The organism is Mesorhizobium sp. LSJC269B00 (genome assembly GCF_000502815.1).
GTDB lineage: Bacteria > Pseudomonadota > Alphaproteobacteria > Rhizobiales > Rhizobiaceae > Mesorhizobium.
This window is the reverse complement of sequence record NZ_AYVN01000005.1, coordinates 623,592-680,144: the sequence shown is the minus strand read 5'-3', so window position 1 is coordinate 680,144 and position 56,553 is coordinate 623,592. Positions and strand designations below refer to the sequence as shown.

Below are 56,553 nucleotides of genomic sequence, written 5' to 3'. Positions count from 1 at the left end.
TGGTCCTGCAGGCGTTTGACGGTCAATGCGTCCGGCGAAACGCCTTGCACAAGCACGATATGCGCCTCGACGATCTGGCCGCGTTCACCGTCCTCGGCGCCGGTCACCGCGCATTCGGCGACGTCGGGATGCGAGAGCAGCGCCGCTTCGACCTCGGGGCCGGCGATGTTGTAGCCGGCGCTGACGATCATGTCGTCGGAACGCGCGGCGAAGTGGAAGAAGCCATCCTCGTCCTGCGTGAACGTATCGCCGGTGAGATTCCAGCCGTCGCGGACATAGTCCTTTTGCCTGGCATCGGCCATGTAGCGGCAGCCGGTCGGGCCGCGCACCGCCAGCCGGCCAGTAGAGCCGCGCGGCAACTCCCGCATCTCGTCATCGACGATGCGTGCCTGATAGCCGCCGACGGGTTTGCCGGTGGAGGCCGGCTTCATGTCGTCGAAGCGGTTGGAGATGAAGATATGCAGCATCTCGGTGGCGCCGATCCCATCGAGGATCGGCTTGCCGGTCTTCTCAGTCCATTCCTCGAAGACAGGCGCCGGCAGCGTCTCGCCCGCCGAAACCGCGACGCGCAGCGAGGACAGGTCAGCGCCTTGATCCATGGCCTTGAGCATGGCCCGATAGGCGGTTGGAGCGGTGAAGGAAATGGTCGCTTTGTAGGTCTCGATGATGTGGATCATGTTGGGTGGCGTCGCCTGTTCCAGCAGCGTCGCCGCGGCGCCGAAGCGCAGCGGGAAGATGGCGAGCCCGCCAAGACCGAAGGTAAAGGCAAGGGGCGGGGAGCCGACGAAGATGTCGTCGGGCGTCACCTCCAGGATTTCGCGGGCATAGGCGTCGGCGACGATCAGCAGGTCGCGGTGGAAATGCATCGTCGCCTTCGGCACGCCGGTGGTGCCGGAGGTGAAGCCGAGCAGCGCGACATCGTCGCGGCCGGTGTTGACGGCAGTGAAGGTGACCGGCTTGTCGAGGGCGGCTCGGTCGAGTTCCGCGTCATGGTTGGCCGTGCCGTCGAAGCCAATGACCTGCTTGAGATACGCATTGCCCTTGGCGCAGGCGGTCATCTCGTCCATCAGCCTTGTATCGCAAAGTGCGACCGTGATTTCCGCCTTGTCGACGATCTTGGCGAGTTCGCCGGCACGCAACATCGGCATGGTGTTGACGACCACCGCGCCCACCTTGGTGGCGGCCAGCCAGCAGGCGACCATGGCCGGATTGTTGGCCGAGCGGATCAGCACCCGGTTGCCCGGCTTGACACCGTAATTCTCGACCAACGCATGGGCGAGCCTGTTGGTCCAGTCGGACAGTTCCTTGTAGGTGCGGCGGCGGCCATTGCCGATCAGCGCGGTGTGGTCGCCGAAGCCTTTTTCGACCAGCCTGTCGGTCAATTCGACGCCGGCATTTATGTGGTCGGGATAGTCGAAGCCGTCGAGCAAAAACTCCGGCCATTGCTCCGGCGGCGGCAGGTTGTCACGCGTGAATGTGTCGATATGCGCTGATGGCCCAAGCATTTTCGGCTGCCCCTGTCTGCCTCGCGCCCATGGCTGAACAAGGCGCAGGATCGCACCAGTCGAAATTTGTTTCAAGCCTAAAATGTTTTTAGGTCGCAGCATTGACGCCGCCCTGTTCGGCGGCCATTCCTGTCGACTGAACTGAAGCCATCCGGGAGGGATGCAGATGCTCGAACATCGTGTTGCCGATTGGGACAATGCCTACGCCAACGGCGACAACATTGCCGCCAGCAATCGCTGGCCGGCCGCGTGGGACACACCGGCACAGGCTTTTCGCGACACAATGTCGGCGTCCGGTCGGGCCAAGCTCGACATCTCCTATGGCGACAGTCCACGCAACAGGCTCGATCTGTTCCTTCCCGATGTCATGCCCAAAGGGCTCGTCGTCTTCATCCATGGCGGTTACTGGAAGGCGTTCGACAACAAGCCATGGTCGCATCTGGCCAACGGCGCGGTTGCCAATGGCTTTGCCGTGGCAATGCCGACTTACACGCTTTGTCCCGACATACGCATTTCCGGCATCGTCAGGGAAATCGCGGCGGCGATCGGCAAGGCGGCGACGATGGTCGGCGGGCCGGTGATCCTGACCGGGCATTCCGCCGGCGGCCATCTCGCCTCCAGGATGGTGACGACAACGACGCCTCTGGCCGCCGATGTGGCCGGCCGCATACGCAATGTCGTCTCGATCTCCGGGGTTCATGATCTGCGGCCGATCATGCGGACGGGGATGAACGCGACACTGGCCATCGATGAAGCGGAAGCACTGGCCGAAAGCCCGGTTCTGCTGCGCCCCATGCAGGGCGCGCGCATCACCTGCTGGGCCGGCGGCGGCGAGCGGGCGGAGTTCCTGCGCCAGAATGCGCTGCTTGCCAACATCTGGATCGGCCTCGGCGCCACGACCAGCACAGTGGTCGAGCCGGACCGGCATCATTTCAGCATCGTCGACGGGCTTGCCGATCCGACACATCCGCTGACGCGGACATTGCTGGCGGAGTAACAACCAGTCTTGTCTCTTGGAATTAACGGCTTGGATCCGCGACCTTCAGCGCAACATCAGAACGCTGCAAGCGGCGCCTGCTTCTGCCGCCGGAGCGAAGGGCTCGCGCACGATCAGGCCGTTGGCGTCGGCCAGCATTCTCAGCATCGAGGAATCCTGGATGCCGAACGGCGTCGCCACCAATGCGCCGGCTTCTTCCCGGACCACGGCGCGCACATAGTCTTGCCTTAGATCATTGGCCGGCATCGCGGCGCCAAGCTGAGCCTGGCGGATGTCCTGCCGGTGGGGACGGCCGCCGAGCTGCGCCAACAGCGGCTTCAGGAACAATTGCGAGCAGACCAGGCTCGCCACCGGATTGCCGGGCAGGCCGATGCACCTGATATCGCCCAGCCGCCCGAACATCAGCGGCTTGCCCGGGCGCATGGCGAGCTTCCAGAAGTCGAGGTTCATGCCTTCGCCGGTCAGCACGTCATGGACGAGATCATGGTCGCCGACCGAGGCGCCGCCGAGCGTGACGATGACGTCGGCTTTCGCATCGACCGCCTTTTTCACCAGCGCCGCGATCGCTTCCTTGCGATCGGCCGCTATACCGAGATCGAGCGCGCGAGCGCCGACCGACTGCGCCACAGCAGCGACGCCATAGGCGTTGGACGAGATGATCTGGTCGGGGCCAGGTTCGCTGCCCGGTGGCAGCAATTCGTCGCCGGTGGCGATGATGGCGACCAGCGGCCGTTGCACCACGTTCAACCGGGGATGATTGGCCGATGCCGCCAGGGACAATGCAGCCGGATCGAGCACGCGGCCTTTTTCCAGCAGCACGTCGCCTTGCGCAAAATCCAGTCCAAGGCGGCGGATATTGCGGTTCTTCGCCGTCGGCTCGGTGACCTCGATCCGGCTACCGCCGAGATCGCGGACATTTTCCTGGATGACGATGGTGTCTGCGCCTTCCGGCAGCGGCGCGCCGGTGAAGATGCGCACGGCTTCCGCCTTGCCGACAGTGCCGTTAAAGCCCCGCCCTGCGGGCGCCATGCCGATCACCGAAAGCCTCGCCGGAGCGGACGCCACATCCTGCGCCCGTGCGGCATAGCCGTCCATGGCAGATGCATTGAAAGGCGGCTGGGTACGCAGCGCCACGACCGGCTCCGCCAGCACCCGGCCGGCCGCATCCGCCAGCGCGACGCTTTCACCGGGCAACGCCACAGCGCCGTCGAGGAGGCGTTGAAGCGCCTCGGCGACCGGAACCAGCGCCATTTACGAACCCGCCTTGTAGTTGCCGGACTTGCCGCCGGTCTTTTCCACCAGCCTGATGCCGGAAATCACCATGGCGCGGTCGACCGCCTTGGCCATGTCGTAAATGGTCAGGCACGCCACCGACGCCGCGGTCAGCGCCTCCATCTCGACCCCGGTCTTGCCGGTGACGCGGGCAAGCGCGGTGACCCTGAGGCCGGGCAGCGTGGTGTCCGGCTCGATGTCGACCGACACCTTGGTCAAAAGCAGCGGATGGCAGAGCGGAATCAGCTCATGCGTTTTCTTGGCAGCCATGATGCCGGCAATGCGCGCGGTGCCCAGCACATCGCCCTTCTTGGCGTTGCCGTCGAGGATCATTTTCAGCGTTTCGGCCCGCATCGAGACAAAGCCCTCGGCGACCGCCGTGCGCGTCGTCTCCGCCTTGTCGCCGACATCGACCATGTTGGCCTCGCCCTTGGCGCCGAGATGGGTGAGGGCGGCTGCCATCCTCAGATGGCCTCTGCTTTCGCCTTGCCTGTCAAAAGCAGCCGCGTTGCCGCAGCGACATCCTCTTGCCGCATCAGGCTCTCGCCGACGAGGAAGGTGCTGATGCCGGTCTTTTGCATCCTGAAGCAATCGTCGTGGGTGAAAATTCCGCTCTCGCTGACCAGCAATCGGCCGCCCGGCACCATCGATGCCAGCCGTTCCGAGGTCTCGAGGCTGGTCTCGAATGTTCTGAGATTGCGGTTGTTGATGCCGATCAGCTGCGACGAGAGTTTTACCGCGCGCTGCGTCTCGGCCTCGTCATGCACCTCGATCAGCGCGTCCATGCCGAGTTCGAACGCGGTCGCTTCCAATTCGCTCGCCAAGGCATCATCGACGCTGGCCATGATGATCAGGATGGCATCGGCGCCCCATGCGCGAGCCTCGTAGACCTGGTAAGGGTCGAACAGGAAATCCTTGCGCAGCGCGGGCAGGGACACTGCCTTCCGTGCATTGGTGAGAAATTCCGGCGCGCCCTGGAAGGATGGCGCATCGGTCAGCACCGAAAGACAGGCGGCACCGCCTTTCTCATAGGCCTGCGCCAGTGCGGGCGGGTCGAAATCGGCACGGATCAAGCCTTTGGAAGGGCTTGCCTTTTTGATCTCGGCGATCAGGCCGAAGCTGCCCGATCTGCGCTTCGCCTCAAGCGCCCTCAGAAAGCCACGCGGTGCGTCGGCATCCTTGGCTCGCGCCTTGATCTCGGCCAACGGTATCCGCGCCTTCGCCGCCGCGATCTCGTCGCGTTTGTAGGCCTCGATCTTGCGCAGAATGTCAGCCACGGCTCACCCGTTCGAAATCTCGACCAGCCTGTCGAGCACGCCCAGCGCCCGGCCGCTGTCGATGGCCTGTGTGGCCGCGGCCATGCCGTCGGCAAGCGTCGTCGCCTTGCCGGCTACCACCATGCCGGCGCCGGCATTCATCAGCACCGTATCGCGATAGGCGCCGGCAGCACCGCCCAGCATGTCGCGCAACGCCTTGGCATTGTAGGCGGCATCGCCGCCGCGCAGCTCGTCCTTGCTGTGGCGCTGCAGGCCGACCGCTTCCGGGGTGAGCGTGAAATGACGGATCTCGCCACCGGCCAGTTCCGCAACCACAGTCTCGCCGGTGGTAGTGATCTCGTCATAGCCGTCGCCATGGACGACCCAGGCATGCTCGGTGCCCAGCGCCTTCAATGTCTCGGCCACCGGCACGATCCATTCCGGCAGGAACACGCCGACCATCTGCCTGCTGACGCCGGCCGGATTGGACAGCGGTCCGAGCAGGTTGAAGATGGTGCGCGTGCCGAGCTCGACGCGGGTCGGGCCGACATGCTTCATCGCAGGGTGGTGCGCTGGCGCGAACATGAAGCCGACGCCGGCCTCCTGGATGCAGCGGCCGATCACCTCTGGCAGGATATCGATCTTGACGCCGAGCGCGACCAGCACATCGGCAGCGCCCGTCAGCGACGACAGGCCGCGATTGCCGTGCTTGGCGACCGGCACGCCGCAGCCGGCAATGACGAAGGCCGAAGCGGTCGAGATGTTGACTGAATGCGAATTGTCGCCGCCCGTGCCGACAATGTCGATGGCGCCCTCAGGAGCTTCGACGCGCAGCATCTTGGCACGCATGGTGGCGACGGCGCCGGAAATCTCGCTCACGGTCTCCCCGCGCACGCGCAACGCCATCAGGAAGCCGCCGATCTGGCCCGGCGTCGCGTCGCCAGACATGATGATGTCGAAAGCTTCGCGCGCTTCCTCGAAGGTAAGCCCGGTTCCCGTGGCGACCTTGGCGATATGGGTCTTCAGGGCGCTCATTGGGCCAAGACGTTCATTGGGCTAAGGCCATTCATTGGGCGAGGGCTTGGGAAACGGCGGCCTGGTCGACGCTGACGGCGTACTGCGTCTGCAACTGCGCCACCAGCTGGTCGAGCAGATCGTCGGACATGCCTTGCGTGAAGGATTTTTGCGCATCGTCGGGTACCGAGCTGGCGTCGGCTCCGGCCGGCTCGAACACTTCGGCGACCTTGAACAGGATCTGGCCGTCGCCGGTGGGCGAGGGGATCAGCCCGGTGCCGCCTTCGCCGACCCCGAACATCGCAGCAGCACCCTCCTTGCCGAAATCGACATCGTCGGCCTCGCGCTTCACGCCGCGCTTGGTCTGCTTTTCAAGCTTCAGTTCGCCGGCGATGACGTCGAGTGTGGTGCCAGCCTTGAGGCGCTTGTCGAGTTCGTCTGCTTTCGCGGTCAGCCGCTTGGTCGTTTCCTCTGTCGTCCAGTCCGCCACCACGCGCTGGCGGACTTCGTCCAGCGTGCGGTCGCGAGCCGGCGTGATCGATGTCAGTTCATAGAACACGAAGCCGTTGTTAGGCGTGGTCAGGGCTTGATTCTCGGTGTTGGGCTCGGCCTCGAACACCGCCTTGATCAGGTCCGGCGATGCCGGCAGGTCCTTGATGATGGTGCCGTCCGGCTTGAGGCCGGTGCGGTCTATGGCCTCGACGGTGACGTCCTTGAGCTTCAGTTTGGCGGCGGCTTCGGCCAGCGTGCTGCCGGCGGCGCGGGTGTCTTCGTAGTTGTCGTGCACGTCGAGCAGGATGCGGCTTGCTTCGCCGAGCGCCAGATCCTTTCGGATCTGGTCTGACACTTCCGCCAGCGGCTTCACCGTTTCCGGTTTGATCTCGGTGACGCGCAAAAGCACCGGACCGAACGCGCCCTGGACGACCGGGCTGACTTCGTTGACGGCAAGCGCGAATGCGGCATCGGCGACCGCCTTGTCGGTGATCTTATCCTTGGAGAGCGTGCCGAGCAGCGTGTCGGCCGGGGTCTTGCCCTGCGCGGTGACGATCTTGTCGAAAGTGGCGCCCGTCTTCAGCGAATCGGATGCCGCCTTGGCGGCGTCCGCGGAAGGGAACACCAGCTGTTCGATGGTGCGCATTTCCGGCGTGGTGTAGCGGCCCTTGTTCTTGTTGTAGTCGTCGCTGACCTGCTGGTCCGTTACGGCGCTGACATCCATGATGTCTTCGGGCTCGAGCCGGACATAGGAGAATTTGCGGTATTCTGGCGCCGCGTAGGTTTTCTTGTTGGCCTCGAAATAAGCCTGAAGCACGCTGTCGGATGGCGCCTCGATGGGCTCCACCAACGCCTTTGGCAAGATCAGATAGTCGATGGTGCGGTCTTCGCCCCGATAGAGCGCAACTGCCTTGAAGAAGGTGTCCGGAGCCTTGAGGCCGTCCGAAACCGCTTCGACGATCTGCTGGCGCACCGCCACCTGAGCCCGGTTCTTCAGATAATCCTCCGGCCGCATTCCCAGTTCGCGCAGCCGGGATTCGAACAGCCGGCGGTCGAACTGGCCATTCGGGCCTTGGAAGGCGGGTTCCTGCCGCGTCAGTTCGGCCAGCCTGTCCTTGGAGAAGCCAAGCCCGAGCTTGCGCGCCTGTTCGTCAAGGACGGCGCCGGACACCAACTGAGCCAGCACCTGGTTGTCGATGCCATAGGCCTTGGCCTGGTCGCGGCTGATGCGCTGGCCGATCTGCTGCTGCAGCATGGCGATCTGGCGATCGTAGGCGAGGCGGTACTCGGTGATCGACACGGTGGTGCTGCCGGCGGTGATCACCGCATGATGGCCAGCCAGGAAGCCGCCCGTCATCCGCGTGGTGACGCCCCAGGCAAGGAAACTCAACACCAGCAGCGACAGCAGGGCTTTCGCGACCCAGGTCCCTGCCGCGCTTCTCAATATACCAAGCATTGTTACTTCCGATTTTTGCGCAGTTTTGCGTGCGCCCGAGTCTGAAACAAGCGCAATAGCGCCCTTCCGGCTCACTGTCGATTGCTTTGTGGCCTGATTTTGATAGGGAGGGCGAGACCCCAATGTCGCCCGGAGAACCAGATCCCCATGACGCCAGGAATTCGACCGCTCGTTGCCGGCAACTGGAAAATGAACGGCACCAGCGCTTCGCTGAACGAGCTCAGGATGATCGGCAACGGCTTCATGAGCGGGCTCGACGCAGAGACCGAAGCATTGGTCTGCGTGCCGGCGACCTTACTGTCGCGCGCCGTCGAAATCCTGTCGCGCACGCCGGTGCGGGCCGGTGGCGAGGACTGCCACATCAAGGAAAGCGGCGCCTTCACCGGCTGCGTCTCAGCCGAGATGCTGAAGGATGCGGGCGCCAGCCACGTCATTGTCGGCCATTCCGAGTGCCGCGAACAGCGCAGCGAGGACGATGCCATCGTCCTCGCCAAGGCCTCGGCGGCGTGGCGGGCAGGGCTCGTCGCCATCATCTGCATCGGCGAGACCAAGGCCGAGCGCGAAGCGGGCACAGCACTCGACGTGTTATCGCGCCAGGTCGCCGGCTCGGTGCCACCGAGCGCAACGCCCGCCAACACCGTTATCGCCTACGAGCCGGTATGGGCTATCGGCACCGGCCTGACGCCGACCGCCGAAGACGTGGCGGAGGCGCACGCGCATATCCGCCAAAAACTGGCGGAAGCGCTCGGCGCAGCCGTGGCCGGCAAGATGCGCATCCTCTATGGCGGCTCGGTCAAGGCGTCCAACGCTGTCGAACTGCTAGGCGTCAAAAACGTCGATGGCGCGCTGGTTGGCGGCGCCAGCCTGAAGGCGTCCGACTTTCTCGCCATCGCCGAGGCATACCAGAATATCTCGTAGGCCCCGGAATTTCGTTGCCGACCAGTTCGGTCATAGACTTATGAACGCAGCAGTTCGGCGGAAATCGTTGCAAAGGGCGCATTGCTTCCCATATTCCGGCCACGGGCTTGGAAATGCCGTCAAAGCATTGTATTGAGCCGCCTCCAAATCACCGGCCCTGATCGCCAGGGAGCGGCAGGGCTTGCCAGGATAAAATATGGAAACCGTACTGATCGTCATCCACCTCATGGTCGTGCTCGCCCTTGTCGGCGTGGTGCTGCTGCAACGCTCCGAAGGCGGTGGTCTCGGCATTGGCGGCGGTTCCGGTTTCATGACCGCGCGTGGCGCCGCCAATGCGCTGACGCGGGCGACGGCGATCCTGGCCGCGGCCTTCTTCGTGACGTCGCTGACACTCTCGATCGTTGCCCGCTATGGCGAAAAACCGATCGACATTCTCGACCGCGTGCCGGCCGACAGCGGCAACGGCGTGCTCAATCAGTTGCCCGGCACGACGGCGCCGACGCCGCCTTCGGGCAACACCGCACCGGCCGCGCCCGCGGCCAACGGCGCCGCCACGACGCCGCCCGCGACGGCTCCCGCCACCACAGCCCCGGCGACGGCTCCATCTCCGGCGACGCCACCTGCAACCGATTCGGCTGCGCCGCCGGCTACCAATGGCGTTACCTTGCCGGTCACGCCGCAGGTTCCGAACCAGTAGTCGGTACGGTCAGATGCCGCGATCTGTTGTTGTTTCAACACAGTCGCGGCAAATGGCACACGATCACGAAGATTCGACGGCACCCCGTGCTTGAGGCCCGTACGCCACTTCGATTATAGATTGCCGGCGGCACTTTCTGCGCCCTTGGGGGGCGCCGGGCGACGCCGTGGGCAACAAGCATTGAACGATCGGATCTTCGCCATGCAGCTTCGCAGCTTCATTTTCATGGGGTTTTGTGCCGTATTCGGCATGAGCTCCGCGGCCTTCGCCGGCACTCCGGCAATGACCTCACCGCAGGCGGTTGGCAAAACCGCTGTCATCAACGTCGCCGCCAAGAGCGATGCGACGCAGCTGAAGCTTCTCAAGAAGAAGAAAAACCCGAGCCCGGATGATCTGGCTCAGATCAGCAAGCTCGAAGACAAGATCGCCGCCGACAGGGATCTCGCCCGCGTCAAGGCGCTCGAGGCCCGCAAGGTGGCGATGCGCGATGCGGCGAAAGCCAGGGCCGACGCCCAGCGCCAGGCGTTCCTGGCCAGCAAGGGCAAGCCGGTGGTGATCGCTGACGCCAAGCCAGGCAAGAAGATCACCAAGATCATCGCTCCGGTTGACCCGATCGCGCCGGTCGAGCCGATCGAATCGGCCGAACCGCTTCCGGCCGAAGCGATGAATATCGCGCTGACCGGCAACAATGGCGAATTGCGCAGCGAGGCCCCGGGCCAGAAGCCGACGAGTGGCGGACTGTTCGCCGGCCTGTTCGGCGGCACGTCCTCTGCCTCGTCCATTGCCTATCTCCCCGAGACGCGCGCTCTCGACCAGGCTCTCGCCAAGCGGCAAGCCAAGAAACAGTTCAAGGTGAAGCCGGAATTCGTGCCGCAGGACGTCGAATTCAGCGGCTACGAGCCGGGTACGATCGTCATCGATACCAGCGCGCGCCGCCTCTACCTCGTCGAATCGGCTTTCACCGCCCGCCGCTATGCGATCGCGGTCGGCCGCGAAGGCCTGCAGTTCAAGGGCAAGGTTGCCGTTGGCGACAAGCAGGAATGGCCGCGCTGGATCCCGACGCTCGACATGCAGAAGCGAGAACCCAAGCATTATGGCCAGTACAAGGACGGCATGCCCGGCGGCGGCCAGAACCCGCTCGGCGCCCGCGCCATCTATCTCTACGATGGCAAGAAGGACACGCATCTGCGCATCCACGGCACCATCGCGCCGCAGTCGATCGGAACCAGCGCTTCCAATGGCTGCTTCCGCATGATCAACGAGCACGTCATGGACCTCTACAGCCGCGTCAGGGTCGGCACCAAGGTCGTCATCATCTGACGCTTTCACAAACCTGCCGAAAGGGCCGGCTTTTGCCGGCCCTTTTGTTTTGACCAAAACACCAGTCTCGAACCTCGGGACTATCGCGCCTTCTCTGGAAAAAGCCTCAGCGGCGGTTTTTTCTCTGGCGGAATCAATTCGGCCGCGTTAAGCGATGACTCCCATGGCGCGATATGTATTCATCACAGGCGGCGTGGTTTCCTCACTTGGAAAAGGCATCGCTGCAGCGGCCCTTGGGGCTCTCTTGCAGGCGCGAGGCTATCGCGCACGCATCAAAAAGCTCGATCCCTATCTCAATGTCGATCCCGGAACGATGTCGCCTTACCAGCATGGCGAGGTTTTCGTCACCGATGACGGCGCCGAGACCGATCTCGATCTTGGCCATTACGAGCGCTTCACCGGCCGCTCGGCCAACCAGCAGGACAACATCACCACCGGCCGCATCTACAAGAACATCATCGAGCGCGAACGGCGCGGTGACTATCTCGGCGCCACCGTGCAGGTCATTCCGCACGTCACCGACGAGATCAAGAATTTCGTCCTCGACGGCAATGACGACTATGATTTCGTGCTGTGCGAGATCGGCGGCACGGTTGGCGATATCGAGGCGATGCCGTTTCTCGAGGCTATCCGCCAGCTCGGCAACGATCTGCCGCGCAACAACGCCGTCTATGTCCACCTGACCTTGATGCCTTACATCCCGACGGCCGGCGAGCTGAAGACCAAGCCGACCCAGCATTCGGTCAAGGAACTGCGCGGCATCGGCATCGCGCCCGATATCCTGCTGGTCCGCGCCGACCGCGCCATCCCCAAGGAAGAGCGCAGAAAACTGTCGCTGTTCTGCAATGTGCGCGAAAGTGCCGTCATCCAGGCGCTCGACGTGCCCCACATCTATGACGTGCCGATGGCTTACCACAAGGAAGGGCTCGATTCGGAAGTGCTGGCCGCCTTCGGTATCGATCCGGCGCCGAAGCCGCGCATGGAGCCCTGGCAGGCCGTGTCCAACCGCATCCACAATCCGGAAGGCGAGGTGACGATTGCCATTGTCGGCAAATACACCGGCCTCAAGGATGCCTACAAATCGCTGATCGAGGCTTTGTCGCATGGCGGCATGGCCAACCGCGTCAAGGTCAAGCTCGACTGGATCGAGAGCGAGATTTTCGAGAAGGAAGACCCCACGCCGTGGCTGGAAAAGGTGCACGGCATCCTGGTGCCCGGCGGCTTCGGCGAGCGCGGCTCGGAAGGCAAGATCCTGGCGGCGAAATTCGCCCGCGAGCGCAAGGTGCCGTATTTCGGAATCTGCTTCGGCATGCAGATGGCCTGCATCGAGGCGGCGCGCTCGCTGGCCGGCGTCGAACACGCCTCGTCGACCGAATTCGGTCCGACCGACGAGCCGGTCGTCGGCCTGATGACCGAATGGCTGAAAGGCAACATGCTGGAGAAGCGCCGCGAAACCGGCGATCTCGGCGGCACCATGCGGCTCGGCGCCTATCAGGCTGAACTCGCCAAGGGTTCGAAGATCGCCGACATCTATGGCGACACCCAGATTTCCGAGCGCCATCGCCACCGCTACGAGGTCAACATCGACTACAAGGAGCGGCTTGAGGATTGCGGCCTGGTGTTTGCCGGCATGTCGCCCGACGGTGTGCTGCCGGAAACGGTCGAATATCCCGACCATCCCTGGTTTATCGGCGTCCAGTATCACCCGGAGCTGAAGAGCCGGCCGCTCGAGCCGCATCCGCTGTTCGCCAGCTTCATCTCGGCCGCGGTGGACCAGTCGCGGCTGGTATAAGCAGGCCGCGTTGCCATGCAAACCTATGTTGCGCTGCTCTACAGCATTATCCTCGGCGAAGGCCGCCGGGTCGTCATGGCCGACCTCAAGGCGATGGCAGAACAGCTTGGGCTGAAGAACCCGCGCACCCTGGTGGCGACCGGCAATCTGGTCTTCGAGACACGGGCGACCGGCATCGCCAAGCTGGAACAGCGGCTGGAAACGGCCTTCGAAAAAACCTTCGGCCGCAATGTCGTCATCATCGTGCGCACTGCCGAGGATTGGCTGAAACTTGCCGCCGGCAACCCATTCCCGGCCGACTCTGCCGAGGCAGGCGATCAGGTGGCTGTGCGGGTGATGCGCAAGCCAGCGCCAGCGGATGGTGTGGCCGCGCTCCAGGCCTATGCCGCCGAGGACGAGAAGGTGGCTTCGGTCGACGGCGACATCTGGGTCGTCTTTTCGCGCGAGCGGCCAAGCTCGCGGCTGCTCGCTGCCATGAACCACAAGCGCATGGGCATCGGCACCGCACGCAACTGGAACACGGTGCGGAGGTTGGCTGAGATGGTGGAGTAGGGAGTAGGGAGTAGGGAGTAGGGATTATACTATTCCCCTACTGACTACTGACTACTCCCTATCTCTCATTTCACGCCTTCGCCGTCCTGGCCCCTGCGCCAAGGGCGGCGGTGCGAAGGACGTAGTAGATGACCCCTGCAATGCCGACGCCGAAGAACCAGCCATAAACGCCCCACCATGCCGGCAGCAGGTTGGTGAAGTTCGGCAGGACCGAGGAGAAGATGGCGCCGATGCCGGCTGCTATGAAGGCGTTGACGTGCCAGCCGCCCTGGAAGCGGAACTCGCCATCTTCGCGGTACAGTGCCTCGACGTCGACCTCGCCCTTCCGGATCAGATAGTAGTCGACCATCATCACCCCGAAGATCGGCCCCATCGTCGCGCCGATGACGTTGACGAAAGATGCGGCACTGCCTTCCCACGGCGCGAAGGGATAGAGCACCAGCGCGATCACAGCTGCGATATAGCCGCCCTTCTTGAAGTCGATCTGCCGGGGAAAGACATTGGAGAAGTCGAAGGCCGGCGAGACGAAGTTTGCCACCACATTGATGCCGAGCGTCGCCACGGCAAAAGTCAGGGCTGCAAGCGCTGCCAGGAACCAGCTGTCGAATTTCGCCGAGATCTGGTCGGGATGCAGAAGCACTTCGCCATACACGTCGAAGGCAGCGATGGTGGTCACGCCGGCGACCAGCGAGAACAGGATGAGATTGATCGGCAGGCCCCAGATGTTGCCCTTGCGCAGCGATGCCTTGTCTGGGGCATAGCGGGCGAAATCGCAGAAATTGAGATAGAGCGCCGAGAAATAGGTGACCCAGATCGCCGCCACCGCAAACAGCGACGTCCAGGAGCCAGGGGTTCCGGGTACGCCGGCATCCTTTGTCTTGTCGAGCAGCACATCCATCGGGATGTCGCTGGTAAAGGCAAATCTCCCGGATTTTACACAGAGATAGATCGCCAGGATCAACATCATCACCCACACCGCCGGGCCGGCCCAATCCTGGAAGCGGCGCACCGTTTCCATGCCGTTCTGGATGATCAGCAATTGCAGTGCCCAGATGACCACAAAACAGATCACTTCCAGACCCGTATGGCCGAGGAAATGCGTGTTGGCGTTGAAATCGGCGAACCATTGCGAGCGGATCAGCAACGCCACGATCGCGCCCGATGCCGCTGCCGTCTGCGCGCCGTACCAGAAGCAGGCGACGATGGCGCGCACCAGGGCCGGAATGTTGGCGCCCCAGATGCCGAAGGACGCGCGCGCCAGCACGGGGTAGGGCACGCCGGTCTTCACGCCGGCATAGCCGACCATGTTCATCAGCGCGTAGATGATCAGCGAACCGATGCCGATGGCGATGATGAAATTGACGAAGCCGCCGCAAAACAGGAACAGGCTTGCGGCGAGATAATAGCCCCAGAGGCTGTGGACGTCCGACGTCCAGACGTTGAAGATCGAGAACGGCCCCCAGTTTCGGACTTTGGCCGGAGCCAGATCCTCATTGTATAGATCAGGTGATGCGCCTTGTATGGTCACTGCGATGTCCTCCCCTTGATGCCGCACGCGCCCTCACGCGTCGACTGCGCAGGTTATGCCTGACGCAGGGGAACCGGCAAGCAATCCATTTGCCGGCTTTGGCCTTAAAGATATTCAATGAGAACAGCGCTTATCGATCGGCTTTTGGCGAAGGTCGGCGCAATCGCGGCGATCTTGATTCGACCCGCAGACGGCAGGGATCAGGACGCTTTGCGGTTGAGGGCCGGTGATGCGTCGAAATTGGCGGCAAGCCAAGCTATCGCGCAGGTGACATCATCGAGCCTGTATTGGGCCACGGTCGGCCCACGCGGCTTGACCCGGATCGAGATGCCGCCGGCCTCGTTGATCGCCTCGAAACCGTTTTCGTCGGCGGTGTCGTCGCCGAGAAAGACCGGCCGGCGTCCGGCAAAGGGCGGGATTGCCATGAAACGCCGCACGGCAGCGCCCTTGGCCGCTTCGAGCGGCATGAGTTCGACGCCGGCATTGCCCGGGATAACCAGATAGCCCTTGGGAAGCTCGGTCAAAGCCTGTTCGACAAGATGCGTTGCCCTGGCCAGCAGATGCGGCGCCGCACGCGTATGGATGGCGAGGATCGGACCCTTGCGCTCGATATGAACAAGGCCGTCATCGAGTTCGGCCTCGATGGCGTCGGCAAGGGCAGCGATATCGGCGGGAGCATCCGCGGTAACGACCGCGCCGTCCGGCGTCAGCCGGTGTTCCAGCCCATAGAGACCGGCAACACGCAGCTTCAACGGATGAAACAGGCGGTCGGCGCCCTCGACCGAGCGGCCGGTGATAAAGGCGACGGCGCCGTCCAGCCGTTTGTCGACGGCGCCTAGGAGGTTGCGCAGTTCGTCGCTCACGGACACGGCGTCGGGGTGCGCGGCGTGCTCCAGCAACGTGCCGTCGATGTCGAGGAAAAGCGCCCATTGTCCTTCCGGCAGGTCGGGTGCGGCTGGCAGGCCCGGTGCTTTCGACAGGCTATTCATGACGCCACCTTCCGCATGCGGTCGAACAGCGAGACGATGTTGGTGTCGGTGTTTGCGGGCCGCTCGGCGACACTTGTCGCTCTTTCGAGGTCGCCGCGTTTGCGTAGGCGCGCCGCATCGAGCAGCATGCTGCCGGCCCAGCGAAAGACATTGTTGTCGCGCACTATTTCCCGCATCGGGCGCATGCGCTCGCGCTGTTCGTCCGGTGACATGGTCAGCGCCTGCAGCAGCACCTGGCCCATCATCGCCGCGTCGTAAGGATTGACGATCAGTGCTTCCAGCAGTTCGCGCGACGCGCCGGCAAATGTGCTGAGCAACAGCACGCCCTGTTCGTCGTCACGCGCGGCGACGAATTCCTTGGCTACGAGGTTCATGCCGTCATGCAGGCTGGTGACCATGCAGATGTCGGCGGCGCGATAGATCTCATAGACCTGTTGCTGCGAATGGTGCTCAGCCACCATGACCACGGGCTTGTAGCCGTCATGACCGTAGCGCTGGTTGAGTTCGTTGGCATAACGCAGGCATTCATCGTGCAATTGCTGGTAGGCCGGCAGCGTGCCGCGGCTTGGGGCAGCAATCTGCAGGAACACTACCTTGCCGATCCACTCGGGGTGGCGCGTAAACAATTCGTCCAGCGCATGGAAGCGGTCGAGGATGCCTTTGGTGTAGTCCAGGCGCTCGACGCCGACGCACAGCTTGACGTCCGCCGACAGGCCGAACCGCTCACGCAGGCGGGCGCGGCTTTCCTCGACCGGTGGCAGTTTGGCCAGGAGTTCGGCCGGCCATTCGATGGAGATGGGATAGGCGTGCACCAGGGTCGCCCGCCCGCCATACGAGATCGCGGCGTCGGCGCGCTCGATGCGGCTTTCCAGGAACCGGTCTACGCTTTCAGTGAAATTATTGGCATGAAACTGGGTGTGAAAGCCGATGATCGAGCTCCCGAGCAGTCCATCAAGAACGCGTTCGCGCCATGGGCAGATGCTGAACACTTCGGAGTTCGGCCACGGGATGTGCCAGAAGGTGATGATGATCGCCTCCGGCAGGCGCTCGCGGATCATGCGCGGCAGGAGCGCGAAATGGTAATCCTGAACCAGCACGATCGGCCGCTCATTGCGAGCCTCGGCAACCACCGTATCGGCGAATTTGCGGTTGACGGCCTCATAGGCCTCCCAGTCAGAGGCACGAAAGACCGGCCGGGTGAAGGCGATGTGGCAGAGCGGCCAAAGCCCTTCATTGGCAAAGCCGAGATAATAGCCCTGATATTCGTCGTCGCTCAGCCACACGCGGCGCAGCGTGTAGGACGGATTGTCCGGCGGCACCTGAACCCGATCGTTGCTGTCGACCGTCAGACGATCCGCTGATCCGCCACCATAGGCGATCCAGGTGCCGCTGCAGGCGCGGGTGATAGGCTCAAGCGCCGACACCAAGCCGCTGGCCGGCACCAGAAGCTCGACGCCGTCGTCCTTGATGTTGTGGATATAGGGTTCTCGGTTCGAGACGACGATGACCTGCGCGTCCGGCAGGTCGTCGGCAAGTATCTTGCGCAAGGTGTCGGGCGACCAGTTCACCAGCGCCGCGTCGGGAGATTGTCCGTTCTTCTCGAACTCCCGCAAGACCTTGCGCGTCGCTTCCGATGCGACGTCCTCGCCGGCAGTCGATGCAACCGTCAAGCTATGGCTACGACGTTGCCTGGAGATCGATAACAGAACGGCTAGAATCGAAAGGCCAAGGCTTGCAAGGATCAAGACCCAGAGCAGGGCCATGCCATAATCAGTCATTCCAATTCCAACTCAATTTTGGCCGTCAGGGCCTTTTTCTTCATGGTTCGATTTTGAGTGTTCGCAGCGACGATCGCCCGTGAGAACCTGTGTTTTTGCAACGCACAAACCCTGGGATCGGTTCCCGTTGAAAGCCGTTCCGATCATGTCCGCACGATCAGCGGAACCAGCCCTTCATGGCGGTCGGCGAGAAAGGCGACGACGCGGTCGCCGACGCGCTGGAAGGTAAGATCGACCCTCTTTTCGCCGACACCCAGATGCCTGAGCGTCAGCGTATCGATGCCGATCGGCAAACGGGGTCGAGTGACGTGGATTTCGCCGTTCCAGCCGTCGATTTCCAGACCGAGGCACGCTTGCATCAGCATGAAGGCCGAGCCTGCCGACCAGGCTTGCGGCAGGCAGGCGACGGGGTAGGCGATCGGCGCTTCACCCGGCGAGCGGGTAAAGCCGCAGAACAGTTCCGGCAGCCGCATGTTGAAGTGCACGGCGGATTCGAACGTGCCGCTCATCAGCCGCACCACGCTGTCACGCTCGCCGAACCGCGCCAGGCCGGCGCCGCACATCGCCGTGTCATGCGGCCAGATGGAACCATTGTGGTACGACATCGGGTTGAACAGCACAGCATCGTCGGAAAGCGTTCGCACCCCCCAGCCGGAGTGGAAGGAGGCCGAAAGCAACTGGTCGGCGACCATCTTAGCCCGCGCCGGTTCGGGCAGGCCGACATAGAGCAGGTGTCCGGCATTCGAGGTGCGCACCTTGCACGGCTCTCCGGCGCCGTCGATCGCCAGCGCATAGAACCCGAGATCGTCCAGCCAGAAATCACGCTCGACGGCGATCCGCATCTCTTCGGCGCGATTTTCCCAGTGCTCGGCCTGCGCGAACTCGCCCCGGCGGCGGGCGAGAGCGGCAAGGCCCCTGAAGGCGGCGAAGACATAACCCTGCACTTCGACCAGCGCGATCGGCCCCTTGGGAATGCGCCCGTCGGCGTGGAAGACGGAGTCGAAGCTGTCTTTCCAGCCCTGGTTCGCAAGGCCGGATTCGGCAGCGCGCTGATAGGTGACGAAGCCGGTTGCGCGGCTCGCCTCTTCCGTCCACTTGGCGGCGGCGCAGAGAGACGGCCACAGGCTGGCGATGAAGTCCATGTCGCCGGTGCGTTCGGCATAGGCGCAGGCGAGGTGGATGTAGAGCGGCGTGGTATCGACGCCGCCATAGTAGCGGCCGAAAGGCAGTTCCTGCAGCGCCACCATCTCGCCCTTGCGCGTCTCGTGCATGATCTTGCCGGGCTGCGAGTCGCTGAAAGGCGATGTCTCGGTCGCCTGGTGCTGGGCGAGGAAGGCAAGCACGCCGCGCGCCAGGCCGGGGTTGAGCCATAGCATCTGCAGCGCCGAGATGACGCCGTCACGGCCGAAGGCCGTCGAAAACCAGGGGATGCCGGCATAGGGGTAGGGGCCGGTCGACAACTCGGTGGTCAGCAAGGCGACATCCGCGCGGGCGCGTTCGACCCAATCGTTGAAGACGCGACCCGAACTGTGCACCGTCGCGCCATGGCGGCGCTTGGCCCGCATGCCGAAACGGGCGCGCGCCGCGGCCGCCCGGAAGCGGTCGCGGTCGGGCGTTTCGGTCAGTTCCGCGCCGACCTCGACGTAAAGCATCTTGCTGCTGCGCTTGGTCACTGCGATGAGGAAATCCGCGCGCTCGGCGCTCAGCTGGTCCGGCGGCTGCGAGAACGAGATCGCAGACACCCGCGCCAGCCCGTCCAGTCCGTCATAGCGCAGCAGCACCGAGGCAGGCTCGATCTCCGCTGCATGCGCCATTCCGCGCTTCGGCCGGGTCGAACCGCGGACCTCGAACATGTCCCGGAAATCGGCGGCAAAATGCAGCGAGACGCGGATTGCCGAATGCTCCTGGCTGTAGTTGGAAAGGGTGATGCGCTCGAACAGCCGGTCCTGCCACAACAGCCTGACGCGCTCGATATGGATGGCGCCCTGCGGGATGTCGCGGCCACCGACGCTTTGCATCGGCAAATTGGTCATATTGCTGGTGAACAGCACATTGTCCTGGCTGAGCGAGGCGCCGAGCAGCGATGTCTGCCGGCCGCCGACGGTGAGCCTGAACTCCGACAGCACCCGGGTGTCGTCACGGAAGAAACCGTCGCCCGCACCCCTGATATCGCCGTAGGCGTCGGCCACGGCAAAACAGTCGCCTTGCTTTAGGGCAAACAGCCGGTGCGGCTCGCGCGGCGCGGTTTCGTCCAGGGAGGCAAGGGCCACGGCAGGGTCGAGCTTGCGCTCGTCAAGTTCGGTCATCAGTCACAAATCTCTGTTTCGGGCTCGGAACGTCCGCCGTCGTTCACGACGCTTTCGATTCAGCCGGGGCGCCGATGAGACGCGCATAGGCAGTGAGATAGTCGCGCGCCATCCTGTTGGCGGAGAACCGACTTTCGAAGACGGCGCGCACCTTTCGCCGGTCGAGCTGCAGCAAGGCCGGCACTGCGGCGACCGCGGCATGGAGAGAATCGACGACAAATCCGGTGACGCCATGGTCGATGACTTCCGGCAACGCACCGCAGTTCCAGCCGATGGTTGGCGTACCGCACGCCATCGCCTCGATCGCGGCAAGGCCGAACGGCTCGGGCCAGTCTATCGGAAACAGGAGACCAGCGGCATTGCCGAGGAATTCAGTCTTCTCACCCTCGGCGATCTCGCCGACATAGTCGATGCGGTCGCCATCGATCAAGGGCTCGATCGTCTCATGGAAATAGGCGCGATCATCGTCGCCGATCTTGGCCGCCAGCTTGAGCTTCATGCCCGACCGCAAGGCGATGTCGATGGCCCGGTCCGGCCGCTTGTCGCGCGAAAGCCGGCCGAGAAAGGCAAGGTATGGTTCGCCCGCCGCCGTCTGGAAGGTCGGCTGATAGAGACCCGTCGGCAGCCCGTGATGGATGGTGGCCAGCCAATTGGCATTCGCAAGCCCGGTCTTCTGGCTGTGTGAGATCGAGACCAGCGGAAAGCGCGGAAAGCGCTCATAGGCTGGCGCCAGATCGAGATAATCGAGCCGGCCATGAGGCGTCGTCACCGTCTTGTCCGGCATGGTCTCGAAGAACGAGAAATGCAGGAAATGGCTGAGATGAAAATGAATGATATCAAAGTCGTGGGCTCGGTTCCTCACATCGGCAAGCATCGCAAGATGCGCCGCCGTGTCCGATTTCAGCGGACGCGGATCGAGGCGCAGCGCGCGTTCACGTCCTGGTATCAGTCTGGCCGACGTCCGGCTGTCGCCGCTGGCGAACAGCGTCACCTCATGGCCGAGTTCGACCAGCCCTTCGGTCAGATAGGAAACGATGCGCTCGGTGCCGCCATAGAGAAGGGGTGGCACCGATTCGTGCAAAGGGGCGACATGGGCTATCCGCATGGTTTGAACGTGTCCCTCAAGGCAATCACGAGAGCGAAATGCATCAGCCGGCCTAACGTTCCGGACAAAAGCGGGCGTCGACAACCCAAGCCCACCAGCGCAGATTTTTTTTGCAATAAGCGGAACAAACGCGCTATCCGCGAATTTAGTAGGGTTGGTCCGCGCTGCGGCCGACCAGGGAGAGAACAAAATGGACCGCTTGCATTTCTTTACGCCCGTGCGCATTGCGCGCGGGCAGGGACACCCCGTCGAGGAAGTCGATAGCGTTGCCGAAGCGATGGTCTTTTTGCAGAAATGGCCATTGGGACGGCGTGGGCCTGTGTATCAATGCGCCGTGAATTGCTGCTCCGCGGCCCTGTCGGGCAGAATGTCGGCCGAAGCAGCCAGGAAGGCGTTTACGGGCTTTGCCCGCATCACCCGGCTGCTCGATGATGACATGGCCCTGCCGATGGGCGGCGAAAGCATGGCGGAAGTCCACGCGCTGAGGCGCTAGGCGCCGGTCCAGCCATTTGGCTATTGAACACCCGGGCTTTGGCGGCGCGGGCATCATCTTTTCCGCACCGGAGTATTCCGGCGCGGCCCTTCACCTCATGGGCCACACTGTGCTTTCATGCGGCGTTTCGCATGACCGGTGGGTGACGACCATCCACAGGCGGCCCGAACGTGGAGGGGTAGACAATGCCGAGACTGATCCTGGGAACACTCGGCGCTATCGTCATCGCCCTCATCTGGGCGGTCTTTGCCAGTTTGATGGGCGCGCCATCGATCGTGATCACGGTCGGCGCGGTCGCCATTGGGGCCGGCGTCTACACCTACGTCGACCGACGCTCGACTTGACGCGTCCCCGGTCTGCCGCGCGCTCGACCAATTGCACGCCGGTGTTTGACGCGCGCGGCAGTCGCGGCGGGCATTCTTCAAAGATGAGCTTGCTGGCCGCATAGAGAGCCAAGGCGCAGACAGGGCGCCACACGTCGGACCGGGCTCCGCGAGAACTTGGGAGAGATCGTCAAAGATCTTTCAATCCGGCCAATGTAGATCGAAACGGCGAATCTGTGGATTTCCGGTGGAACATCGTCGCCTCGAAACACTTCGGGCGTTGCACTGCCCCATCAGTGCACGTTCCCTTGTTCTGTTGGAACTGGCCGGCTGCCGAAAGGTGGCCGGCTTTTTTGTATATTAGCGGAACCTGAAATTACGGGGCTTGTTCTGGATGCGGCAGCGAGCCCCTCGCTGCTGGTCGAGGGCCGTAACCCTTGGCCGGGCCCGCATCGCTCCGCCAGTGGTGCGGGCCCACGGCCTCCGTTTTTTTCCGGGCGTCTGGACTCGCCGATCCTCACCCTGGTCCGGCCAATGCATGTCACTCAAAAAATGGCTCGGTTGTGAGACAATGACATGCACACGCGGCGCGCTTTAGCACAATCATTCACAAGGCGTGGGTTCAACTGTTGCTACCCTTCTTGGCTGGATTGTGCGAATGATGACTGTCCTTTTCACCGCCACCCCCTGAAACTCGGCTTTTGGATCGACGGTTTTCATCCGCCGGGGGTTTGTTGACCTGCAGGGGTTTTCTGGCGTTCTCGTGCGATGCGCCTGGCCCGCCCTGCCGGATCGTGTTCGGGTGTTTCTTCGATGTGGACATGATCACCGATCCTGCTGACGGCCCTGATGAGTGGTGTTGACCTTGGTGTTGGCTTGCTGCCCTTGGCGCTCCGGATCCGGCGCTCCGTGAGTGCCGTGCTGGGCATCATCGTGGCTAACCTGTCGCCCTTCTCCTCGACCCTTCTGGCTCTGGTTCTCAGGCGGCACGGGCGGCATTTTGCTCGACATCTGCATCTCCTTGGGTTGGCATCGTGACTCAAAACCGTGATCGTGGGGGGAAGTTCCGTCTGCTTCGTCAGCACCTGTGCTTTTCGGTGCCGACGGAATCTGACTCCCAACGCGGATTTCAAGGAACGGCAGCGGCCCGCCCGCGTCGCCCCGCCAGTGGTGCGGGCCTGCAATATAAATCCTAAGCCTGGGCTGCTATCGCAGTTTATTGCGAGCTCCGGCGACTTGCGTAGCGGGCTTCAGTGGCGACCGAAATACAGTGCTTGACCACGTTGCTGACATGATCGGTGAAGAGCGCGGTGTCGCGCCTGGATCGCGGCAGCATCCTCCGGTCCGATCTGCCTGCAGCTGATGGCAGCTAAAACGACGTCAAAAGACCTAAGCCTCTTTGATCGCCCTCGCTGCTCGCACGAGCGATGACCAGTCAGCTCCCATGGCTGCGACAAGGTCTCGAGCATCTTCGTCTGATATTCCGGTACGGTCTACGAGCTTCCGTGCCAGCAATTCGAATGCCAATTCTATGATCGTCATAGCTCAGCCCCTACGAGAGTGCCCGTGACGATAGCTTGTAAATGGGTCTTCCGCATTTGCACATGTTAAGCGACCATCACGAATGTCTCATGTACCGCAGAATGTCTGCAGGACGCGCTCATCCGGGCGTGGCGGCTCAGCATAGCGTTCCATTCCCGGCTGCTCATCGAAGGGACGGCTGACGACCGCCAGGATCTCCTCGAACGGTGTGAAGTCGCCGCCCAACGCCGCCTGGATCATCGCCTCGATGCGATGATTGCGGGGGATGAATTTGGGATTGACGGATTGCATGGCTGCCCGGCGCGTGGCCGTGTCGGCTGCTTCGCTTGCAATGCGCTGGCGCCACCGCGCCGACCAGGCATCGAATGAGCCTGGATCCTTAAACAACTGCCGCGCCGTGCCTTGGCCGTCCGCAGCGTCGAGGTCATCGCCCAGGCGCCGAAAGCCGAGCGTAAAGTCCGCTTCGCCGTGAGCCAGCACGTCCAGAAAGTCGGCAGCGAGCTGCAAGTCGCCTTCCGCTTCGGTCAGCAGTCCGAGTTTTGTGCGGAAGCCGCGCTGCAACACAGCCTCATAGGAGGCCTGGAACGACCTCAGCACCTCTTCCGCTTCAGACACTGCTTCATTCTCGTCCGTGCTCATGAGCGGCAGCAGGGTCTCGGCAAAGCGCGCAAGGTTCCACGTGGCGACACGAGGCTGGTTGGCATAGGCATAGCGACCGGCGCGGTCTATCGAACTGAACACCGCGCCGGGGTCGTAAGCGTCCATGAAGGCGCATGGGCCATAGTCGATCGTCTCGCCCGAGATCGACATATTGTCGGTGTTCATGACGCCATGGATGAAGCCGACCAGCATCCAGCGCGCCACCAGGCCCGCCTGTGCGGCGACAACGGCCTCCAGCAAAGCCCGGTACGGCCGTGCTTCCCCCGCCAGCTGTGGGAAGTGACGCTGAATGGCATAGTCGGCCAGTATCTTGAGCGCCTCGGTGTCGTGGCGCGCGGCGAAATATTGGAACGTGCCGATCCTGATATGGCTTGCCGCCACCCGTGTCAGGACGGCGCCGGGCAGCCGGACCTCGCGATAGACCGGGTCGCCGGTGAGCACCGCCGCAAGGCTTCGCGTCGTCGGAATGCCGAGCGCCGCCATCGCTTCGCTGACGACATATTCGCGCAGGACAGGGCCGAGGGCGGCGCGGCCGTCACCGTTGCGCGAGAACCGCGTGGGTCCCGATCCCTTCAGCTGGATGTCACGGCGAATGCCGTTGACGTCCACCACTTCGCCAAGCAGCAGAGCGCGCCCGTCGCCGAGTTGAGGCACGAAGTTTCCGAACTGGTGGCCCGCATAGGCCAGGGCGATTGCCTGCAAGCCTTCCGGAAATCTGTTGCCGGCAAGCATCGCCACTCCATCCGGGCTGGTAAGCTGGTCGGCATCGAGCCCGAGTTCCTCGGCGAGGGGCCGGTTGAACCGGATCAGCCGCGGTTCGGACACCGGCTTCGGATCTGTTTGCGCGAAGAAGCGCTCCGGCAGTTGCCCATAGCTGTTGCTCAGGGCGGGAAGCCCCATCTGAATGACCGGGGGTTGTTCAGCAGTGGCAGGTGACGTCATGACAAGCTGTCTCTGAAGAGGGGTTCAACAGCTCCCTTCTCGAGGAGCCTGTGTTCATTTGTGCATATAGGGACGCAACGTCGTTGGTGCCATCCGGATCCATCAGGCCGGCACGGGATACAAGCTGGGAACCACCCGCCTCGATTATCGAGGTTCGGGCTGCCGTGGGACGCCGGGCCGTGGCGGAATCCAGAGCTGACCCCCGCATCGCCACTGTCTCCGAACTGAGCACCCGGCAATCTAGTCAGTGCGGGCGGGCAATGCCGGGGCAGGGTCTGCCTTGGGTGGCAGCGGCTCTCTCGGGGCCGCTCCCGGCGACGATGTTGAACCCGGTTCGACTCGTTCCTCGGCGATAAGCCGGGCGCCACGCTCATAGGTCAGGTAGCGCCAGAGCCACTGGATCGAGACCTGAACGCGGTGCTGAAAACCGACGAGCAGATAAACATGGATGAGCGCCCAGGCAGACCAGGCGATCCAGCCTTTCAGTTTCAGCCTGCCCGATTCGAACACGGCAGCGTGGCGGCCGACAATGGCCGTGTTGCCTCGATTGCTGAAGGCAAAAGCCGGCAGCGTGTCGCCAGCATCTATCCGGCGTGCCAGTGCCATGCCGAGGTGCTCGCCCTGCTGCTTGGCGACCTGGGCAAGACCTGGCAATGGCTGGCCGTTCCCATCGACGACCAGTGCGACGTCGCCAAGCGCGAAGACATCGGGATGGCCGACGACCTGCAGGTCGGATTCGACCTTCACCCGACCGCCGCGGTCGAGCCCGACACCGAGCTGGGCGACCAGCGGAGAAGCCGCCACCCCGGCGGCCCAGAGCGTCAAGGCGACCGGGATCACCTGGCCGCCGACGGTGATCTGATGCGCTTCGATCGCCTCGACCCGGTTGCCGAGCGCGACCTCGACGCCCAGGCTTTCAAGGCGCAGACGTGCATATCTGGAAAGCTCCGGGGCGAATCCGGCGAGCAGACGCTCGCCGGCTTCTACCAGTATGATCCTTGTCTTCTCGGGCCGGATGTTGCGGAAGTCGCGCGCCAGTGTGTGCCGGCTGAGTTCGGCGATCGAGCCCGCCAGTTCGACACCGGTCGGGCCGCCACCGATAATGGCGATCGTCATCAGCCGGGATTGCTCGACTGGATCGGTGGTCCGTTCCGCGTGCTCGAACGACAGCAGCAGCCGTGACCGGATCGTGCGCGCGTCCTCGATGGTCTTCAAACCGGGACAAACCCGAGCCCAGCTCTCCTGGCCGAAATAGAATGGCTGCGAACCGGTGGCCAAGACCAGGATGTCGTAGGGGACCGTGGTCCCATCGGCCAGCACCAGTATCCTGGCCTCGGTGACGATCTCGGTGACATCGCCGAAGAGGACCTGAACCGAGGGATATCGGCCCAGGATCTTGCGGATTGGCTCGGCGATGTCAGGCGCCGACAAGGCGGCGGTTGCAACCTGATAGAGCAAGGGCTGGAACAGGTGGTGATTGTGGCGGTCGATGATCGTCACCCCGATTTCCGCCTTGCCGAGCGCCTTGGCAACCTCCAGACCGGCAAAGCCTCCGCCGACCACGACGATGCGCGGTGTCAGGCTCCGGCCGTGGCTGCTCTCGGTGGCGAATTGCATGCTTGATACTCCCCTATCCCTGTCCGGAAGTCATAGCCTGGCAGGAGTGCCTCGCTGCTGGCTGGAGCTACTGCTCACTCCGGCGGCATCGGTCCAGGCAAGGCATCCGGCAATGACAGGCGTCGTGCTGACCACCAAGGCGCCGCGTGCGTGAAGGGCTACCAACCCGCGCCATGAGACGCGGTCGACCGCCCAGATGGTGCCGCTGGCGTCGACCCATTTGAGATGGGCGTCGGCGACTTCAACGGCCCGCATCATCGCCGCCGGTTCCATCCCGGCCCGAAAGACGATGATGGAATTGGCGGCACCGTTGAAGAACGGGCCGGCGCCGGCTGCCAGTCCCGCAAGCAGGACGATGCTGGTCAGCGCTGCCGAAGCACCGCGTGCCGGTCCGCCGCGGTTGGGCAGCACCAGCACCAACACCAGCGGCACGATTCCGAAGATGACCAGCCACGCAATATCCCAGGCGAGCGGCAAATCGCTGTTCATCTTGATCCGGTGCAGACCCAGCAGCCAGTGAAACACGACAGCATCGACGACATGCCAGACGCCGAACCCGGCGAAGGCGAGCCGCAGGATCTCCGTGGTGGTCCCGGGCCGCGCGCCAGCCGCCCTCGCGGCCACCAGCAGCACCGTGCCGGCGACGGCGAGCACATACATGAAAAGATGGAAGAGACCGTCGGCCATGATCTGGAAGCGCAGGTCGGAACCCGCCGGATCGGCGACGCCCGAGAGAAGGTGATGCCATTGCAGGATCTGATGCAGGACGATGCCGTCGAAGAAACCGCCGAGCGCGAAGCCGAGCAGCAGCCAGCCGGCTCGCGTTCTCGGGTCGAGTGTCGCTGTGATCGCGTCCATGTCAGGACCACCGGCTCCAGGCCGGGGCGTTCAGTTGCCTGGGCGCCGACATGTCCGGCGGCGTGGGGCCATGGAGACCATGACGCGCCTCGAGCCAGAAGGCGGATATCAGCCCACCAACCACCGTCGTCAGAACCAGTGTCGCAGCAATTATCGCCAGCATGGACGTCGATCCTCAGCCGCGCAGGGTCGGCCGCGCGGAACCTAACCGCGGCTTCCGTGGAATGTTCCTACCGCCGGTTCGGTGGAGGGAACAATCAAGTTCCAGCACGGTTCGATGCTGGCGACGGACGGCTCAAGCGGAGAAGGTCATGAACGAATATACGGCGCCAGATCCGGACGGTCTCGACAGCCACCAGCCGACCGGCATCACCCGATGGCTGTTTTCGACCAACCACAAGGACATCGGCACACTCTATCTGGTCTTCGCTTTCATCTCGGGGGTGATCGGCATGCTCTTGTCGGTGAGCATGCGAATCGAGCTGCAGCAACCCGGGATCCAGTTTTTCCCCGGACTGGCGTCGATGATCTACGGTTACCGGGGCGACGCGGCGATCGACGCCGGCAAGCAGCTTTACAACGTCTTCACCACGGCCCACGCGCTGATCATGATCTTCTACACTGTGATGCCCGCCCTGATCGGCGGCTTCGCCAACTGGATGGTTCCGATCATGATCGGCGCCCCCGACATGGCCTTCCCGCGCATGAACAACATCTCGTTCTGGCTGCTGCCGCCGGCATTGATGTTGCTTTTATTGTCGATCTTCATGCCCAGCGTCCCCGGCGGCTATGGCCCTGGGACCGGCTGGTTCCTGTACCCGCCGCTGTCGACCTCCGGCCATCCCGGTCCCGCCGTGGATCTGGTCATCCTGTCTCTGCACATTGCGGGCGCCTCCTCGATCCTGGGAGCCATCAACTTCATCACCACCATCTTCAACATGCGCGCGCCGGGGATGACCCTGCACAAGATGCCCCTGTTTGTGTGGTCGATCCTCATCACCGCCTTCCTGCTGCTGCTGGCTCTGCCGGTGCTGGCCGGCGCCATCACCATGCTCCTGACCGATCGCAATTTCGGAACCACGTTCTTCGCGCCGGACGGCGGAGGCGACCCGCTGCTGTACCAGCATCTCTTCTGGTTCTTCGGCCACCCGGAAGTCTACATCATGATCCTGCCGGCGTTCGGCATCGTCAGCCAGGTGATCTCGACCTTCTCGCGAAAGCCGATCTTCGGGTATCTCGGGATGGTCTACGCAATCGTGGCGATCGGGGTGATCGGCTTCGTCGTCTGGGCCCACCATATGTACACCAGCGGGATAGGCCTCGACACGCAGCGCTACTTCACCTTCGCCACGATGGTGATCGCAGTGCCGACCGGGATAAAAGTGTTCTCCTGGATTGCAACCATGTGGGGCGGTTCGGTCAGCCTGCGGACGCCGATGCTCTGGGCCCTCGGCTTCATATTCCTGTTCACCGTGGGCGGGGTGACGGGCGTTCAACTCGCAAATGCCGGCCTCGACCGTGAATTGCACGACACATACTTCGTCGTCGCGCATTTCCACTACATACTTTCACTGGGAGCGATCTTCGGCATCTTCGCGGGCTGGTATTACTGGTTTCCGAAAATGACGGGATATCTCTACAATCCGCTTCTGGCTGGGGTCCATTTCTGGACGACCTTCGTCGGCGTGAACCTCGTCTTCTTCCCCCATCACTTCCTTGGATTGGCGGGCATGCCGCGTCGCTATGTCGACTATCCCGACGCATTCGCCGGCTGGAACATGGTGTCCTCGTATGGATCGTACCTGTCGGCCGCGAGTGTCGTGATTTTCCTCTTCGGCATCTTGGAAGCTTTCTACCGGCAAAGAGCCGCCGGCATGAACCCATGGGGGCCAGGAGCTACCACATTGGAGTGGGAACTGACCTCTCCACCCCCTTTCCATCAATGGGACAGGCTGCCGCAAATCAGATGAGGCCGGGTTGTCGAACTCCTTTGCGCAAGCCAGCCCGGTTCGCCGCTGAGGCGAACTTCAGCCTGCCGGTGGCAGACGCTGGCTGCAGCTGAGAACCGGATCGCTATCTGAAGCTGATTAACAGCACAGCGAACAAGCTTGCGAGCGCGACTGCCCAGCAGAACAACCAATTGGCGATCAGAAGAAGCGATTTGAGCACGGTGGCATGGCAGTAATCTTCGATGATCGATTGCATTCCAAGCCGCATGTGAACGCAGCTTACGAGAATGAAGCCAATAAGGGCTGGCGCGACATAGATCGATCCTACGACGCTGAGGACGGCGTCTCGAGGCTCACCGACCAGCATTATAACGATCGCGACGATGTAAATGACAAGGATCAACAGGGCAGCAGATGTCAGCCGCTCCAGCATGAACGTTTCGGTTCCGTGTTTCGCCGATCCAAGGCCCCGCACTCGAGCTAGCGGAGTTCTGATTGAGGGTCTGTCAGCCATGGCGTTTCCCCAAAACTACTTGGTTGCCTTGCGCGCAACTCAAGCTGTTGCTGTTTCGATGCCCGGGCCGTCGGTGCCGACGGATATTGGGCAAGCACGGTCTCCAGTCGAGCAAGGTGGGCTTTGTGGGCGTTCAGTTCGTATCCTGAACGCCATCCAATTTGCCTGGGTCTGCCATCTCTGCATAGCTCGTTTTCAAGCAGCGAGATACGAAGGCGGACCGCGTCGATCTCGTTGACAAGCGCGGCCTTCACCGATTTTCGACTCTGCATGGCTGTAGTTCCGGTGCAAGGATGGTTCCAAACCTGACGCGTCTGGAAATGTTCCCGGGTGCCGAAGGCGTGCTGAAGATTAAATGCCTCAGTGCTGGACCCGCACAATGGGTCTCCATGAGCTAAAGCCGGGCACTAGCTCAACGGCCGCGATGTGCCCGGCGAATGCTTGTGAAAACGAGCGAACGCCTGGCCCGCCTCGTCCCGAGAGATAAGTAGCCCCTCAGAACAGCGGCCGCACGTGGCCGAGATGACCACAGGGTGTTCTTGGGGCAACATATGTTAACGGTCACTTTTGTTTCTCTCTCCTGCAAAAATATTTGGGCTGAAAGGCCGGGAACTAACCGATCCTCCGGATGTTGCGGAGTTAGTCAGGAGAAACGGACTATGTCGTACAAAGAAATTCATCGGGGCGCCTCGCGTTTTCGCCCTATCCGCGTCGTGGACGCCCGCGTGTTTCGCGGGCCGCACCTCTATAGTATGACGCCAATGGTCCAGATTCGGATCGACCTCGGAGCCCTTGAGGCGTTCCCGACAGACAAACTGCCCGGGTTTTCCGAACAAATCGTCCGACTGTTGCCCGGCCTTGCGGGCCATGGCTGCAGCTATGGCGCCGCCGGCGGCTTCGTCCGCCGCATGCAGCAAGGAACCTGGCTCGGCCACGTCGTCGAGCATGTCGCCCTGGAACTGCAGAGCATGCTCGGTCACCGAGTAACACGAGGAAAGACACGGTCGGTCAAAGGCAGTCCCGGCACTTACAACGTCATGTTCGCCTACAAGGATGAGCTTGTCGGGTTGCTCGCCGGACGCGTCGCGCTCGAACTGGTGGACAGCCTGCTGCCGGCCAATCTGCATGGTGTCGAGGGGCTCGGCGACATTGCGGAAACGCAGGGGCCATTCGAGTTCGCAGCCAGGCTTCAGCAGCTCAAGCGTCTGGCCGCCGAGCGTGCCTTGGGGCCTACGACTGCTTCCTTGGTGCGCGAGGCCGAGAGGCGAGGCATTCCCGCGGCGCGGATCGACGACAGCAGCCTCGTGCTGTTTGGTCACGGAAAGCATCAGAAGCGCATCCGCGCCAGTTGCAGCGACCTCACTTCCGAGATTGCGACCGAGATCGCCTCGGACAAGGACCTGACCAAATTCCTGCTGCAACAGGCCGGCCTGCCGGTGCCACGCGGGGAGCTGGTGCGATCGGCGCAGGACGCAGTCGCGGCGGCAGCACGGCTGGGCTACCCCGTGGTCACCAAACCACTCGATGGCAATCATGGAAGCGGCGTCAACATCGGTCTGGCAACAGAAGACGAGGTCCGCTGGGGCTTCGAACAGGCGCGAGAACACAGCCGTAGCGTTATAGTCGAGCAGCATTTCGTCGGCTCGGACCACAGGATCCTGGTGATCGGCGGAAAGGTGGTGGCGCTCGCCGAGAGGGTTCCGGCCCATGTGGTCGGCGATGGCCGGAGTTCTGTCGCCGAGCTCGTCGAGGAGACGAACCGCGACCCACGAAGGGGAGAGGGCCATTCCTCGGTATTGACCCGCATCGAGATCGACGAATGTGTCGAGCATTTCCTGTCAAAATCGCAGCTCACCCTGGCGAGCGTTCCAGCGCCGGGTCAAATGGTGCTCTTGCGGCCCACCGCCAATCTCTCCACCGGTGGGACCGCGATCGACCGAACGGAAGAAATCCATCCCGAAAACGCGCTGATCGCCAGGCGGGCGGCACAGATCGTCGGCCTCGACATTGCCGGGATCGACTTCGTCTGTCCCGACATCTCACGGCCGGTGAGCGAAACCGGCGGCGGCATCATAGAGGTGAATGCCGGTCCTGGCTTTCGCATGCATCTCGAACCCTCGTCGGGGCGCGCCCGCAACGTCGCACGGCCCGTGCTCGATCTTCTCTTCAAAGGCGGCAAGGACGGCCGGATTCCGATCTTCGCGATCACGGGAACCAACGGCAAGTCGACCACTGCCCGGATGCTGGCGCACATCCTGCAGGCGAATGGGGCAACCGTCGGGCTCACCTCCACCACCGGCGTCTACTTGAACGGCGAGCGGATCATGACAGGGGACTGCTCCGGTCCGCAGAGCGCCAGGATCGTGCTGCGCGAGCCGGGTGTCGATGTCGCGGTGCTGGAATGTGCGCGCGGCGGCATCCTGCGCGAAGGGCTTGCCTTCGATGCATGCGATGTTGGCGCGGTTCTGAACGTCCACGGCGATCATCTCGGGCTGAGGGGCATCGACACGATCGAGGACCTGGCGGAGGTGAAATCGGTCGTGGTCGAGTCCGTCCGCCGCGGGGGATGGAGCATTCTCAATGCCGACGACGTCCATACGTCCGCAATGTCGCGAGATGCCGGCGGCAGGATCTGCTACTTCTCGCTGGCGAGCAGGAGCGAGTGGCCCGATTTCTTGCGCAGCCACCTGGCGGAAGGCGGCCGCGCCGTGACGCGGGAGCCCAGCAGCGACGGCTGGGACATTTTCATCCACGAGGATGGGGAATCGATGTTCCTGATGAGCGTCGACGAAATTCCCGCGACCTTCGAGGGTTCTGCCGAATTCAACGTTGCCAACAGCCTGGCAGCCGTCGCCATGGCGCATTGCCACGACGTTCCGGCGGCAACGATCCGGGCGGCGCTGGCCGAGTTTGGCACCTCGTTCGAGCAATCTCCCGGTCGCCTCAACGTCTTCGACGGGCATGGTTTCCGCACGATCGTCGACTATGCGCACAATCCGGAAGGGCTGAAGGCGCTCGGAAAGCTCGTTTCCCACATGAGGCGCGGCTATCAGCGCACGATCGGCTTGGTCGCCATACCCGGTGACCGCCGCGATTGTGACATCCGCGAGATGGGCGCGATCGCTTCGCGGATATTCGATGTCATCGTCTTCAAGGAGGATGAGCAGGAGCTGCGCGGCCGAGCCCCCGGAGCGATCGCCGGCTTGCTGCGGGAAGGTGCCTTGAACGCCGGCTGCGCCCCAGGCCGCATACACGCCGTCTGTCCCGAGAAGGAGGCCGTCGACGTGTGTCTCCGGCTTGCTCGGGAGAACGACCTTGTCGTGCTCACCGTCGACGACGTTGAAGCCGTGTGGCGGCAGGTAACCGGCTTCGGAGGCGCGACGCCTTCGATGGGAGGGCCCGATCAGACCCATATTCGCCATCTGAGGGCTGGCTGATGTGGTCGCTGATCCTGCACGGCGGCGCCAAGGAGATCGATCCGCAAGAGGAGGAGGCGCATCGCAACGGATGCATCGAGGCGCTCGAGGCAGGTCGGGCCGTCCTGGCCGGCGGCGGAACGGCGGTCGATGCCGTGGAAGCTGCCGGTCGCGTCCTCGAGGCGGACCCGACGTTCAATGCGGGATATGGAAGTGCCCTCAATTCGGACGGCGAGGTCGAGATGTGCGCTGGCCTGATGGAGGGCAGGGACTTCAATGTGGGTGCCGTCGCAGTGATCAAGGGCGTGCGCCATCCAATCAGTGTCGCCAAGGCCATGCTGCATGAGGAGCCGATCCTGCTGGCGTCGGAGGGGGCCCGGCGTTTCGCCGCCGACAAGCAGCTGGAGCTTTGCGATCCGGCGGATTTGATCACGCCGCAGCAGCGCGACGCCTCCAGCAAGTCTGAGGCGAAGGATACGATCGGTGTGGTTGCCCTGGATCAATACGGGGACATCGCCGTGGGCACTTCGACCGGCGGACTGGACGGCAGTGCTCCGGGTCGTGTGGGGGATTCTCCGCAACCCGGTTGCGGCTACTATGCCGACAACCAATTGGGAGCCGTCGCCTTCTCGGGAGACGGTGAGCATATTGCGCGAAAGGCTCTCGCGGCCCGTGTCATGCAGGCACTCTCGGCGCGGCAGGCATTGTCCTCGGGGCAGGCTGAAGGCGGCCTGGAGCAGGTGCTGAATCCCGCGCTCAGGGAAGTCGAGGCGATCGGCGGCGAAGCCGGAGCCATCGTGCTTACCGCGACCGGCGTGTCTGGATGGGCGCATAACAGCAGGGAGTTCGCAGTCGCATTCATGACCAGCGAGGACAACCACCCACACGTTTTCCTGCGCAAGAAAGACGTGGACAAATGACCGACAAGAAGAAAAAACGATCCTCGAACGGTAAAGCCGGAACGCTCGTCATCATCGGCGGCCACGAGGACCATGATGGCGATCGTGTCATCTTGAAGGAGGTGGCGAGCCTGGTTCCGAACGGCCGCCTGGTGCTTGCCACCATCGCGTCTCATGAGCCGGATGGCTATCTCGAGAAGTATCAGAGGTCCTTCGGTGAGCTGGGCATCAAGGATGTCATCGAGCTCTACGTCAACGACCGCCTCGAGGCAGCTCATGAAAAGAAAATAAGTGCGCTCGCAGACGTGAGTGCGGTGTTCTTCTCCGGCGGCGACCAGCTCCGGATCACCAGCCAGATCGGCGACACGCCCATCGACGAGCGGGTGCACGAAATCTATGAAGCCGGAGGCGTCATTGCCGGCACCTCCGCGGGCGCGTCGGTCATGAGCGACACAATGATGGTGAAGGGGCCGAACGCAGCGTCCTTTCGGATCGGCCACATTCGGATGGCGCCGGGACTGGGCCTGCTGCCGAATGTCATCATCGACCAGCACTTTGCGGAACGGGGCCGCATTGGGCGGCTCATCGGGGCGGTGTCGCAGAACCCGCGCGTCCTCGGCATCGGCATCGATGAAGACACCGCGATCGTGGTGAAGGGCGAGATGTTCAAGGTCATCGGCAGCGGCGCTGTCTATCTGGTCGATGCAGCCGGCGTGACGCATTCCAACATCGCGGAAGGTGAGCCTGATGCCGCCCTTTCCATCCATGATCTTAGGGTTCACGTGCTGAGCTCAGGCGACGGGTTCGATCTCGCGCTGCGACGGCCGGTGGGGATTCCTTAAGACTTCGCCGCACTCAAGCTGATGGTGTGGCGCGGTCCGCGTACCGCGAAAACCGTATATGAGGCAGTTCTCCTATTTGAAGTCGCCCAACCAGGATTGTCGCGTTGTTGCGGGCCCGGCAGGATTACGGACGGCCTCTCTCGGCTCGAATCCCGCAAAGCTGAAGACCTTCGCTCACCCGGCGTTCTGCCGAGCTAGCCCCGGCGGCGACTGGCCTGAATGGCAGCAAAGGTTACCGGACGAAACCCCCATGCGTCGACGCCGACATCATGCTGGCGCGTCATCGGCTTCAGACGACCGTGCGAATGACCGTGCAGGTTTACCGACCTCTTGCCGATCTGGTTCCAGGTGCGAAAAGGATAGTGGCACAGAACCAGCAAGCTGCCCTCGACAAGAAGCTCCATACAGTGGTGCACGCTCGCCCAGGCCGGGTCGCCAATGGTGGCGGCGCCATCATTGTTGCCAATTATCAGGTGCTTGGACCCGTTAAGAGACGACAGCAGTGAAGACACGGTCTCGGCTGGACCCTTGGCGAAATCGCCGAGGTGCCAGACCTCGTCGTTCGGGCCAACCGTTTCGTTCCAAAACGCAACCAGCGCCTGGTCATGCTCGACCAACGAGGCGAAGGGACGCCGGTCGAGGCGCAGAATGCGCGGATCGTTGAAATGCGTATCGGAAGTGAAGAAGATCATGCGCCGCGGCCGGCTGCGACGCGCGACCGGCGATCGCGTCTAAATGCCGGAGCGCTCTTCGGCTTCATCATCGATCCCGATCGGGGCTTCCCTGAGCATCTTGAGTGCCTCTTCCTTCGTAAGGCCGCACTTGCGCGCGAAGTAGAGCGCCTCGATCGCCTTTTCGCGATCCGCCGTGGATTTTGCGTGCTGTTTGGGCTTTTTGCCCATCGTTCTCTGCCACCTTCCGAGGCCACCAAACCATCACAGTGCCGCGTTGTTCCCGTGCATCGGCTGACCTGCCGGACTGCGCGAATGCCGATGTCGCCGGCATCCCGCGAGCCCCGGACAGCGCGTATATCAGCCGGCTCGCGACAACGGCGGAGCGACTCCAACCCCGACAGCGTGAATTCAAACGAAAGCCCGCGCCGTGGGAGGGGCCGGCGCGGGCGATCGGGCTACCGATCTTGCAGCGCGGGGGTCGACCGCTGCATGGCTCGAACTGTGCAAGCGAGCATTTGTTCCGGGCCGCATGCAAAGCATCGGCGTTTCATTGCAATTCTGGGGGACACAACCAGCATTTCGCTTCAGTCCGCCGCCGATGTGGGAGGATGAATACCGCCTTGCGCTAATTCGTCCGCCCTGGACACGAAACCAACCGCGCATTGAGCGCGTAGCTTCGGCGATTTAAAAACACCTGCACTGGAATATTTCCGGGCGCATGGAACATCTCCGGCCGCTGATGTTTAGGCCGGAATGACGATGATCTCTGTTCTTACAATGATTTACTCTCTCGCCATCTTTATCGGCGCGAAGCGGCGCAACCTCTTGGTGAATGCGAAACTCGATAGAGTTTTGCGCAATATGGCTGGCGCAGAACTGAATCAACGTGGCCAGTAAACCGCAACACCGCCGGTTCCAGTTCACAGCCAGTGTCCTCGCGGCCGCTACCTCGGTTCGGGTGGCAAGCGGCTCGGCAGGACTGCAAGGGCCGCCCCCTCTGGGCTGGCTGGCGCGTGGTCGACCCGATTTCGTCGATGAGGGCGGAGCACGCTGGCTCGAATTGGGGAGCCGCGTCCACGATCCCCGCACCGGGGCACGCACCTTAGGTCCGGCCCACGCGAGTGGCTTCGGAGGACCTATCCATGAACGATGATGATCCTATAGATTCGCTCGCCAATGCAATTCGTCATCGCAGCGCAATTTTGTTTGTGGGGGCGGGGGTATCGATCAGCGTCGGACTTCCGTCTTGGGAGAAACTCATCGAGCGAATGGCAAAGGAGCTCGGCGTCGACGATGAATTTTCCACGCGACGCGATCGTTTTCAGACCTTGGCCGAATACTATCGGATCAAGCATGGCAGTATCGGACCACTTCGCAGTTGGATGGACAGAAACTGGTCTGTCGCCAAGGAACGGATTGAGAAATCGGAATTGCACCGACTCATCGTGACGCTCGATTTTCCCGTCATCTATACGACGAACTATGACCGGAACCTGGAACTCGCTTTTGAAATCCACGGTCGAGAGTACGTGAAAGTGGCCAACGCACGGCACGTTGCGCAGGCCCGTCGAGGCGTAACGCACATCGTGAAATTTCACGGCGACTTTGACGAGGACTCTTCCCTTGTCCTCACCGAAACCGACTATCTTGACCGCCTGTCCTTCAATTCTCCCCTTGATGTCCGCTTTCGCTCCGATGCTCTCGGCAGCACGATCCTGTTCATTGGCTATAGCCTCTCCGATCCAAACATCCGGCTGCTGTTGCACCGGCTTTGGCAAACCTGGCACCGGTCTGGATATGAGAAAGATCGTCCCCCTTCGTTCATCTTCATGCCCAGCCGCAACCCTGTGGAGGAGGCCGTGCTTGGGCGCTGGGGTATTTCGGTGCTCGTTGGCGCAGGTGATGATCCTGAAGCCGGTCTGACGGATTTCCTCAGGCGTTTGGTGGAAGCGGTCGCGGTGACCTGAGGCGCGCTCCCCAGTGGACCGTGGTTGGGTTTTCGCAGGTGCGCGGTGACCGACGAACCGGGCGGTAGCCGACGAACCGGGCGGTAGCCGACAGGCGCCAGATCGGCGACTGTTGGAGCCACGACTTCCACAATCAATCCCGCAGCGATCATCTTGGCGTGAAGTCGATCTCCGGCGTCAATTGCCGGCAATATGCACAAACCAGGTCAATCGTCGTTTGCACATCATCCAGGCAAACAACTTCGGACGGGGTATGCATGTAACGCAAAGGCACGGAGAGCACCCCACTTGCCACGCCGCCTCGGTTCTGCTGCATGACACGCGCGTCGGTAGGGCTTGAGCTGCCCACCGCCTGAAGCTGATAAGGTAGGCCCTCTTTCTCGGCCACCGACTTCAGCAGTTTGAACACCACCGGGTTGGTGTTCGCGCCTTGAGTGATTGCCGGCCCTTTCCCAAGGTCCAGTTTGCCCTGATCCTCGGCGCGAGCGCGCGGATAGTCCATTGCCACGCCCATATCAATTGCGAGGCCGGTTCGAGGCGCGATATTGAACGCTGAGGTCATCGCGCCTCGGGAACCAATTTCCTCTTGAACCGTACCCAGGATATAGAGGCCCACGCCGGGGTGAACGCCTCCCTCCTCGGAGAGGCAGCGCAGGACCTCGGCGCCGATGAGGAGGCCGACCTTGTTGTCGAACGCTCGTCCGACAGCAAGGTTGCCCTGTAGCGCTGCAAACTCGCCATGGATAGTGACCGCGCTGCCGACCTCTACAACCTTCAGCGCTTCCTCTCGCGAACTCGCGCCGATATCGATCCACAGTTCCATCAGCGAGGGCGTTTGAGACGTGTCAGAGGCTTTGAAGGTCTGGATTGCTTTGCGACCCACGACGCCCAGGATCGGCTCCTTGCCATGCACCCAGACACGCTGGCCGATTTCAGTGGCAACATCCGTTCCACCTATGGTGCTGAAGAAAAGAAAGCCGTCATCGTCGATGTAATGGACGATGAAGCCGACCTCATCCATGTGCCCGGCATACATGAAGCGCATAGACGCCTCAGGATTGATGATCGCTGTGACATTGCCCATGACGTCCGTCGTCAACCTGTGGGCATACGGACGAACATACTCGCGGAAAAGCTCCGCTACGGGTTGCTCAAACCCGCTCGGCGACGGGGTCGCCACAATTTCCTTCAAGAACTTGAGTGATTCATCGCGCATCAAGCTGACTTTCACGGTTCACGGGGTGGAGGGCCATTCGAGCATGGTCATACTCGTCGGGCTTCGCGCCAATTTTGGCCTTCTTCGGTGCGATCGCCCGCGAATTGGTCAGCCCAAGGCAGGTTGTGGAGCCAGGCTTCGCGCCGGGGGGTCCAAAGCTCGTATGTCGGGAGAAGGTCGTTCGGCGCATCATCGAGAGTGCCGGTCATGATCTCGGCTTCGTCGTCGCGGAGATTCACCACGCGCGACCCGCATGCCGGACAAAAACCTCTGCCGTTGAACGCCGCAAGCTCGCCCTTGCACTGGTAAGCCGACCGCGGCCACACGGCAAAGGCACTGTAGGTGCTGCCGCTGGTTCGCTTGCAATCCTGGCAATGACACAAGCCAACGCGCAACGGCTCGCCGGTAACAACATACCTCACAGACCCGCAAAGACAGCCGCCGGTCCGCTCTATCTTGTCAACCTCGTCGTTCATGGTCGCCGCCGACATGAGTGAGAGAAGCGTGTTGGACTCCGCTCTGCTGTTTGCATCGAGGCATCAAGTTAATGGGCAATGTCTTCAACAAGGCCTAGCTCCAAAGCTCTTGCTGCCATCAGGTAGCAGCTGTTCAGGGCATGGTCGCGCAGCTCTTCCAGCGATGTTCGAGAACCTTGGACGAGATCGGCGAACCCTTCATTCTCGAGTCGCTCTGCCGTTTCCAACAGCGCAAGTTGTTCGCGAACGATCTGAAGACAGCTTCGAATTGGTCCATTCAGAACCAAGTCTTTCTCAAGCCTTCTTTCATGAATCAACAGGACTGCTTGCGGGCAAAGGAACCTGCAGGCTTTCGGGAAAGCGGCAAGGACCGTTACCCCGGCAGAGTAAACCGTATTCTTGCCAATGATGTAGCCGTTGCGGCCCGAGTGTTTCAGAAAAAGTTTGAACTCTAGAGCTAGACGTCGCGCGCCGTCGGCGTCGCCTCCGGGCGTGTCGATTTCAACGTAGAGATCGTCTTCCCCGGAACGCACGGCTTTCAAATCGTCCAAGGCTTTGGTGACGACAGTGTCATCAATCAAGCCGTGTATACGCAAGTTTGGATCGAACAAAAGCCGGTGAAGGTCTGGAGCGGGCGGCGAGGAGACGGTGTGTTCGGCTGACTGGGGCAACAGGTCCATATAGGCATCCTCATTATGGGGGCCGAACTTAGTTGGTACCCTTTTGTTCCCTTGAGGGAGTTCGAGCGGTGGTGATCACAGCCGCGTCTCTCGGCGGCTGTGGAGCTCCCTCTTTCATTGCAGATCCTTTTCGCACCAGGCCCGGTAGAGGCACCTCAGCCGCTAGGTTGGCTCCATCGGCATATCGGGCATTTGCCGGAGCTGACGCAGTCGCTTTGCTGATTTCTGCCACGTCCGGGACCAGTCCTGTGGACGGTTGAACTCAACGGCCTCAATGGTTCCCGGCTGCTGCCTTCCGGACCCCCGCGGTCGGGCTATTTTTCCTGGCCGTGCCATTTTTCCGGGGGGCTGAAACAAACAGCTTTGTTGGCAGTTCTAGCGTCCGGAGCACCGGCTCCGCGCGGCGCGGCCGAGCGGCCGGGGCTGTCCGGCAGGAGGTCCAGCAATGTCTCACGATATGCAAAGACGATTTGCAACGCGCTTGATCGCGGTTGCGCTGATGCTCTCGGCCAGTGGCGTGGCGCCTGTCCTGGCCCAGGATACCCCGACCGACTTCACAGCGATCATCCAGCAGAAATTGCCGGCCGTGGTCGCGATCACGACCCGGGAGGTTGTCCAGGACCAGACGACGGCGGGCGACTTTACAAGTCCGTTCGACGGCCAGGGCCTCGGACCCGTTCAGCCGCAGGTGAGGGAGGCGCTTGGCTCCGGATTTGTGATCAGTGCCGACGGCTACATCGTCACCAACAACCATGTCGTTGCCGATGCGACAGAGATCCATGTCGTATTTTCCGACAAGGAAACGGCGCCGGCGCAATTGGTCGGCCGTGACCCCGCCACCGATATAGCGGTGCTGAAGGTCGACCCGCGGCCCAACATGACCACGACCAAATGGGGTGACTCGGATGCAATGCAGCCGGGCGCATGGACAATCGCGATCGGCAGTCCCTTCGGGCTCGGAGGGACTGTCACTGTCGGCGTTCTTTCGGCCCGCTCGCGAGACATTCAAGCCGGGCCGTATGACGATTTTCTCCAGACGGACGCGTCGATCAATCGAGGCAACTCGGGCGGTCCGCTGTTCAACGCACGTGGCGAGGTGATCGGCGTCAACACCGCCATCGTCTCGCCGTCCGGCGGCAGCATCGGGATCGGGTTTGCGGTGCCATCGCGCACCGCCCAAAGCATCGCCGACCAGTTGATCAGAACCGGCCGGATCGAGCGTGGCTTCATCGGGGTCCGCCTGCAGGACATCACGCCGTCGCTGGCTGAGGCCCTCGGGATGAAAGATGACAAGGGCGCGCTGGTTGCTTCGGTCGAGCCCGGCAGCCCGGCGGAGAAAGCCGGCTTGAAGCCGGGTGACGTGATCACCCGGTTCAACGGCAAGGGCATTGAGGGTATCCATGACCTCACGCTTGCGACGGCTAGCCAGAAGCCTGGCAGCAAGGCCACTCTGACACGGAGTAACGGCGGAAAGGACCAGGAGATCGCGCTTGTCATCGGTGAGCGCAAGGATGCGGAGGTGAAGACCGGCGCTGTTCCCGACAAGAAGTCGGCGGCCGAAGGCCTCGGCCTATCCCTCAGCCCGATTCCGGATCAGGCGCGTCAGCAGCTAGGCATCAAATCAGGAACAACCGGCGTCTTCGTCGTGGAAGTGGTTCCCGATGGCCTTGCCGCCCGGAGCGGATTGCAGCCCGGCGATGTCATCATATCGGCCAACAATCGCCGCGTGACGGAGCCTTCGGATATCGTCGAGGAGTGGGCGAACTCTCGCCGGCAGAGCAAGCCCATCCTGTTTCGGCTGGAAAGGCAGGGGCAGTCCGTGTTCGTGGCGGTCGCCGGGAAATGACCGTCTCCAGGACGGCCATGTGACTGCACCAGGATCCGCTTGCGGATCCTGCTCCAAGGGTGTCGGACCCCAGGTGCACCGGGGAAGCATCGCCGCAGAAAGTCTGCGGGATGCGCTCATCGGCCGGGTGCGCAACGCGCACTGATTCTGCAGCGCCATCGTGCTCGAGTGTGCTCGCCATCCTCAGGCAGTTTCGCGCCTTGCCGTAAGCCGTGCCTGGAGAAGGACGACGACGAGCAAAAACAGCCCGCGGATCACCGACTGCCAGTAGGCTGACAGCGAAATCCAACCCATGCCGTTTTCGAAGTTCAGGACGTTGAAAAGGATCCCGAGCAACAGCACGCCGGCCAGCGTGGTCAACACCGAGCCCGAGCCGCCGGTCAGCAGCGTCCCGCCCACGACCACGGCTGCGATGGCAAACAGCTCCCAGCCGACGCCCTCGATCGGCTGGCCTGCGCCGAACTGAGAAGCGAGGACGACGCCGGCGAGCCCGGCCAGGCACCCGCTTGCGACATAGACGAGAAATTTGACGCGGTCAGTGCGCAGCCCCATCAGCCGCGAGGCATCCTCGCCACCGCCGATGGCCAGCACCGTCCGTCCCGTGCTGGTGTAGTTCAGGACCACTGAGCCGACCGCATAGGCAACCAGGGCGATGACTGCCGGAATCGGGAAAATCCAGAAATTCCCTTGGCCGATGGCGGTGAAACCCGAATCGTAAGACACCGAAACGGTCTGGTTGCCGGCCAGAAGCAGCGCCGAGCCGCTTGCGGCCAGCATGGTCGCAAGCGTGGCGATGAATGGCATCAGGTTGCCGCGCGTAACCAGGAGCGCGTTGATCAGCCCGGCTGCCAGGCCGGCGCCAACGCCCGCTGCAAGGCCTGCCACGATGCCGTGCGGGCTCGCCAGGGCCGACGCGACGCTGCCCAAAGCGGCGACGGAGCCGACGGACAGGTCTATGCCGCCGGTCATGATCACGAAGCACATGCCGAGCGCGACGAGCGCGAACATCGAGTTGTAGCGCAGAACGCTCATCACGTTGAAGAGGCCGATGAAGCGGTCGTAGCGCAGGAATCCGAACAGGACGAGGGCTGCAAGCGCGATGACGACACCGTAAGTGCCGATGATGCGAACCAGTCTGGCGCTGTTCATGGATTACACCCGGTGTTGCTGCTGCAGCCAGACGGCGAATGCGATGATGCCGGCCTTGACGACGAGCGCAGCGGCGTCGGGCACGCCATTGGCGAGCAGCGTGTAGCGCACCAACTGGATGGTCAGTGCGCCCAGCAGGGTGCCGATGATTGTGGCCTTTCCGCCACTCAACAGCGTGCCGCCCACCGCGACCGCCGCGATGGCGTCGAGTTCCATGCCCAGCCCCACGAGATTGGCGTCGCTGGAGGAGTTGATCGCAATGACGACGAGACCGGCTAGCCCCGCGCACAGGCCGCTGATCGCATAGACAGCGAGCTTGATCCTCGATACGGCGATGCCGGCGAGTTCAGAGGCCTTTTCATTGCCGCCGACCGCCAGGATGCTTCGCCCGAACACCGTGCGGTGAAGGGCCCAAGCGGCCGCCGCAACCAGCACGGCCATGATGATGACCTGCGCGGGAATGCCGAGCGGGCGGGCAAGTCCGATCCACTGGAATTGCGGCACGCGGAAGGTCTGCAGATTGCCGTTGGTCATGACCTGCGCGATCCCGCGCCCGGCGATGAACAGCACGAGCGTTGCGACGATCGGTTGGATGCGGAAACGCGAGACCAACCAGCCGTTGAACAGCCCGAACAGGCCGGCGACGAGGATCGAGGCAATCATCGCGACGGCTACCGCCAGATAGATGTTTCCGACCGGGAAGATCGTGCCCATGAAGATCATCGGCGCCAATGCGCCGGAGATCGCCATCAGCGAACCAACCGACAGGTCGATGCCGCCGGTGGCGATCACCAGGGTCATCCCCACCGCGACGATCACAATTGTGCAGACCTGGGTTAGGTTGACGTTGAGTGTCTGCAGCGTCGCGAAATTGCGCGTATAGGCAAGGTTGAAGACCACCAGCAGCACAAGCGCGATCACCGTGCCGTAGCGCGCCAGGAAACCGAACACATCAAAGCGGCGGTTTCCAGCGTCGTTGGCTGCGGATGGTGTGGCCAGATCGCTCACGCTGCCTCCTTCGCCGCGCCGCCATGCGCCATCGCCGCGAGCACGTCCTCCTCGTTGGCTGCCTGGCCTTCCAGTTCGGCCACCCTCACTCCTTCGCGCAGCACGAATATGCGGTCGGCTCCTTCCATCACTTCCTCGAGTTCCGAGGAGATCATCAGCACGCCGAGCCCGTCATCGGCAAGCTTGCGGATGAGGCGCTGGATCTCGGCCTTGGCCCCGACATCGATGCCGCGCGTCGGCTCATCGAGAATGAGCAGCTTCGGGTTCATCGCCATCCAGCGGGCAAGCAGCACCTTTTGCTGGTTTCCGCCCGACAGCTCGCGGACCTTCTGGTTGGGCCCCGAGCATTTGATGTCGAGTTCACGAATGAAGCGCTCGACGATCTCCTTCTGCCGGGCCTCGTTCAGGATGCCATTGCGGCTGATTTTCGGCAGCAGTGCCAGTGTTATGTTCTCCGCGACGGTCATTTCCGGCACGATGCCCTCGGCCTTGCGGTCCTCGGTGCAGAAGCCCATCCCCGCGGCGATGGCATCAGCGGCACGTGCGGGATGGTAGGACGCGCCCTCCATCGTCATCTCGCCTGCGCTCCGGCGGTCGGCGCCGAATACGAGGCGGGCTGTTTCGGTGCGGCCGGCGCCGAGCAAGCCGGCAAAGCCGGCGATCTCGCCGCGGCGCAGGTCGAAGCTCACGTCACGCACCAACTGGCCGGCCGCCAGCCCTTGCGCGGTAAACAGCACATCACCGATCCTCGACCGATCGCGTTCGCCGAACGCGGTCGCGTGGCCTTCGACGGCTGCGACGTCGCGGCCGAGCATGGCCGCGACCAGCTCCAGCTTGCCGATGTCGCTCATCGCCGCGCTTCGCACCGTGCGGCCGTCACGCATGATCGTGACCCGGTCGCAGACCTCGTACAACTCGTCGAGCTTGTGGCTGACGAACAGAACGGAGACGCCGTCGGCCTTGAGCTGACGGATAACGCTGAACAAGACCGAGACTTCACGCTCGTCCAGCGAGGAGGTCGGCTCATCCATGATCACGAGGCGGGCGGAAAAGCCGATGGCGCGGGCGATCGCCACCATCTGCTGCGTGGCGGTGTTGAAATCGCTGAGCGGGCGGCGCACGTCGATGCCGATCGAGAAGCGGCTGAGCAGGCGCTCGGCTTCCGCATGCATCGCGCTCCAGTCGAGCAGGCCGCGGCGGCGCTTCTCGCGTCCAAGGCAGATGTTCTCGGTCACCGAGCGCAGCGGTACGAGATTGATTTCCTGGTAGATGGTGCTGATGCCGCTGACCTGCGCCTGATGCGGAGACCCAACTTCGAACGGCTTCCGTTCGAACAGCACCTGCCCCGCATCCCGGCGGTAATAGCCGGTGAGCACCTTGATAAGCGTCGATTTGCCCGCACCGTTCTGGCCGATGAGTGCGTGGATCTCGCCCGGAAGAACCTGGAGCGAGGCATCGGCCAGGGCAGGGATGCCGGCAAAACGCTTCTGGATGTCACGCATGTCCAGGAGCAGCGCGGCTTGGTCCGGCTGAGCGGTCATCGTCAAACTCCCAAACCCTACCCGCCGAAGCGGGTAGGGCAACTGGAAAGAAAGTGGATATCAGAACGCAATATGGAAGTCTTTCTTCGCGTTCGTGGCGTCGAAGAAGGCATCCTCGTTCTTGATGAACGGCGGGATCTTCTTGCCGGCCGCATAGTCGGCCATCGTTGCGAAGGCCTTCGGCCCGAACAGCGGGCTGCAAGCGCAGATAGCGCCGATCTTGCCGTCAATGATCGCCTGGACGCCTTCCTTCTCGCCGTCGATCGACAAGATCAGCACATCCTTGCCCGGGGTCTTGCCGGCTGCTTCCAAAGCGGCGATGGCGCCTAGCGCCATCTCATCATTATGCGCGTAGATGATATCCGCATCAGGGTGCGCCTGAAGCAGCGTCTCGGCGACCTGCCGGCCCTTGTCGCGGGCGAAGTCGCCGGACTGCGACGCCAGGATGGTGAACTGCGAGTGCTTGGCGATGAAATCGTCGAAGCCTTTCTTGCGGTCGGTAGCGGCCGAGGCTCCGGTCGTGCCTTCCAGCTCGATGATCTTCGACTTGCCATTGGCGTTCTTGATCAGCCATTCGCCGACGCGGGTCGCCTCCTCGATGAAATCCGAACCGATGAAGCAGACATAATCTTCGCCCGGCTTGGCCATGGTGTGATCAACGTCGCGGTCGACCAGAAACACCGGTATGCCGGCATCGCGCGCGGCAAGAATAACCGGCACCAGGGGCTTGTCTTCGCGGGGCGGCAGGAAGATTGCGTCGACGCCCTGCGCGATCATCGAGTTCACGTCGGAGGCCTGCTTGGCCGACGAACCGGCGGCATCCGTGTAGACCAGCTGATGGCCGAGCTTGGCGGCTTCGTCCTGCATGCTCTTGGTCTCGGCAAGGCGCCACGGATTGTTGCTTTCCGTCTGGGCGAAACCGACCTTGTACTTGTCCTTCTTGGCGAGCGGCGGGAGCGCCGCGAAGGCGCGTGAGCCGAGTGTCAGCGCGACCGCGCCGGCGGCGGAGCCAACCAGTAGTTTTCGACGGGTAATGATCATGCTCTTTCCTCCTTTATTGTCGCTTTCTGCGACTGTGTAATTTCCTCACGATATCGGCCTTGACGGCTTCGGCGATGACGCCGTTGGCAAGCTGGGTCAGGCGCTATGCCGCCTCCAAAATGAAGTCGGCGCAGCGGTCGCCCAGCATCATGGCGGGCGCCGCCGTATTGCCGGCATTGATGTTGGGGCAGGCCGACATGTCGGCAACCCGCAGATTGTCTATTCCGCGCACGCGCAGCGCCGCGTCCAGCACCGCCATCCGGTCGCTGTCCGAGCCCATCCGGCATGTCCCGGCCGGGTGGTAGTTGGTCTTCACAAAGCGCTTGCAATGCTTTGTCATGGCTTCGTCGCTGAGATCATCCTGGCTTGGCACGGCAATGGCCTTGACCCGATCGGCGAGCGGCTTGGTCTGAAAAGCCTGCAGGAAATAACGCTGGCCGGAGATCATTTCCCTCATGTCGTCGGGATGTTTAAGGAGGTTCGGCGAAACGATCGGCATGTCCTTCGGATCCGCCGAACGCAGCCTCACGAAACCGCGCGACTTTGGCTTCACCACCACTGTCGTCACGGTAAGCCCATAGGTGTTCTCGACCAAGGTCAGGATATCGCGGTCCAGATAGACGTGCGGTACGCAGAAGGCCTGGATCGTCGGTTCGCCCTCGGGATCGGCCGGATTGACGAAGGCTCCGGCCTCCACCCCCGCTGACAGGATCGTGCCGGTGCCGAAGAGCTTGAAATGCAGGCCGTTCCTGATCATCCTCCAGCCTTGGCCCTGCCTGAAATAGCCGTATGGGCCGTTTGCGGTGGCGATGATCGGCACCTCCGGATGGTCGATCAGGTTTTCGCCGACCCCGGGCAGGTCGGCGACGCAGGAAATGCCGTGCCCGGCAAGCGCCTCGGCGGGGCCGATGCCGGACAGCATGAGCAGTTTCGGCGAGACGAGGGCACCGGACGAGACGATCACGTCGGCATCTGCATGGACGGTATGCTCGGCGCCCGACGCATCCGAATAGACGACGCCGGTGACCCGACCGTTTTCGATCAGCAGCCGGCTGACTGTGCAATTGAGTTTCAGCGTCAGCTTGGGATCATTCGTCAGCGGCTCGATGAAGGCATAGGCGGCGCTGCTTCGCTTTCCCCGCCGGTTCATGAACTGGTAGAAGCCGACCCCGCGCTGCGACGGTCCGTTGAAGTCATGGTTGTACGGCAATCCAAGGCCTTGGACGGCCTGGACGAACCAACGGGAAACATCATCGATGTGGCCTGGATCCGAGACCAGCAGCGGACCTTCGCTTCCATGCAGTTCGCCGCCGAGGCGGTTGTTTCCCTCCATGCCGGTGAAATGCGGCAGCACCGCCTGCCAGTTCCAGCGTACGCCGGCAGTGTTGCCGCGCAGCAGCTCGTCCCACTCCTCATAATCGGCCGAGCGGCCTCGCATGTAGACCTGGGCGTTGACCGAGGTGCCGCCGCCCAGCACGTTGCCTTGCGAGATTTCATGGACGCGGCCGTCGAGATGGGCCTGCGGCTCGGTGCGGTGATAGCGCATGAATTTCGAGCCGTTGATCATCTTGAAGATGCCGGGCGGCATGTCGAGCAAGGGATGATGATGGGAATGGCCGGCCTCCAGCAGCAGGGTTCGCCGTCCCGCTTTGACAAGCCTTGCCGCCGCGACGCAGCCGGCTGCTCCGCCGCCCACCACGATATGGTCGTAGGACTGCGTCATGCTTCCGGCGCCTCACGGCTTTCGAATGTACCGCGGACATACTCCCAGGCCGCCGAGAGGTGGTTGAGCAGCGCCCGCTCGGCGCCGTCAGGATCTCGCTCAATGATGGCCGTGCAGATTTCACGATGGCTGAGGAAATTCACGCGGTTGCGCTCTGGCGACCGTGGCATGCGCATCCAATGCGGCGACAGCCAGGCGGTAAATGCCTTGTGCACGACAGGCAGCACCGGGTTGCGCGCGATGTCATAGAGCGCTGCGTGGAACGCCACGTCCGTCGCATAGAATTTCTCGGAATCCGGGATCGCCGCCTCGTTCATCGCCAGCGCCGCCCTCAGGGCTGCGATGTCATCCTTGCGGGCATGGATGGCGGCGTTGCGCGCCAGCGACGCCTCGAGGAAGACGCGCATGTCGTAGAGGTTCTTCACGCCCGCCTGGTCGCTCAGCAGATGTCCTACGATGCCGTCGAGGGCGCCGAGCGCGGCATCCAGGCCAGGCCGGCGCGCCACGGGCCGGAACCGCGGACGCGCTTCCACCAGGCCGCGGCTGGCCAGGCGCGCAATCGCCTCACGCACAACGCCCCGGCCGACACCATACTCGATCATCAGTTCGCGCTCGGCCGGCAGGTAGCTGCCGTCGCCAAGCCTTCCGGACGTGATGTCGGCCTCTATGCCGGCCACCATCGCGTCGGCCGCGCGGGCGGCGAGAATAGCCGCGGGCATCTCAGGATGCTCTTCCGTATCCAGCAAGCCTTTTTCCTCCCAGATGGTCCTGTTATTAGAAGGTAAATCGGACCAAAGCACAAGCGGATTGATGCTTTTGTAGGACCAAAAATGACAGATTGGCTTCAGAAGCGCTGAAAGATCAGCCACGTTGTTGCCAGTCAGCGCTGCCGGTGCAATTATGGTCCGATGAAAAAACCTGAATGGAGCGCAGCATGAGCCGCACCGAAATCAAGGAAGTCGAGACCCGGCTGTTCCGGGTCCCACTGCGTGAGGTGATGACCGATGCCAAGCACGGCGCGCACACGCATTTCGAGCTGGTGACCGTCACGCTGAGGCTTGCCGACGGCACCGAGGGCACAGGCTACACCTACACCGGCGGCAAGGGCGGCTATGCCATCAAGGCAATGATCGATCACGACCTCGCGCCGTTCCTCAAGGCTCGCGACGCAACGCAAATCGACACGATCTACGACGGCATGCTCTGGCACATCCACTATGTCGGGCGCGGCGGCATCGCTTCTTTCGCGATATCGGCGATCGACATCGCGTTGTGGGACCTCAAGGGCCGGCGTAGCGGCCTGCCGCTTTGGCAGATGGCGGGCGGGGCCGGGAAGAGCGCCAAGGCCTATCGCGGCGGCATCGACCTAAACTTTACCCTCGATCAGCTTTTGGCCAGCATCGATTCCTATCTCAATGCCGGCTTCACCGGGGTGAAGATCAAGGTCGGCAAGGACGACCTGGCCGAGGATGTGGCCCGGGTGAAGGCAGTTCGCGAGCGCATAGGACCTCATGTCACCTTTATGGTTGACGCGAACTACGCGCTCGACGTCCCGCGAGCGATCGAGGCAGCGAGAGCATTCGCCGCTTACGATCTGCTGTGGTTCGAGGAGCCCATCATACCCGACGACTATGAGGGTTACGCCAGCATTGCCAAGGCGACCGGAATGCCCTTGGCAATGGGAGAAAACCTGCATGTCATCGAGGAGTTCGAGCATGCCTTCGCTTGGTCGAATCTCGCCTACATCCAACCCGACGCCTCCAACTGCGGCGGGGTCACGGGCTGGCTGCGCGTGGCAGCGCTCTCACGCAAGGCTGGCATTCCGGTCTGCAGTCACGGGATGCAGGAACTTCATGTCAGCCTCGTTGCAGGTCAGACAAATGCCGGCTGGGTGGAGGCGCATAGTTTTGATATTGACCATTACACCACTGAGCCGCTGAGGCTTCAGGATGGTTTGGCGATAGCACCCGACGAGCCTGGAGTGGGCGTTGTCTTCGACTGGCGGAAATTGGCGGATTTTCGCCAATAGCGCCCCCTGAACGGCGGCACGGCCGCATGCATTTTGTCCAGATCCTGCTTCCTCGTTCCGGCAACGAGGAGAGCGCTTCGCCGAGGAAGACTTCGACCGTCTGAAGAACGAACTCGCCGCCGCCGCAGCCAGCGGGCATACCACTTATCGGATGCCACACTTACATTTGTAATTGCAGCGACGCTTCACCGGCTTTAACTCACGCGATCATAGCAGCGACACGACAAATGCAGGCGGCCGCCCGAACACCGGCAGAAGCTGCAAGCATTGGGTGCGCCTGCAGGGAGGCGGCGATGGTTGCAACGCGTACGGACACTGCGCATGCGGTTATGGAGGACTTCATTCTATCACGGCACCGCTCACTGGTCCGCGAAGTTGGATTTTACGAGGCTATGAGTCAAACCCGACAAGCGATCGCCGCATCGCGCGAGGTGCTGAGGCGCTTTCGCGAACGTCAGGGCGACGACACTGCTCGAGCAAAGAATGCAGACCGTGGTCCTGTCGCCGTGTCAGCCTTCGATGCCGACATCATACGCGCTGCATGCCGAGATCTGATCGCGGAGATGAACGTGCCCGAGTGTCAATGGCGCGAGCTGGCGCGAAGTCTGGTGCGCGAATTCGTGGCCTGCGAGGAGACCGAAGCCGGTTTGGTGGATTGGATCGTCCGCCGGCCAGCGATGACGAAGACGGACGAAGCCGGCCGACCGGAGCCAGCCGGCGAGGCGGCGAATGAGCCAGGAGTCAGTCGACCGCAATCAACGCGAGCAAACAGGTCTCCCGGCGACTTGTTGCGCGGGAACTGCGGTGATCCGAGGATCGGAAACTTTGGCGAGCGGCTTGGACAATTCGATCCTCCTCGTCTCTAGCGTCGGGCTCGTGTTCGCATTTGAAGCATGTAGTGAGACTGGCCGATGGCGTGACCTTTCGTTGAGTGGAGACGAATGCGTCCAGCCCACTGTCCAAGGCAGACGGCGACGGCCATGTAGCGTTGCTCCCGGCCTTCGCTCACAAAGGAGCCCAAGCCGGATGCTAACCAGGCTGCATTAGGCCAATGGGAACAATTTGCGCGGGCCGAGCTTGGGCTAGCGTCGTACAGAGGTGCAAGTATGCAAGATAATTTTGACCGAGCTTCATCCGTCGCGGAGGTTGCGGAATCATTCGTGAGATCCCGGAGGCCGTTCTCTGTCGTATCGACCCGGGATGCGGTCACGATTGTCAGGAAACAGGCAGCTTTTTGCGAGCATACGGATGGCGAGCTTGCGGAGTTGGTGGCGGCAATTGCGGTCAGGCATGGTCGATTGGTCGCGTTCGATCTTGATCTCGACGACACAGGCTTGGAGATCGGTCGCGCAGCATAGCCAACGCCTCACGCAATGAGATAGCCACCGTCAACCGGCAAAATTGCCCCAGTGATGAATCCCGCGAGCGGCGAACACAAGAACAAGGCGGGGCCGGTCAGGTCGCCCGGCGTACCCCAGCGACCCATCGGAGTGCGTTTCATCAATTCCGCGTTGCGAGCTGGATCGGCCCGTGGCGCGGCGGTCATGGCGGTCTCGATCCAGCCAGGCGCCAATGCGTTTACGCGGATGCCATCCCCGGCATAGGCGATGGCGAGCGACTTGGTAAGTTGCACGATGGCGCCCTTGGATGCGGCGTAAGCCGGGGCATGAGCCGCGCCGAAAAACGCGAACATCGAGGCGATGTTGACGATGGCGCCCCCGTTCGAGAGTGCCCCTCGGAACGCGCTCGCACTCCGCATGGAGCCGGTGAGATTGATATCGACCACCGTTTCGAAACCCTGGACAGTGAATTCGGCGGCGCGCAGGTTTACCCCTGCGCAATTTACGAGCGCTGCAACGGATGTGAACTGACTGGAATATCCTTCGACCGCAGTCATGTCCCGGACGTCGAGTACTGAATACGAGACGGCGGTGCCGTATGCACGAGCGGCCGCTACCTCGGCGGCCGTGGCCCCCGTCGCGTGGACAATTGCCCCGGCCTCGGCGAACGCCATGGCGATGCCGTTTCCGATACCTGTCGTGCCTCCGGTAATGACGACGGTCTTGCCCGCGAAGAAGGGCATGGCCCATATGGAGTCGGTCACCAATATCTCCTCGTTTCGCCTCTGTGGCGGACCGCGAACTCACCGCAGCGGAAGGCAAACGGGCGGATGTCTACCGTACGAATTGATCGACGAAATCGTCACCGAGACCCACGCTCGCATAGTGATTTCTGCACATGTCGATCTTGGTGAAAACGTCCTCGAAACCAATCTGCTTGTTATCCTTGTCCAGGTAAACCATGCAGCCGGAAATGTTGAAGAAGGTGATCATCTCGGGCACGTCGCTTGGAACCGTGAGCGTGTGGATTTCACCGGGCGGCTCGAAAACGTAAGATCCGGTCTCTGCCATCCAGTCGTGTTCAAGATAGTGCCAACGCCCCTTGATCACATAGCCATGCACGGGGGCCGGATGCAGATGACGGCTTAATATCCCGGCCCGGCGTACGCGGAGCAGATTGCACCACTGGCCTTGCATTGTGTTGAGCATAAGTGGTCGGAACCACACGCCCTTAGCCTGTGGGACCCAGACACGCTCGTCTTCGGGGACGGCAGCGATCGCGATCTCTTTCGGTGCCAGGGGATGGGCGGAGCCGTTGAAGGATTGATACATAGGAACCTCTGTCGCCAATTCATTGGAGTCCATATCAGCGCGATCCTAACAACTGGGCCGAGTTCTGCCGAGGCGCAATCGGGCGCCCACGCATTGGGAAAGTTGTCGGCGCGCGCCCGCCCGCTGCCGCGACCGCAAGCGGGAAGGGTTTCGGGATGGTCCGTTGGGCGTCGAAGACGATCAGTGGGTTCATTCTTGCCTCATCATGCGGCTATCCGGGAGTGCACCGGGCTGGTCCTGGTCTGGAAGCCCCGGTTTCGGGCTTCCAAGGCCAGCAAAGCGAGTTCGGCCTCGTCCAATCGCGACGGGCGTGCATTTTCCGGCATGCCTTCGGCGGTGGCCATGTCGATCAGATACTCGTTCCAGGCCCAGTTCTTGAGCACGGCGCGTTTCTCGTCGGGTGCTAGCACTGGGTCATCCACAACCTCCATCGGAGAGGCGTAGAATGTCTCGGGCTCCGAAAGCGCCGTCTGTATGTGCGCTGCCTGTGCACCGGCGCCATAGCCGTGGCTTGCCTGGAGCCAAGCCAACTGCAGCCGCTGCCAAACCAGGTCGGAAAAGGCCTGTTTCTCCTCCGATGCATGCTGGCGCGTGACCTTGGCCTGGGAAGCAGGAGGTGCAGCCTGCACGACATAGTTGAGGCCTTGACGCTCGGCATAACGGATCGCCGCTTGCAGCGTCGGAAAGTTCAGTTCAACCTGGGTCAGGGTGTCCCGGCCACCGGTATAGCCCATCAGCGGCTCGATGAACGGGGCTGTGCGGCGTTCGAAGACCAATCGCCAGGCCTTGCGGGGCTTTGTCATGGCCGGGCGGCATGGCTGGTAGATCCGCGCCGTTGCGCCGTCCGGAAACACTGACCGTCCCATTGACAAAGCCGGCCCGTCTAGACGAGGCCGATTGTCATTGTCCGGCCGGACGGACGTCTTGGTTAGGGTTCTGTTGTCGCTGCTTTGAACTGTCTCCATTGCCTGTCCCTCCCGTTATGAAGGGTCGCACGGGCAGCGGCCGTAAGGGCCGCCACCCATACTGCATCCGTCAGTTCTTCCCGTTGATTGCGATCCGCTTGGCCTTCGCCTGCGCCCGCTCGGTCTTGGGCAACGTCACGGTCAGCACCCCGTTCTTGAAGGCGGCGTTGACCTTGTCTTCTTCAACCTCGTAGCCGAGCGGAATGAGGCGCTCGAAGCGACCGTAGAAGCGCTCGGAGAACTGCCGGTCCTTGTCCTCGGTCTCGGAACGCTTCTCGCCTTTAAGCTTGAGCGCCCCATTTTCCAGCAGGACTTCTATGTCGCTCTCGTCCAGGCCAGGTATTTCCGCCGTGACGCGGACTTCCTTGTCCGTGTCGGAGATTTCGACACTCGGCCAACTGGCGGCGAAAGAGGGACCGAAGGCCGGCAGTCTGGCGCCAAAGCTGCGGAAGGCGTCATCGAACAGCCGGTTTACCTCCCGGTGGAGGGAGACGAAGGGGTCTCGATTTCCGTCGGGGAAGAGACTGGGCGCCGAGTTTCCGTTGCCCCGGCCCCATGGGATCAAGTCACGTACGCTCATTGTCTTTCTCCTTTTGTAGGTCTCTGAGTCGGGCGGGACGCCCGGCTCAAGCGAAAGCCTTCATGGTGGATTGCTCAGGCGGCCAGCTTGTCGGTCTCGACCTTGGGCGCCTCGATCTTCGGCATGGGAGCCCCGCTGGAGATTTCGATCTTGCGCGGTTTCATCTCCTCGGGAACCTCGCGCTTGAGATCGATGCTCAGCAGCCCGTTCTCAAGGCTGGCGCCCTCGACTTTGACATGATCGGCCAGTTCGAACCGACGCTCGAAAGCGCGCCCGTTGATGCCGCGGTACAGATACCGGCCGTTCTCATCGCCGGATTGCGACCCGCTCACAACCAGCATGTTGGGCTGGTGGGTGACGGTCAGCTGGTCCTGCGAGAAACCGGCGACCGCCATCGTGATGCGATACTGATCATCATCAACCTTGGCGATATCGTAGGGCGGCCAGTTGTCGAACGAGGCCACACGGTTCGCACTTTCAAGCATGTCGACCATGCGGTCGAAGCCGATGCTGGACCGGTATAGAGGGGTAAAATCGAGGTTTGTCTTGATAGCCACATCCTCCTTGAGCAACATGGACAACAGAAGGCGCCAAGAGCCTTGCCGCCTCCTGGTGTTGCCGGCCCCATTGGGCGGCCGGCGACCATCATTTAGAATCGCGACGTGCACCTTCAAGAGGAAGAATAGGAAAATTTTCATCGGCAATCTGGGCGAACTCACCGATGCCACATCCCTCCCGCCGGCGGGGTCACTCGCCGACGGTCCATGGTGCAAGAACAGCTACGTCGCCCTTAAATCCGATCGACGAATGGTACGAACGCGGCCACTGCCGCGCTGTCACTGCAGTCAGGACCGGCACGCTCATCCGATTGATCCAACTGTTGCAACGCATCCATGATCGTGTCGAAGCTGACCGGTTCACCCGCTCCCGGCAGCATGCGAAGCGCTGGCACGGATTCTACGGCGCAGGCATCCGATGCCCATGACGAAAGAATGGCGCGCTTCTCCTGAGCGTCCAGGGCAACATCGGCCAAAACGTCGTGGGGATGTTTGAAATGCCGCGCCGGATGCAGCAAGCGGTCCAGAAAAACGTCAGGGGCCCACGGGTTCAATCGATGCAAAATAGCTCGAAATGGGTCCTTCCATGGATGGTCCTCCGCTTCAGACAATCTCATGCGAGTTTGGCGGCTCTCGCCAGCGGCTGTCGCGATCACGACCAGGCAGATCATCCAGGAACGACGCTCAACGACTTTCCCTAGGTGATGTCGATGCCGAGCGTCATCGGTCCGGCACCTTGGGCGGCCCGGTCGCGACCAAAACGAATGAGCCGTTCGCGATCAAGGGCAGCTATGTTGCACTTCCCCAGATGTCTTTGGAGCATATCGAGGGCTGCGGCCTTGGAGCGGCGAGGGGACTTGCCTACATCGCACATGTCGTCGATATGAAGGTCGATGGGTTCGCCGAAAGTTTTCAGGCGCGCTATACGGACTTGGTCGGCGTCTCACCGCGATCGACTTGGCGCTCGGTTTAGGTTGCCCAGCGCCTGGCGTCGTCTCGGCGCAGAAAGGTCTCGCTAACGTAGCGACCCTTGCGACGGACTTGGACACGCCATGAACCGGACGAGAGTTTTGTGTAGGTGGCCATTTTCTCGTGTGCGCTCCGTGTGCACTGAGAGATCGAAACGTGGCGAAAAGGGTCGTATTCTGGCGTAAATTCGCGTGCACTCGGGCTGCTCTAACGATTTGATGTTAAAGAAAAAATGCTGAAAAATCAAGATCATAGACTGGCTATTGCACCCATGATGGACTGGACCGACCGGCATTGCCGGTTCTTCCACCGCCAGTTGACGCGGCGTGCGCTGCTCTACACCGAAATGGTGGTGGCGGACGCTGTCATCCATGGTGCGCGCGAGCGGCTGCTTGGTTTTGACGAGACCGAACATCCGGTGGCACTGC

General features: G+C 62.4%; 52 protein-coding genes (2 of these 52 running past the window's edge). 18 read left to right on the top strand and 34 right to left on the bottom strand.

The window, feature by feature from the left end; all coding sequences use genetic code 11:
* A protein-coding gene (locus X771_RS148565; RefSeq protein ID WP_023684707.1) for an AMP-binding protein crosses the window boundary here: on the bottom strand, positions 1 to 1,505 show its 5' portion. The gene continues 121 nt to the left of window position 1, outside the view; the window shows 1,505 of its 1,626 coding nt (coding positions 1-1,505); the start codon lies at positions 1,503 to 1,505; its stop codon lies beyond the left edge, outside the window.
* A 166-nt stretch (positions 1,506 to 1,671) separates the two neighbouring features.
* Between X771_RS148565 and X771_RS148570 the strand changes: the two genes are divergently transcribed.
* A complete protein-coding gene (locus tag X771_RS148570; protein ID WP_023688565.1) occupies positions 1,672 to 2,502 on the top strand; it encodes an alpha/beta hydrolase in 831 nt (276 codons plus the stop codon).
* Positions 2,503 to 2,547: 45 nt separating this feature from the next.
* On the opposite strand, the gene glp is transcribed toward X771_RS148570, so the two are convergent.
* The 5 genes from glp to X771_RS148595 are packed head-to-tail and all read right to left on the bottom strand — an operon-like array spanning position 2,548 to position 7,992.
* On the bottom strand, positions 2,548 to 3,753 hold the full coding sequence (glp, locus tag X771_RS148575) for a gephyrin-like molybdotransferase Glp (protein ID WP_023688564.1): 1,206 nt from the start codon (positions 3,751 to 3,753) through the stop codon (positions 2,548 to 2,550).
* On the bottom strand, positions 3,754 to 4,236 hold the full coding sequence (moaC, locus tag X771_RS148580) for a cyclic pyranopterin monophosphate synthase MoaC (RefSeq protein ID WP_023688563.1): 483 nt from the start codon (positions 4,234 to 4,236) through the stop codon (positions 3,754 to 3,756).
* A gap of 2 nt (positions 4,237 to 4,238) precedes the next feature.
* The gene (trpC, locus tag X771_RS148585) at positions 4,239 to 5,051 is read right to left on the bottom strand and encodes an indole-3-glycerol phosphate synthase TrpC (protein WP_023688562.1); all 813 of its coding nucleotides are present in this window, start codon (positions 5,049 to 5,051) and stop codon (positions 4,239 to 4,241) included.
* Positions 5,052 to 5,054: 3 nt separating this feature from the next.
* Positions 5,055 to 6,065 carry an anthranilate phosphoribosyltransferase gene (gene trpD, locus X771_RS148590; protein WP_023688561.1) on the bottom strand — a complete coding sequence of 337 codons (1,011 nt, stop codon included), beginning with the start codon at positions 6,063 to 6,065 and terminating at the stop codon, positions 5,055 to 5,057.
* Positions 6,066 to 6,096: 31 nt separating this feature from the next.
* Positions 6,097 to 7,992 (bottom strand): peptidyl-prolyl cis-trans isomerase, encoded by a 1,896-nt coding sequence (locus tag X771_RS148595; protein WP_023688560.1) that lies wholly within the window; start codon positions 7,990 to 7,992, stop codon positions 6,097 to 6,099.
* A gap of 147 nt (positions 7,993 to 8,139) precedes the next feature.
* Between X771_RS148595 and tpiA the strand changes: the two genes are divergently transcribed.
* The 5 genes from tpiA (at position 8,140) to X771_RS0134240 (ending at position 13,271) form a co-directional block, all read left to right on the top strand.
* The gene (tpiA, locus tag X771_RS148600) at positions 8,140 to 8,910 is read left to right on the top strand and encodes a triose-phosphate isomerase (RefSeq protein ID WP_023688559.1); all 771 of its coding nucleotides are present in this window, start codon (positions 8,140 to 8,142) and stop codon (positions 8,908 to 8,910) included.
* A 196-nt stretch (positions 8,911 to 9,106) separates the two neighbouring features.
* Positions 9,107 to 9,607 carry a preprotein translocase subunit SecG gene (secG, locus tag X771_RS148605; RefSeq protein ID WP_023688558.1) on the top strand — a complete coding sequence of 167 codons (501 nt, stop codon included), beginning with the start codon at positions 9,107 to 9,109 and terminating at the stop codon, positions 9,605 to 9,607.
* A gap of 201 nt (positions 9,608 to 9,808) precedes the next feature.
* On the top strand, positions 9,809 to 10,927 hold the full coding sequence (locus tag X771_RS148610; protein ID WP_023688557.1) for a L,D-transpeptidase: 1,119 nt from the start codon (positions 9,809 to 9,811) through the stop codon (positions 10,925 to 10,927).
* 154 nt (positions 10,928 to 11,081) lie between these two features.
* A complete protein-coding gene (locus X771_RS148615) occupies positions 11,082 to 12,719 on the top strand; it encodes a CTP synthase (protein ID WP_081725397.1) in 1,638 nt (545 codons plus the stop codon).
* 15 nt (positions 12,720 to 12,734) lie between these two features.
* Positions 12,735 to 13,271, top strand: a complete 537-nt coding sequence (locus tag X771_RS0134240; RefSeq protein WP_023702848.1) for a DUF1697 domain-containing protein — start codon at positions 12,735 to 12,737, stop codon at positions 13,269 to 13,271.
* A gap of 70 nt (positions 13,272 to 13,341) precedes the next feature.
* On the opposite strand, the gene X771_RS148620 is transcribed toward X771_RS0134240, so the two are convergent.
* The 5 genes from X771_RS148620 to X771_RS148640 all read right to left on the bottom strand — a co-directional run bounded on the left by X771_RS148620 (position 13,342) and on the right by X771_RS148640 (position 20,977).
* Positions 13,342 to 14,799 carry an NCS1 family nucleobase:cation symporter-1 gene (locus tag X771_RS148620; RefSeq protein ID WP_023688556.1) on the bottom strand — a complete coding sequence of 486 codons (1,458 nt, stop codon included), beginning with the start codon at positions 14,797 to 14,799 and terminating at the stop codon, positions 13,342 to 13,344.
* 200 nt (positions 14,800 to 14,999) lie between these two features.
* Entirely contained in the window at positions 15,000 to 15,788 is a 789-nt protein-coding gene (gene otsB / locus X771_RS148625) for a trehalose-phosphatase (protein ID WP_031202747.1), read from the bottom strand.
* A complete protein-coding gene (locus X771_RS148630; RefSeq protein ID WP_023688554.1) occupies positions 15,785 to 17,566 on the bottom strand; it encodes a trehalose-6-phosphate synthase in 1,782 nt (593 codons plus the stop codon). Before X771_RS148630 ends, otsB begins: the two co-directional genes overlap by 4 nt.
* A gap of 143 nt (positions 17,567 to 17,709) precedes the next feature.
* Complete coding sequence (locus X771_RS148635; protein WP_023688553.1) at positions 17,710 to 19,872, bottom strand: amylo-alpha-1,6-glucosidase; 2,163 nt, start codon at positions 19,870 to 19,872, stop codon at positions 17,710 to 17,712.
* Between the two features lie 43 nt (positions 19,873 to 19,915).
* A complete protein-coding gene (locus X771_RS148640; RefSeq protein WP_023688552.1) occupies positions 19,916 to 20,977 on the bottom strand; it encodes a glycosyltransferase family 4 protein in 1,062 nt (353 codons plus the stop codon).
* Between the two features lie 190 nt (positions 20,978 to 21,167).
* On the opposite strand from X771_RS148640, the gene X771_RS148645 reads away from it, so the two are divergent.
* Together X771_RS148645 and X771_RS1000000168175 are read left to right on the top strand one after the other, a co-directional pair.
* Positions 21,168 to 21,470: a DUF982 domain-containing protein gene (locus X771_RS148645; protein ID WP_023688551.1), complete on the top strand. Its 303-nt coding sequence runs from the start codon at positions 21,168 to 21,170 to the stop codon at positions 21,468 to 21,470.
* Positions 21,471 to 21,655: 185 nt separating this feature from the next.
* Positions 21,656 to 21,814, top strand: coding sequence for a hypothetical protein (locus X771_RS1000000168175; RefSeq protein WP_023672685.1), 159 nt, complete (start codon positions 21,656 to 21,658; stop codon positions 21,812 to 21,814).
* 601 nt (positions 21,815 to 22,415) lie between these two features.
* On the opposite strand, the gene X771_RS1000000166860 is transcribed toward X771_RS1000000168175, so the two are convergent.
* From X771_RS1000000166860 to X771_RS148665, 5 genes are all read right to left on the bottom strand, one after another.
* Complete coding sequence (locus tag X771_RS1000000166860; RefSeq protein WP_084566774.1) at positions 22,416 to 22,616, bottom strand: hypothetical protein; 201 nt, start codon at positions 22,614 to 22,616, stop codon at positions 22,416 to 22,418.
* A 2-nt stretch (positions 22,617 to 22,618) separates the two neighbouring features.
* Entirely contained in the window at positions 22,619 to 22,804 is a 186-nt protein-coding gene (locus tag X771_RS148650) for a hypothetical protein (RefSeq protein WP_023688550.1), read from the bottom strand.
* 618 nt (positions 22,805 to 23,422) lie between these two features.
* Positions 23,423 to 24,895, bottom strand: coding sequence for a protein adenylyltransferase SelO (locus X771_RS148655; RefSeq protein WP_023688549.1), 1,473 nt, complete (start codon positions 24,893 to 24,895; stop codon positions 23,423 to 23,425).
* A gap of 282 nt (positions 24,896 to 25,177) precedes the next feature.
* The gene (locus X771_RS148660) at positions 25,178 to 26,554 is read right to left on the bottom strand and encodes an NAD(P)/FAD-dependent oxidoreductase (protein ID WP_023688548.1); all 1,377 of its coding nucleotides are present in this window, start codon (positions 26,552 to 26,554) and stop codon (positions 25,178 to 25,180) included.
* Between the two features lie 30 nt (positions 26,555 to 26,584).
* On the bottom strand, positions 26,585 to 27,412 hold the full coding sequence (locus X771_RS148665; RefSeq protein WP_023688547.1) for a DUF2243 domain-containing protein: 828 nt from the start codon (positions 27,410 to 27,412) through the stop codon (positions 26,585 to 26,587).
* Between the two features lie 311 nt (positions 27,413 to 27,723).
* Between X771_RS148665 and ctaD the strand changes: the two genes are divergently transcribed.
* Positions 27,724 to 29,382 (top strand): cytochrome c oxidase subunit I, encoded by a 1,659-nt coding sequence (gene ctaD, locus X771_RS148670; protein ID WP_023688546.1) that lies wholly within the window; start codon positions 27,724 to 27,726, stop codon positions 29,380 to 29,382.
* A 103-nt stretch (positions 29,383 to 29,485) separates the two neighbouring features.
* Here the strand turns inward: ctaD and sdhD are convergent, their stop codons facing one another.
* Positions 29,486 to 29,875 (bottom strand): succinate dehydrogenase, hydrophobic membrane anchor protein, encoded by a 390-nt coding sequence (gene sdhD, locus X771_RS148675; RefSeq protein ID WP_023688545.1) that lies wholly within the window; start codon positions 29,873 to 29,875, stop codon positions 29,486 to 29,488.
* 659 nt (positions 29,876 to 30,534) lie between these two features.
* Between sdhD and cphA the strand changes: the two genes are divergently transcribed.
* From cphA to X771_RS148690, 3 genes are read left to right on the top strand one after another with little or no spacing between them, the layout of a single operon-like run.
* A complete protein-coding gene (gene cphA, locus X771_RS148680) occupies positions 30,535 to 33,312 on the top strand; it encodes a cyanophycin synthetase (RefSeq protein WP_050587450.1) in 2,778 nt (925 codons plus the stop codon).
* Positions 33,312 to 34,211, top strand: coding sequence for an isoaspartyl peptidase/L-asparaginase family protein (locus X771_RS148685; protein ID WP_023688543.1), 900 nt, complete (start codon positions 33,312 to 33,314; stop codon positions 34,209 to 34,211). Before cphA ends, X771_RS148685 begins: the two co-directional genes overlap by 1 nt.
* The gene (locus X771_RS148690; RefSeq protein ID WP_023688542.1) at positions 34,208 to 35,032 is read left to right on the top strand and encodes a cyanophycinase; all 825 of its coding nucleotides are present in this window, start codon (positions 34,208 to 34,210) and stop codon (positions 35,030 to 35,032) included. The genes X771_RS148685 and X771_RS148690 overlap by 4 nt, the downstream gene beginning before the upstream one ends.
* Before the next feature lie 194 nt (positions 35,033 to 35,226).
* On the opposite strand, the gene X771_RS148695 is transcribed toward X771_RS148690, so the two are convergent.
* Positions 35,227 to 35,724 carry a hydrolase gene (locus tag X771_RS148695; protein ID WP_023688541.1) on the bottom strand — a complete coding sequence of 166 codons (498 nt, stop codon included), beginning with the start codon at positions 35,722 to 35,724 and terminating at the stop codon, positions 35,227 to 35,229.
* Between the two features lie 39 nt (positions 35,725 to 35,763).
* Positions 35,764 to 35,934 carry a hypothetical protein gene (locus X771_RS1000000166855; protein WP_023688540.1) on the bottom strand — a complete coding sequence of 57 codons (171 nt, stop codon included), beginning with the start codon at positions 35,932 to 35,934 and terminating at the stop codon, positions 35,764 to 35,766.
* A gap of 914 nt (positions 35,935 to 36,848) precedes the next feature.
* On the opposite strand from X771_RS1000000166855, the gene X771_RS148700 reads away from it, so the two are divergent.
* The gene (locus X771_RS148700; RefSeq protein WP_023672672.1) at positions 36,849 to 37,673 is read left to right on the top strand and encodes an SIR2 family protein; all 825 of its coding nucleotides are present in this window, start codon (positions 36,849 to 36,851) and stop codon (positions 37,671 to 37,673) included.
* A gap of 148 nt (positions 37,674 to 37,821) precedes the next feature.
* Here X771_RS148700 and X771_RS148705 read toward each other — a convergent pair whose 3' ends face one another.
* From X771_RS148705 to X771_RS148715, 3 genes are all read right to left on the bottom strand, one after another.
* Positions 37,822 to 38,889 carry a M20/M25/M40 family metallo-hydrolase gene (locus tag X771_RS148705; RefSeq protein WP_023688539.1) on the bottom strand — a complete coding sequence of 356 codons (1,068 nt, stop codon included), beginning with the start codon at positions 38,887 to 38,889 and terminating at the stop codon, positions 37,822 to 37,824.
* Between the two features lie 47 nt (positions 38,890 to 38,936).
* The gene (locus tag X771_RS148710) at positions 38,937 to 39,365 is read right to left on the bottom strand and encodes a GFA family protein (protein ID WP_050587453.1); all 429 of its coding nucleotides are present in this window, start codon (positions 39,363 to 39,365) and stop codon (positions 38,937 to 38,939) included.
* A gap of 68 nt (positions 39,366 to 39,433) precedes the next feature.
* On the bottom strand, positions 39,434 to 40,045 hold the full coding sequence (locus X771_RS148715) for an ATP-dependent Clp protease proteolytic subunit (RefSeq protein WP_023688537.1): 612 nt from the start codon (positions 40,043 to 40,045) through the stop codon (positions 39,434 to 39,436).
* A gap of 445 nt (positions 40,046 to 40,490) precedes the next feature.
* Here X771_RS148715 and X771_RS148720 point away from each other — a divergent pair, with 445 nt between their 5' ends.
* Complete coding sequence (locus X771_RS148720; protein ID WP_023688536.1) at positions 40,491 to 41,891, top strand: Do family serine endopeptidase; 1,401 nt, start codon at positions 40,491 to 40,493, stop codon at positions 41,889 to 41,891.
* 183 nt (positions 41,892 to 42,074) lie between these two features.
* On the opposite strand, the gene X771_RS148725 is transcribed toward X771_RS148720, so the two are convergent.
* From X771_RS148725 to X771_RS148750, 6 genes are all read right to left on the bottom strand, one after another.
* Complete coding sequence (locus tag X771_RS148725; RefSeq protein WP_023688535.1) at positions 42,075 to 43,040, bottom strand: ABC transporter permease; 966 nt, start codon at positions 43,038 to 43,040, stop codon at positions 42,075 to 42,077.
* A gap of 3 nt (positions 43,041 to 43,043) precedes the next feature.
* Positions 43,044 to 43,991 (bottom strand): ABC transporter permease, encoded by a 948-nt coding sequence (locus X771_RS148730; protein WP_245262660.1) that lies wholly within the window; start codon positions 43,989 to 43,991, stop codon positions 43,044 to 43,046.
* A 53-nt stretch (positions 43,992 to 44,044) separates the two neighbouring features.
* A complete protein-coding gene (locus X771_RS148735; protein ID WP_023688534.1) occupies positions 44,045 to 45,589 on the bottom strand; it encodes a sugar ABC transporter ATP-binding protein in 1,545 nt (514 codons plus the stop codon).
* A gap of 60 nt (positions 45,590 to 45,649) precedes the next feature.
* Positions 45,650 to 46,630 carry an ABC transporter substrate-binding protein gene (locus tag X771_RS148740; protein WP_023688533.1) on the bottom strand — a complete coding sequence of 327 codons (981 nt, stop codon included), beginning with the start codon at positions 46,628 to 46,630 and terminating at the stop codon, positions 45,650 to 45,652.
* A 103-nt stretch (positions 46,631 to 46,733) separates the two neighbouring features.
* Positions 46,734 to 48,353 (bottom strand): GMC family oxidoreductase, encoded by a 1,620-nt coding sequence (locus tag X771_RS148745; protein ID WP_023688532.1) that lies wholly within the window; start codon positions 48,351 to 48,353, stop codon positions 46,734 to 46,736.
* Complete coding sequence (locus X771_RS148750; protein WP_023688531.1) at positions 48,350 to 49,099, bottom strand: FCD domain-containing protein; 750 nt, start codon at positions 49,097 to 49,099, stop codon at positions 48,350 to 48,352. Before X771_RS148750 ends, X771_RS148745 begins: the two co-directional genes overlap by 4 nt.
* A 188-nt stretch (positions 49,100 to 49,287) precedes the next feature.
* Between X771_RS148750 and X771_RS148755 the strand changes: the two genes are divergently transcribed.
* Both X771_RS148755 and X771_RS1000000166845 read left to right on the top strand, forming a co-directional pair.
* Positions 49,288 to 50,382: a mandelate racemase/muconate lactonizing enzyme family protein gene (locus X771_RS148755; protein ID WP_023688530.1), complete on the top strand. Its 1,095-nt coding sequence runs from the start codon at positions 49,288 to 49,290 to the stop codon at positions 50,380 to 50,382.
* A gap of 293 nt (positions 50,383 to 50,675) precedes the next feature.
* On the top strand, positions 50,676 to 51,248 hold the full coding sequence (locus tag X771_RS1000000166845; RefSeq protein ID WP_198025836.1) for a hypothetical protein: 573 nt from the start codon (positions 50,676 to 50,678) through the stop codon (positions 51,246 to 51,248).
* Between the two features lie 500 nt (positions 51,249 to 51,748).
* On the opposite strand, the gene X771_RS148770 is transcribed toward X771_RS1000000166845, so the two are convergent.
* The 6 genes from X771_RS148770 to X771_RS0134230 all read right to left on the bottom strand — a co-directional run bounded on the left by X771_RS148770 (position 51,749) and on the right by X771_RS0134230 (position 55,827).
* The gene (locus X771_RS148770; protein ID WP_245262639.1) at positions 51,749 to 52,486 is read right to left on the bottom strand and encodes an SDR family oxidoreductase; all 738 of its coding nucleotides are present in this window, start codon (positions 52,484 to 52,486) and stop codon (positions 51,749 to 51,751) included.
* A 70-nt stretch (positions 52,487 to 52,556) separates the two neighbouring features.
* Entirely contained in the window at positions 52,557 to 53,054 is a 498-nt protein-coding gene (locus tag X771_RS148775; RefSeq protein WP_023688526.1) for a 2,4'-dihydroxyacetophenone dioxygenase family protein, read from the bottom strand.
* A gap of 203 nt (positions 53,055 to 53,257) precedes the next feature.
* On the bottom strand, positions 53,258 to 53,908 hold the full coding sequence (locus X771_RS148780; protein WP_245262637.1) for an NADH dehydrogenase ubiquinone Fe-S protein 4: 651 nt from the start codon (positions 53,906 to 53,908) through the stop codon (positions 53,258 to 53,260).
* A 181-nt stretch (positions 53,909 to 54,089) separates the two neighbouring features.
* A complete protein-coding gene (locus tag X771_RS148785; protein WP_023688524.1) occupies positions 54,090 to 54,599 on the bottom strand; it encodes an Hsp20/alpha crystallin family protein in 510 nt (169 codons plus the stop codon).
* 74 nt (positions 54,600 to 54,673) lie between these two features.
* The gene (locus X771_RS148790; protein WP_023688523.1) at positions 54,674 to 55,150 is read right to left on the bottom strand and encodes an Hsp20 family protein; all 477 of its coding nucleotides are present in this window, start codon (positions 55,148 to 55,150) and stop codon (positions 54,674 to 54,676) included.
* Positions 55,151 to 55,389: 239 nt separating this feature from the next.
* The gene (locus X771_RS0134230) at positions 55,390 to 55,827 is read right to left on the bottom strand and encodes a hypothetical protein (protein WP_245262635.1); all 438 of its coding nucleotides are present in this window, start codon (positions 55,825 to 55,827) and stop codon (positions 55,390 to 55,392) included.
* Between the two features lie 65 nt (positions 55,828 to 55,892).
* Here X771_RS0134230 and X771_RS1000000168170 point away from each other — a divergent pair, with 65 nt between their 5' ends.
* Both X771_RS1000000168170 and dusA read left to right on the top strand, forming a co-directional pair.
* A complete protein-coding gene (locus X771_RS1000000168170) occupies positions 55,893 to 56,129 on the top strand; it encodes a hypothetical protein (protein WP_023688521.1) in 237 nt (78 codons plus the stop codon).
* Between the two features lie 228 nt (positions 56,130 to 56,357).
* Positions 56,358 to 56,553 carry the start of a tRNA dihydrouridine(20/20a) synthase DusA gene (gene dusA / locus X771_RS148800; RefSeq protein ID WP_023688520.1) on the top strand. The gene runs 800 nt beyond the window's last position, so 196 of the gene's 996 nt are visible here — the first part of the coding sequence; it begins with the start codon at positions 56,358 to 56,360; its stop codon lies beyond the right edge, outside the window.

What these genes read in the sequence shown, in the direction of transcription:
- X771_RS148570 (WP_023688565.1), top strand. Translation starts at nt 1,672, where the DNA reads ATGCTCGAACATCGTGTTGCCGATTGGGACAATGCCTACGCCAACGGC.
- glp (WP_023688564.1), bottom strand. Translation starts at nt 3,753, where the DNA reads ATGGCGCTGGTTCCGGTCGCCGAGGCGCTTCAACGCCTCCTCGACGGC.
- moaC (WP_023688563.1), bottom strand. Translation starts at nt 4,236, where the DNA reads ATGGCAGCCGCCCTCACCCATCTCGGCGCCAAGGGCGAGGCCAACATG.
- trpD (WP_023688561.1), bottom strand. Translation starts at nt 6,065, where the DNA reads ATGAGCGCCCTGAAGACCCATATCGCCAAGGTCGCCACGGGAACCGGG.
- X771_RS148595 (WP_023688560.1), bottom strand. Translation starts at nt 7,992, where the DNA reads ATGCTTGGTATATTGAGAAGCGCGGCAGGGACCTGGGTCGCGAAAGCC.
- tpiA (WP_023688559.1), top strand. Translation starts at nt 8,140, where the DNA reads ATGACGCCAGGAATTCGACCGCTCGTTGCCGGCAACTGGAAAATGAAC.
- secG (WP_023688558.1), top strand. Translation starts at nt 9,107, where the DNA reads ATGGAAACCGTACTGATCGTCATCCACCTCATGGTCGTGCTCGCCCTT.
- X771_RS148610 (WP_023688557.1), top strand. Translation starts at nt 9,809, where the DNA reads ATGCAGCTTCGCAGCTTCATTTTCATGGGGTTTTGTGCCGTATTCGGC.
- X771_RS148615 (WP_081725397.1), top strand. Translation starts at nt 11,082, where the DNA reads ATGACTCCCATGGCGCGATATGTATTCATCACAGGCGGCGTGGTTTCC.
- X771_RS0134240 (WP_023702848.1), top strand. Translation starts at nt 12,735, where the DNA reads ATGCAAACCTATGTTGCGCTGCTCTACAGCATTATCCTCGGCGAAGGC.
- otsB (WP_031202747.1), bottom strand. Translation starts at nt 15,788, where the DNA reads ATGAATAGCCTGTCGAAAGCACCGGGCCTGCCAGCCGCACCCGACCTG.
- X771_RS148630 (WP_023688554.1), bottom strand. Translation starts at nt 17,566, where the DNA reads ATGACTGATTATGGCATGGCCCTGCTCTGGGTCTTGATCCTTGCAAGC.
- X771_RS148635 (WP_023688553.1), bottom strand. Translation starts at nt 19,872, where the DNA reads ATGACCGAACTTGACGAGCGCAAGCTCGACCCTGCCGTGGCCCTTGCC.
- X771_RS148640 (WP_023688552.1), bottom strand. Translation starts at nt 20,977, where the DNA reads ATGCGGATAGCCCATGTCGCCCCTTTGCACGAATCGGTGCCACCCCTT.
- X771_RS148645 (WP_023688551.1), top strand. Translation starts at nt 21,168, where the DNA reads ATGGACCGCTTGCATTTCTTTACGCCCGTGCGCATTGCGCGCGGGCAG.
- X771_RS1000000168175 (WP_023672685.1), top strand. Translation starts at nt 21,656, where the DNA reads ATGCCGAGACTGATCCTGGGAACACTCGGCGCTATCGTCATCGCCCTC.
- X771_RS1000000166860 (WP_084566774.1), bottom strand. Translation starts at nt 22,616, where the DNA reads ATGTCCACATCGAAGAAACACCCGAACACGATCCGGCAGGGCGGGCCA.
- X771_RS148650 (WP_023688550.1), bottom strand. Translation starts at nt 22,804, where the DNA reads ATGTCGAGCAAAATGCCGCCCGTGCCGCCTGAGAACCAGAGCCAGAAG.
- X771_RS148655 (WP_023688549.1), bottom strand. Translation starts at nt 24,895, where the DNA reads ATGGGGCTTCCCGCCCTGAGCAACAGCTATGGGCAACTGCCGGAGCGC.
- X771_RS148660 (WP_023688548.1), bottom strand. Translation starts at nt 26,554, where the DNA reads ATGCAATTCGCCACCGAGAGCAGCCACGGCCGGAGCCTGACACCGCGC.
- X771_RS148665 (WP_023688547.1), bottom strand. Translation starts at nt 27,412, where the DNA reads ATGGACGCGATCACAGCGACACTCGACCCGAGAACGCGAGCCGGCTGG.
- ctaD (WP_023688546.1), top strand. Translation starts at nt 27,724, where the DNA reads ATGAACGAATATACGGCGCCAGATCCGGACGGTCTCGACAGCCACCAG.
- sdhD (WP_023688545.1), bottom strand. Translation starts at nt 29,875, where the DNA reads ATGGCTGACAGACCCTCAATCAGAACTCCGCTAGCTCGAGTGCGGGGC.
- cphA (WP_050587450.1), top strand. Translation starts at nt 30,535, where the DNA reads ATGTCGTACAAAGAAATTCATCGGGGCGCCTCGCGTTTTCGCCCTATC.
- X771_RS148685 (WP_023688543.1), top strand. Translation starts at nt 33,312, where the DNA reads ATGTGGTCGCTGATCCTGCACGGCGGCGCCAAGGAGATCGATCCGCAA.
- X771_RS148690 (WP_023688542.1), top strand. Translation starts at nt 34,208, where the DNA reads ATGACCGACAAGAAGAAAAAACGATCCTCGAACGGTAAAGCCGGAACG.
- X771_RS148695 (WP_023688541.1), bottom strand. Translation starts at nt 35,724, where the DNA reads ATGATCTTCTTCACTTCCGATACGCATTTCAACGATCCGCGCATTCTG.
- X771_RS1000000166855 (WP_023688540.1), bottom strand. Translation starts at nt 35,934, where the DNA reads ATGGGCAAAAAGCCCAAACAGCACGCAAAATCCACGGCGGATCGCGAA.
- X771_RS148700 (WP_023672672.1), top strand. Translation starts at nt 36,849, where the DNA reads ATGAACGATGATGATCCTATAGATTCGCTCGCCAATGCAATTCGTCAT.
- X771_RS148705 (WP_023688539.1), bottom strand. Translation starts at nt 38,889, where the DNA reads ATGCGCGATGAATCACTCAAGTTCTTGAAGGAAATTGTGGCGACCCCG.
- X771_RS148710 (WP_050587453.1), bottom strand. Translation starts at nt 39,365, where the DNA reads ATGAACGACGAGGTTGACAAGATAGAGCGGACCGGCGGCTGTCTTTGC.
- X771_RS148715 (WP_023688537.1), bottom strand. Translation starts at nt 40,045, where the DNA reads ATGGACCTGTTGCCCCAGTCAGCCGAACACACCGTCTCCTCGCCGCCC.
- X771_RS148720 (WP_023688536.1), top strand. Translation starts at nt 40,491, where the DNA reads ATGTCTCACGATATGCAAAGACGATTTGCAACGCGCTTGATCGCGGTT.
- X771_RS148725 (WP_023688535.1), bottom strand. Translation starts at nt 43,040, where the DNA reads ATGAACAGCGCCAGACTGGTTCGCATCATCGGCACTTACGGTGTCGTC.
- X771_RS148735 (WP_023688534.1), bottom strand. Translation starts at nt 45,589, where the DNA reads ATGACCGCTCAGCCGGACCAAGCCGCGCTGCTCCTGGACATGCGTGAC.
- X771_RS148740 (WP_023688533.1), bottom strand. Translation starts at nt 46,630, where the DNA reads ATGATCATTACCCGTCGAAAACTACTGGTTGGCTCCGCCGCCGGCGCG.
- X771_RS148745 (WP_023688532.1), bottom strand. Translation starts at nt 48,353, where the DNA reads ATGACGCAGTCCTACGACCATATCGTGGTGGGCGGCGGAGCAGCCGGC.
- X771_RS148755 (WP_023688530.1), top strand. Translation starts at nt 49,288, where the DNA reads ATGAGCCGCACCGAAATCAAGGAAGTCGAGACCCGGCTGTTCCGGGTC.
- X771_RS1000000166845 (WP_198025836.1), top strand. Translation starts at nt 50,676, where the DNA reads ATGGTTGCAACGCGTACGGACACTGCGCATGCGGTTATGGAGGACTTC.
- X771_RS148775 (WP_023688526.1), bottom strand. Translation starts at nt 53,054, where the DNA reads ATGTATCAATCCTTCAACGGCTCCGCCCATCCCCTGGCACCGAAAGAG.
- X771_RS148785 (WP_023688524.1), bottom strand. Translation starts at nt 54,599, where the DNA reads ATGAGCGTACGTGACTTGATCCCATGGGGCCGGGGCAACGGAAACTCG.
- X771_RS0134230 (WP_245262635.1), bottom strand. Translation starts at nt 55,827, where the DNA reads ATGATCTGCCTGGTCGTGATCGCGACAGCCGCTGGCGAGAGCCGCCAA.